The 54171-nt window shown below is 64.7% G+C and carries 65 protein-coding genes and 1 pseudogene (2 of these 66 running past the window's edge); 53 read left to right on the top strand and 13 right to left on the bottom strand.

The features are described 5' to 3' along the window. From rplC to CT676_RS16580, 28 genes are all read left to right on the top strand, one after another. Positions 1-62 carry the end of a 50S ribosomal protein L3 gene (gene rplC, locus CT676_RS16715; RefSeq protein WP_063982578.1) on the top strand. It extends 652 nt beyond the left edge of the window, so only the last 62 of its 714 coding nucleotides appear in the window; its start codon lies off the left edge, out of view; it ends in the stop codon at positions 60-62. A 1-nt stretch (position 63) separates the two neighbouring features. Next, a complete protein-coding gene (rplD, locus tag CT676_RS16710; RefSeq protein WP_011088150.1) occupies positions 64-684 on the top strand; it encodes a 50S ribosomal protein L4 in 621 nt (206 codons plus the stop codon). After that, the gene (locus CT676_RS16705; protein WP_007603019.1) at positions 681-983 is read left to right on the top strand and encodes a 50S ribosomal protein L23; all 303 of its coding nucleotides are present in this window, start codon (positions 681-683) and stop codon (positions 981-983) included. Before rplD ends, CT676_RS16705 begins: the two co-directional genes overlap by 4 nt. A gap of 12 nt (positions 984-995) precedes the next feature. Beyond that, a complete protein-coding gene (gene rplB, locus CT676_RS16700; protein WP_028152985.1) occupies positions 996-1829 on the top strand; it encodes a 50S ribosomal protein L2 in 834 nt (277 codons plus the stop codon). Positions 1830-1841: 12 nt separating this feature from the next. Further along, entirely contained in the window at positions 1842-2120 is a 279-nt protein-coding gene (gene rpsS, locus CT676_RS16695; protein WP_008136357.1) for a 30S ribosomal protein S19, read from the top strand. Between the two features lie 10 nt (positions 2121-2130). Further along, positions 2131-2520 (top strand): 50S ribosomal protein L22, encoded by a 390-nt coding sequence (gene rplV / locus CT676_RS16690; RefSeq protein WP_011088147.1) that lies wholly within the window; start codon positions 2131-2133, stop codon positions 2518-2520. An 18-nt stretch (positions 2521-2538) separates the two neighbouring features. Next, entirely contained in the window at positions 2539-3264 is a 726-nt protein-coding gene (rpsC, locus tag CT676_RS16685) for a 30S ribosomal protein S3 (RefSeq protein WP_063982580.1), read from the top strand. Between the two features lie 32 nt (positions 3265-3296). Further along, positions 3297-3710: a 50S ribosomal protein L16 gene (gene rplP, locus CT676_RS16680; RefSeq protein ID WP_063982581.1), complete on the top strand. Its 414-nt coding sequence runs from the start codon at positions 3297-3299 to the stop codon at positions 3708-3710. A 5-nt stretch (positions 3711-3715) separates the two neighbouring features. Next, on the top strand, positions 3716-3922 hold the full coding sequence (gene rpmC / locus CT676_RS16675; protein WP_063986292.1) for a 50S ribosomal protein L29: 207 nt from the start codon (positions 3716-3718) through the stop codon (positions 3920-3922). A 13-nt stretch (positions 3923-3935) separates the two neighbouring features. Then, positions 3936-4184 carry a 30S ribosomal protein S17 gene (gene rpsQ / locus CT676_RS16670; RefSeq protein ID WP_063982582.1) on the top strand — a complete coding sequence of 83 codons (249 nt, stop codon included), beginning with the start codon at positions 3936-3938 and terminating at the stop codon, positions 4182-4184. An 84-nt stretch (positions 4185-4268) separates the two neighbouring features. Then, positions 4269-4637: a 50S ribosomal protein L14 gene (gene rplN, locus CT676_RS16665; protein ID WP_007603030.1), complete on the top strand. Its 369-nt coding sequence runs from the start codon at positions 4269-4271 to the stop codon at positions 4635-4637. After that, positions 4637-4951, top strand: a complete 315-nt coding sequence (gene rplX / locus CT676_RS16660; RefSeq protein ID WP_063982583.1) for a 50S ribosomal protein L24 — start codon at positions 4637-4639, stop codon at positions 4949-4951. Before rplN ends, rplX begins: the two co-directional genes overlap by 1 nt. Further along, positions 4944-5501 carry a 50S ribosomal protein L5 gene (rplE, locus tag CT676_RS16655; RefSeq protein WP_063982584.1) on the top strand — a complete coding sequence of 186 codons (558 nt, stop codon included), beginning with the start codon at positions 4944-4946 and terminating at the stop codon, positions 5499-5501. The genes rplX and rplE overlap by 8 nt, the downstream gene beginning before the upstream one ends. A gap of 46 nt (positions 5502-5547) precedes the next feature. After that, positions 5548-5853 (top strand): 30S ribosomal protein S14, encoded by a 306-nt coding sequence (gene rpsN / locus CT676_RS16650; RefSeq protein ID WP_135214974.1) that lies wholly within the window; start codon positions 5548-5550, stop codon positions 5851-5853. 14 nt (positions 5854-5867) lie between these two features. Then, positions 5868-6266, top strand: a complete 399-nt coding sequence (gene rpsH / locus CT676_RS16645) for a 30S ribosomal protein S8 (RefSeq protein ID WP_008136338.1) — start codon at positions 5868-5870, stop codon at positions 6264-6266. Positions 6267-6282: 16 nt separating this feature from the next. Then, positions 6283-6816, top strand: coding sequence for a 50S ribosomal protein L6 (gene rplF, locus CT676_RS16640; protein WP_063982587.1), 534 nt, complete (start codon positions 6283-6285; stop codon positions 6814-6816). Between the two features lie 11 nt (positions 6817-6827). Continuing rightward, positions 6828-7190 (top strand): 50S ribosomal protein L18, encoded by a 363-nt coding sequence (gene rplR / locus CT676_RS16635; protein WP_007603036.1) that lies wholly within the window; start codon positions 6828-6830, stop codon positions 7188-7190. Positions 7191-7234: 44 nt separating this feature from the next. Continuing rightward, a complete protein-coding gene (rpsE, locus tag CT676_RS16630; protein ID WP_028152981.1) occupies positions 7235-7825 on the top strand; it encodes a 30S ribosomal protein S5 in 591 nt (196 codons plus the stop codon). A gap of 25 nt (positions 7826-7850) precedes the next feature. Then, positions 7851-8045 carry a 50S ribosomal protein L30 gene (rpmD, locus tag CT676_RS16625; protein ID WP_011088137.1) on the top strand — a complete coding sequence of 65 codons (195 nt, stop codon included), beginning with the start codon at positions 7851-7853 and terminating at the stop codon, positions 8043-8045. Positions 8046-8120: 75 nt separating this feature from the next. After that, positions 8121-8606 carry a 50S ribosomal protein L15 gene (gene rplO / locus CT676_RS16620; protein WP_014494508.1) on the top strand — a complete coding sequence of 162 codons (486 nt, stop codon included), beginning with the start codon at positions 8121-8123 and terminating at the stop codon, positions 8604-8606. A 148-nt stretch (positions 8607-8754) separates the two neighbouring features. Continuing rightward, a complete protein-coding gene (gene secY, locus CT676_RS16615) occupies positions 8755-10086 on the top strand; it encodes a preprotein translocase subunit SecY (protein WP_028152980.1) in 1332 nt (443 codons plus the stop codon). Between the two features lie 276 nt (positions 10087-10362). After that, the gene (locus CT676_RS16610; RefSeq protein ID WP_063982588.1) at positions 10363-11244 is read left to right on the top strand and encodes an adenylate kinase; all 882 of its coding nucleotides are present in this window, start codon (positions 10363-10365) and stop codon (positions 11242-11244) included. Between the two features lie 187 nt (positions 11245-11431). Further along, a complete protein-coding gene (rpsM, locus tag CT676_RS16605; RefSeq protein ID WP_014494511.1) occupies positions 11432-11800 on the top strand; it encodes a 30S ribosomal protein S13 in 369 nt (122 codons plus the stop codon). Between the two features lie 121 nt (positions 11801-11921). Beyond that, positions 11922-12311: a 30S ribosomal protein S11 gene (rpsK, locus tag CT676_RS16600; RefSeq protein ID WP_007603045.1), complete on the top strand. Its 390-nt coding sequence runs from the start codon at positions 11922-11924 to the stop codon at positions 12309-12311. Between the two features lie 112 nt (positions 12312-12423). Further along, complete coding sequence (locus CT676_RS16595) at positions 12424-13455, top strand: DNA-directed RNA polymerase subunit alpha (protein WP_038942308.1); 1032 nt, start codon at positions 12424-12426, stop codon at positions 13453-13455. A 163-nt stretch (positions 13456-13618) separates the two neighbouring features. Continuing rightward, the gene (gene rplQ / locus CT676_RS16590; RefSeq protein ID WP_014494513.1) at positions 13619-14035 is read left to right on the top strand and encodes a 50S ribosomal protein L17; all 417 of its coding nucleotides are present in this window, start codon (positions 13619-13621) and stop codon (positions 14033-14035) included. A 120-nt stretch (positions 14036-14155) separates the two neighbouring features. Further along, entirely contained in the window at positions 14156-14995 is an 840-nt protein-coding gene (locus CT676_RS16585) for a c-type cytochrome (RefSeq protein WP_135214973.1), read from the top strand. Between the two features lie 204 nt (positions 14996-15199). Further along, positions 15200-15988, top strand: a complete 789-nt coding sequence (locus CT676_RS16580) for an SDR family oxidoreductase (RefSeq protein ID WP_135214972.1) — start codon at positions 15200-15202, stop codon at positions 15986-15988. Positions 15989-16163: 175 nt separating this feature from the next. Here the strand turns inward: CT676_RS16580 and CT676_RS16575 are convergent, their stop codons facing one another. Beyond that, on the bottom strand, positions 16164-17177 hold the full coding sequence (locus tag CT676_RS16575; RefSeq protein WP_135214971.1) for a zinc-binding alcohol dehydrogenase family protein: 1014 nt from the start codon (positions 17175-17177) through the stop codon (positions 16164-16166). A 133-nt stretch (positions 17178-17310) separates the two neighbouring features. On the opposite strand from CT676_RS16575, the gene CT676_RS16570 reads away from it, so the two are divergent. Next, positions 17311-17694, top strand: a complete 384-nt coding sequence (locus tag CT676_RS16570) for a helix-turn-helix domain-containing protein (protein WP_135214970.1) — start codon at positions 17311-17313, stop codon at positions 17692-17694. A gap of 41 nt (positions 17695-17735) precedes the next feature. Here the strand turns inward: CT676_RS16570 and CT676_RS16565 are convergent, their stop codons facing one another. Continuing rightward, positions 17736-19367 (bottom strand): OprO/OprP family phosphate-selective porin, encoded by a 1632-nt coding sequence (locus CT676_RS16565; protein ID WP_167768068.1) that lies wholly within the window; start codon positions 19365-19367, stop codon positions 17736-17738. Positions 19368-19680: 313 nt separating this feature from the next. On the opposite strand from CT676_RS16565, the gene CT676_RS16560 reads away from it, so the two are divergent. Genes CT676_RS16560 through CT676_RS16550 form a run of 3 tightly spaced genes read left to right on the top strand, consistent with a single transcriptional unit; the run spans position 19681 to position 23688 of the window. Continuing rightward, complete coding sequence (locus CT676_RS16560) at positions 19681-21087, top strand: DegQ family serine endoprotease (RefSeq protein WP_167768067.1); 1407 nt, start codon at positions 19681-19683, stop codon at positions 21085-21087. Further along, positions 21084-22421: a replication-associated recombination protein A gene (locus CT676_RS16555; protein ID WP_028151184.1), complete on the top strand. Its 1338-nt coding sequence runs from the start codon at positions 21084-21086 to the stop codon at positions 22419-22421. Before CT676_RS16560 ends, CT676_RS16555 begins: the two co-directional genes overlap by 4 nt. Positions 22422-22473: 52 nt before the next feature. Then, positions 22474-23688 (top strand): RluA family pseudouridine synthase, encoded by a 1215-nt coding sequence (locus CT676_RS16550; RefSeq protein WP_135214968.1) that lies wholly within the window; start codon positions 22474-22476, stop codon positions 23686-23688. A 137-nt stretch (positions 23689-23825) separates the two neighbouring features. Here CT676_RS16550 and CT676_RS16545 read toward each other — a convergent pair whose 3' ends face one another. Beyond that, entirely contained in the window at positions 23826-24272 is a 447-nt protein-coding gene (locus tag CT676_RS16545; protein ID WP_135214967.1) for a hypothetical protein, read from the bottom strand. 74 nt (positions 24273-24346) lie between these two features. Here CT676_RS16545 and CT676_RS16540 point away from each other — a divergent pair, with 74 nt between their 5' ends. From CT676_RS16540 to CT676_RS16520, 5 genes and pseudogenes are all read left to right on the top strand, one after another. Further along, the gene (locus CT676_RS16540) at positions 24347-25141 is read left to right on the top strand and encodes an ATP12 family protein (protein ID WP_135214966.1); all 795 of its coding nucleotides are present in this window, start codon (positions 24347-24349) and stop codon (positions 25139-25141) included. Between the two features lie 56 nt (positions 25142-25197). Beyond that, positions 25198-26790 carry a flagellar hook-length control protein FliK gene (locus CT676_RS16535; protein WP_167768066.1) on the top strand — a complete coding sequence of 531 codons (1593 nt, stop codon included), beginning with the start codon at positions 25198-25200 and terminating at the stop codon, positions 26788-26790. Then, complete coding sequence (locus CT676_RS16530) at positions 26787-27050, top strand: EscU/YscU/HrcU family type III secretion system export apparatus switch protein (RefSeq protein WP_028151179.1); 264 nt, start codon at positions 26787-26789, stop codon at positions 27048-27050. The genes CT676_RS16535 and CT676_RS16530 overlap by 4 nt, the downstream gene beginning before the upstream one ends. Before the next feature lie 127 nt (positions 27051-27177). Beyond that, positions 27178-27996, top strand: a complete 819-nt coding sequence (gene blaOXA / locus CT676_RS16525) for a class D beta-lactamase (protein WP_135214988.1) — start codon at positions 27178-27180, stop codon at positions 27994-27996. Between the two features lie 63 nt (positions 27997-28059). Beyond that, a pseudogene (locus CT676_RS16520) lies at positions 28060-28713 on the top strand (carboxymuconolactone decarboxylase family protein); the annotation flags it as partial. 161 nt (positions 28714-28874) lie between these two features. Here CT676_RS16520 and CT676_RS16515 read toward each other — a convergent pair. The 3 genes from CT676_RS16515 to CT676_RS16505 form a co-directional block, all read right to left on the bottom strand. Further along, entirely contained in the window at positions 28875-29873 is a 999-nt protein-coding gene (locus CT676_RS16515; RefSeq protein ID WP_135214965.1) for a dienelactone hydrolase family protein, read from the bottom strand. 72 nt (positions 29874-29945) lie between these two features. Further along, positions 29946-30542, bottom strand: coding sequence for a hypothetical protein (locus CT676_RS16510; protein WP_135214964.1), 597 nt, complete (start codon positions 30540-30542; stop codon positions 29946-29948). Positions 30543-30685: 143 nt separating this feature from the next. Continuing rightward, positions 30686-31090 (bottom strand): DUF4260 domain-containing protein, encoded by a 405-nt coding sequence (locus CT676_RS16505; protein WP_085405473.1) that lies wholly within the window; start codon positions 31088-31090, stop codon positions 30686-30688. A gap of 149 nt (positions 31091-31239) precedes the next feature. Between CT676_RS16505 and CT676_RS16500 the strand changes: the two genes are divergently transcribed. Then, complete coding sequence (locus CT676_RS16500) at positions 31240-32772, top strand: acyl-CoA carboxylase subunit beta (RefSeq protein WP_135214963.1); 1533 nt, start codon at positions 31240-31242, stop codon at positions 32770-32772. Between the two features lie 65 nt (positions 32773-32837). Continuing rightward, the gene (locus CT676_RS16495) at positions 32838-33185 is read left to right on the top strand and encodes a hypothetical protein (RefSeq protein WP_135214987.1); all 348 of its coding nucleotides are present in this window, start codon (positions 32838-32840) and stop codon (positions 33183-33185) included. Between the two features lie 105 nt (positions 33186-33290). On the opposite strand, the gene CT676_RS16490 is transcribed toward CT676_RS16495, so the two are convergent. Both CT676_RS16490 and CT676_RS16485 read right to left on the bottom strand, forming a co-directional pair. Then, entirely contained in the window at positions 33291-33947 is a 657-nt protein-coding gene (locus tag CT676_RS16490; protein ID WP_135214962.1) for a glutathione S-transferase family protein, read from the bottom strand. Between the two features lie 196 nt (positions 33948-34143). Further along, the gene (locus CT676_RS16485) at positions 34144-36102 is read right to left on the bottom strand and encodes an alpha/beta hydrolase domain-containing protein (RefSeq protein WP_135214961.1); all 1959 of its coding nucleotides are present in this window, start codon (positions 36100-36102) and stop codon (positions 34144-34146) included. Between the two features lie 106 nt (positions 36103-36208). Between CT676_RS16485 and CT676_RS16480 the strand changes: the two genes are divergently transcribed. Beyond that, positions 36209-36538, top strand: coding sequence for a hypothetical protein (locus tag CT676_RS16480; RefSeq protein WP_135214960.1), 330 nt, complete (start codon positions 36209-36211; stop codon positions 36536-36538). A 134-nt stretch (positions 36539-36672) separates the two neighbouring features. Next, the gene (locus tag CT676_RS16475; protein ID WP_028154910.1) at positions 36673-36954 is read left to right on the top strand and encodes a hypothetical protein; all 282 of its coding nucleotides are present in this window, start codon (positions 36673-36675) and stop codon (positions 36952-36954) included. 148 nt (positions 36955-37102) lie between these two features. On the opposite strand, the gene CT676_RS16470 is transcribed toward CT676_RS16475, so the two are convergent. The 3 genes from CT676_RS16470 to CT676_RS16460 form a co-directional block, all read right to left on the bottom strand. Further along, on the bottom strand, positions 37103-37351 hold the full coding sequence (locus CT676_RS16470; protein WP_135214959.1) for a hypothetical protein: 249 nt from the start codon (positions 37349-37351) through the stop codon (positions 37103-37105). A gap of 276 nt (positions 37352-37627) precedes the next feature. Continuing rightward, positions 37628-38638 (bottom strand): alpha/beta hydrolase, encoded by a 1011-nt coding sequence (locus tag CT676_RS16465; protein WP_135214958.1) that lies wholly within the window; start codon positions 38636-38638, stop codon positions 37628-37630. A gap of 196 nt (positions 38639-38834) precedes the next feature. Continuing rightward, a complete protein-coding gene (locus CT676_RS16460; RefSeq protein WP_135214957.1) occupies positions 38835-39533 on the bottom strand; it encodes a winged helix-turn-helix domain-containing protein in 699 nt (232 codons plus the stop codon). A gap of 149 nt (positions 39534-39682) precedes the next feature. On the opposite strand from CT676_RS16460, the gene CT676_RS16455 reads away from it, so the two are divergent. Genes CT676_RS16455 through CT676_RS16445 form a run of 3 tightly spaced genes read left to right on the top strand, consistent with a single transcriptional unit; the run spans position 39683 to position 41227 of the window. Continuing rightward, positions 39683-39991 (top strand): NIPSNAP family protein, encoded by a 309-nt coding sequence (locus tag CT676_RS16455; RefSeq protein WP_135214956.1) that lies wholly within the window; start codon positions 39683-39685, stop codon positions 39989-39991. A gap of 24 nt (positions 39992-40015) precedes the next feature. Further along, positions 40016-40366 (top strand): antibiotic biosynthesis monooxygenase, encoded by a 351-nt coding sequence (locus tag CT676_RS16450; RefSeq protein WP_028151163.1) that lies wholly within the window; start codon positions 40016-40018, stop codon positions 40364-40366. Between the two features lie 51 nt (positions 40367-40417). Beyond that, complete coding sequence (locus CT676_RS16445) at positions 40418-41227, top strand: isocitrate lyase/phosphoenolpyruvate mutase family protein (protein ID WP_135214955.1); 810 nt, start codon at positions 40418-40420, stop codon at positions 41225-41227. A gap of 162 nt (positions 41228-41389) precedes the next feature. Here CT676_RS16445 and CT676_RS16440 read toward each other — a convergent pair whose 3' ends face one another. Beyond that, positions 41390-41785: a hypothetical protein gene (locus CT676_RS16440; RefSeq protein WP_135214954.1), complete on the bottom strand. Its 396-nt coding sequence runs from the start codon at positions 41783-41785 to the stop codon at positions 41390-41392. Between the two features lie 166 nt (positions 41786-41951). Here CT676_RS16440 and CT676_RS16435 point away from each other — a divergent pair, with 166 nt between their 5' ends. Next, entirely contained in the window at positions 41952-42596 is a 645-nt protein-coding gene (locus CT676_RS16435) for a trimeric intracellular cation channel family protein (protein WP_135214953.1), read from the top strand. Between the two features lie 128 nt (positions 42597-42724). On the opposite strand, the gene CT676_RS16430 is transcribed toward CT676_RS16435, so the two are convergent. After that, complete coding sequence (locus CT676_RS16430; RefSeq protein WP_135214952.1) at positions 42725-43936, bottom strand: cytochrome c; 1212 nt, start codon at positions 43934-43936, stop codon at positions 42725-42727. Between the two features lie 272 nt (positions 43937-44208). On the opposite strand from CT676_RS16430, the gene CT676_RS16425 reads away from it, so the two are divergent. The 8 genes from CT676_RS16425 to CT676_RS16390 all read left to right on the top strand — a co-directional run. After that, the gene (locus CT676_RS16425; protein WP_135214951.1) at positions 44209-47700 is read left to right on the top strand and encodes an indolepyruvate ferredoxin oxidoreductase family protein; all 3492 of its coding nucleotides are present in this window, start codon (positions 44209-44211) and stop codon (positions 47698-47700) included. Positions 47701-48152: 452 nt separating this feature from the next. After that, complete coding sequence (locus CT676_RS16420; RefSeq protein ID WP_135214950.1) at positions 48153-49310, top strand: thiolase domain-containing protein; 1158 nt, start codon at positions 48153-48155, stop codon at positions 49308-49310. After that, positions 49310-49699 (top strand): OB-fold domain-containing protein, encoded by a 390-nt coding sequence (locus tag CT676_RS16415; RefSeq protein WP_135214949.1) that lies wholly within the window; start codon positions 49310-49312, stop codon positions 49697-49699. Before CT676_RS16420 ends, CT676_RS16415 begins: the two co-directional genes overlap by 1 nt. Positions 49700-49967: 268 nt before the next feature. Next, positions 49968-50828, top strand: a complete 861-nt coding sequence (locus CT676_RS16410) for a MaoC family dehydratase (RefSeq protein ID WP_135214948.1) — start codon at positions 49968-49970, stop codon at positions 50826-50828. A gap of 162 nt (positions 50829-50990) precedes the next feature. Further along, on the top strand, positions 50991-51869 hold the full coding sequence (locus CT676_RS16405) for an SDR family oxidoreductase (protein WP_135214947.1): 879 nt from the start codon (positions 50991-50993) through the stop codon (positions 51867-51869). A 74-nt stretch (positions 51870-51943) separates the two neighbouring features. Beyond that, positions 51944-52897, top strand: a complete 954-nt coding sequence (locus CT676_RS16400) for a dihydrodipicolinate synthase family protein (RefSeq protein WP_135214946.1) — start codon at positions 51944-51946, stop codon at positions 52895-52897. Between the two features lie 4 nt (positions 52898-52901). Continuing rightward, positions 52902-53696, top strand: a complete 795-nt coding sequence (locus CT676_RS16395; protein ID WP_135214945.1) for an NUDIX hydrolase — start codon at positions 52902-52904, stop codon at positions 53694-53696. Positions 53697-53776: 80 nt separating this feature from the next. Further along, positions 53777-54171, top strand: partial view of a DMT family transporter gene (locus CT676_RS16390; protein WP_135214944.1) — the start only. It continues 520 nt past the right edge of the window; the window shows 395 of its 915 coding nt (coding positions 1-395); it begins with the start codon at positions 53777-53779; its stop codon lies off the right edge, out of view.

Below are 54171 nucleotides of genomic sequence, written 5' to 3'. Positions count from 1 at the left end.
AGCCCGGCAAGTTCAAGGTTGCTGGCGAAGCGGACGCTGCTCCGGCTGCGCAGGAGGCGTGAGATGGAATTGAAGGTCACGACCCTCGAAGGTAAGGAAGCCGGCTCGGTCCAGCTTTCCGACGCCATTTTCGGCCTCGAGCCGCGCCAGGACATCATTGCGCGTTGCGTGCAGTGGCAGCTCAACAAGCGTCAGGCCGGCACTCACAAGGCCAAGGGCCGCGCCGAGATCTGGCGCACCGGCAAGAAGATGTACAAGCAGAAGGGCACCGGCGGTGCTCGTCACGGCTCGGCCCGCGTGCCGCAGTTCCGCGGCGGTGGCCGTGCCTTCGGTCCGGTGGTGCGTTCGCACGCCACCGACCTGCCGAAGAAGGTCCGCGCGCTTGCCCTCAAGCATGCGCTGTCGGCCAAGGCCAAGGACGGCGATCTGCTGGTGATCGACAAGGCTGCGCTGGAAGCCGCCAAGACCAAGGCGCTGCTCGGCCATTTCTCGGGCCTCGGCTTGACCAACGCGCTGATCATCGACGGCGCCGAGCTCAACAACGGCTTTGCCGCTGCGGCCCGCAACATCCCGAACATGGACGTGCTGCCGATCCAGGGCATCAACGTCTATGACATCCTGCGCCGTCAGAAGCTCGTTCTGACCAAGGCCGCCATCGATGCGCTGGAGGCGCGCTTCAAATGACGAAGAACATCGAGCCTCGCCACTACGACGTGATCTTGTCGCCGGTCGTGACCGAAAAGGCGACGATCGCCTCGGAGCACAACAAGGTCCTGTTCAAGGTGGCCGCGAAGGCGACCAAGCCGCAGATCAAGGAAGCGATCGAGAAGCTGTTCGACGTCAAGGTCAAGAGCGTCAACACGCTGGTCCGCAAGGGCAAGACCAAGATCTTCCGCGGCAATCTCGGCTCGCAGTCGAACAGCAAGCGCGCGATCGTGACCCTCGAAGAGGGCCACCGGATCGACGTGACCACCGGTCTGTAAGGTCGTACGACGATGGCACTGAAAAAATTCAATCCCACGACGCCGGGCCAGCGCCAGCTGGTCATGGTCGATCGTTCGGCCCTCTACAAGGGCAAGCCGGTCAAGGCGCTCACCGAGGGCAAGCACTCCTCGGGCGGTCGCAACAACACCGGTCGCATCACCGTGCGCTTCCGCGGCGGCGGTCACAAGCAGACGCTGCGCATCGTCGACTTCAAGCGCGACAAGGTCGATGCGCCCGCGACGGTCGAGCGGCTGGAATACGATCCGAACCGCACCGCGTTCATCGCGCTGGTCAAGTACGAAGACGGCACCCAGGCCTATATCCTGGCGCCGCAGCGCCTTGCCGTCGGTGATTCCGTGGTTGCCGGCAACTATGTCGACGTGAAGCCGGGCAACGTCATGCCGCTCGGCAACATGCCGGTCGGCACGATCATCCACAACATCGAGGTCAAGATCGGGAAGGGCGGCCAGCTCGCTCGTTCCGCCGGCACCTACGCCCAGCTCGTCGGCCGCGACCACGACTACGTGATCATCCGCCTGAACTCGGGCGAGCAGCGCCTGGTGCATGGCCGTTGCCGCGGCACGATCGGCGCGGTGTCGAACCCGGATCACATGAACACCTCGATCGGCAAGGCCGGCCGCAACCGTTGGCTGGGCCGCAAGCCGCATAACCGCGGTGTCTCGATGAACCCGATCGACCATCCGCACGGCGGTGGTGAAGGTCGTACCTCGGGCGGTCGCCACCCGGTCACCCCGTGGGGCAAGCCGACCAAGGGCAAGAAGACCCGCAGCAACAAGTCGACCAACAAATTCATTCTCCTAAGCCGCCACAAGCGGAAGAAGTAAGGAACGCCGGACATGGTTCGTTCAGTCTGGAAAGGCCCGTTCGTCGAGGGTTCTCTGCTCAAGAAGGCAGATGCCGCCCGCGCGTCCGGCCGTCACGACGTCATCAAGATCTGGAGCCGTCGCTCGACGATCCTGCCGCAGTTCGTCGGCCTGACCTTCGGTGTCTACAACGGTCAGAAGCACGTCCCGGTGGCCGTCAACGAGGAAATGGTCGGTCACAAGTTCGGCGAGTTCTCGCCGACCCGGACCTTCCATGGCCACTCCGGGGACAAGAAAGCCAAGAAGGCTTGAGGATTAAACGATGAGCAAACCTAAGCGCGAACGGAGCCTCGCCGAGAACGAGGCCAAGGCGGTCGCCCGGATGCTGCGGGTGAGCCCGCAGAAGCTCAACCTGGTCGCCCAGCTCATTCGCGGCCGGAAGGCGGCTGCTGCGCTCGCCGACCTGCAGTTTTCGCGCAAGCGGATCGCGGTTGACGTGAAGAAGTGCCTGGAATCGGCTATCGCCAATGCCGAGAACAACCACGACCTCGATGTCGACGATCTCGTCGTGGCGCAGGCGTTCGTCGGCAACGGCCTCGTGATGAAGCGCTTTGCCGCCCGCGGCCGTGGCCGCTCGGGCCGTGTCTACAAACCATTTTCGCAGCTGACGATCATTGTTCGTCAGGTCGAAGCCGAAGCAGCAGCGGCTTAAGGGTCGCAGGAGAAAACGATGGGTCAAAAGATCAATCCAATCGGTCTGCGTCTCGGCATCAACCGGACCTGGGATTCCCGCTGGTTCGCCGGCAAGCAGGAATACGGCAAGCTGCTGCACGAGGACGTCAAGATCCGCGAGATCCTGCACAAGGAGCTCAAGCAGGCGGCCGTCGCCCGCATCGTGATCGAGCGTCCGCACAAGAAGTGCCGCGTCACCATCCACTCGGCTCGTCCGGGCGTGGTGATCGGCAAGAAGGGCGCCGACATCGATAAGCTGCGCAAGAAGGTCGCGGACATCACCTCGTCCGACGTCGTCATCAACATCGTCGAGATCCGCAAGCCGGAGCTCGATGCGACGCTGGTGGCCGAGTCGATCGCGCAGCAGCTCGAGCGCCGCGTGGCGTTCCGCCGTGCCATGAAGCGCGCCGTGCAGTCGGCGATGCGTCTCGGCGCGGAAGGCATCCGCATCAACTGCTCGGGTCGTCTGGGCGGCGCGGAAATCGCGCGCATGGAGTGGTACCGCGAAGGTCGCGTGCCGCTGCACACGCTGCGCGCCGACATCGACTACGGCGTTGCGACCGCGTTCACGACCTTCGGCACCTGCGGTGTCAAGGTCTGGATCTTCAAAGGCGAGATCCTCGAGCACGATCCGATGGCCCAGGACAAGAGAATGGCCGAAGGCGAGACCGGCGGCGGTGGTGATCGCGGTGGCCGTGGGCGCCGTGACAACGCTGCGGCCTGACGCCAGCACAGAGAATTTGAGGGCTTGAAGCCATGATGCAACCTAAGAAAACGAAGTTCCGGAAGGCGCATAAGGGCCGTATCCACGGCGTTGCGTCTTCGGGTGCGACGTTGGCCTTCGGCCAGTTCGGCCTGAAGGCGACCGAGCCGGAGCGCGTTACCGCGCGCCAGATCGAAGCCGCTCGCCGCGCGCTGACCCGCCACATGAAGCGCGCCGGCCGCGTCTGGATCCGCGTGTTCCCCGACGTTCCGGTGTCGAAGAAGCCGGCCGAAGTCCGCATGGGCTCCGGCAAGGGTGCTCCGGAACTGTGGGTCGCGCGCGTCAAGCCCGGCCGGGTGCTGTTCGAGATCGACGGCGTCAACACCCAGACGGCGCGTGAAGCGCTGACCCTGGCGGCCGCCAAGCTGCCGATCAAGACGCGCTTCGTCGAGCGCATTGCGGAGTAATGGCCATGGCCCAGATGAAGATCGAAGACATCCGTGCATTGAGCCCTGATCAGCAGGATGACGCCATCCTGAATCTGAAGAAGGAGCGCTTCAACCTGCGCTTCCAGCGCGCCACCGGGCAGCTCGAGAACACCTCGCGCCTGCGCGAGGCTCGCCGTGACATCGCCCGCATCAAGACCGTCGCCGCGCAGAAGCGCGCGAAAGAGAAGTAAGGGGCTTACGAATATGCCGAAACGTACTTTGCAAGGCGTGGTCGTCAGCGACAAGACTGCCAAGACCGTTGTGGTGCGCGTCGATCGCCGCTTCACGCACCCGATCTACAAGAAGACGATCCGCCGTTCGAAGAACTACCACGCGCACGACGAGGACAACCAGTTCAAGCCGGGCGACATGGTGTGGATCGAGGAAACCAAGCCGATTTCGAAGTTGAAGCGCTGGATCGTGATCCGGGGCGAACACAAGAAAAGCGCCTGATCTGTTGGCTTTAGCCGACTGACTTCAGGAAAATGTTGAGCGCCGGCTGGGCTGGCGCAAGAGAGAAGAGGACGAGGTGCATCAATGATTCAGATGCAGACCAACCTCGACGTGGCCGACAATTCTGGCGCACGCCGTGTCATGTGTATCAAGGTGCTCGGAGGCTCCAAGCGCCGCTACGCCACGATCGGAGACATCATCGTCGTCTCGATCAAGGAAGCGATTCCGCGTGGCAAGGTGAAGAAGGGCGACGTGATGAAGGCCGTCGTGGTGCGCGTCCGCAAGGACATCCGCCGCGCCGACGGTTCGGTCATCCGCTTCGACCGCAACGCCGCCGTTCTGATCAACAACCAGTCCGAGCCGGTCGGCACCCGTATCTTCGGGCCCGTGCCGCGCGAGCTGCGCGCGAAGAACCACATGAAGATCATCTCTCTCGCGCCGGAGGTGCTGTGATGGCTGCGAAGATCCGCAAGGGCGACAAGGTCGTCGTGCTGACCGGTCGCGACAAGGGTCGCACCGGCGAAGTATTCGAGGTTCGCCCGGACGCCGGCACGGCGCTGGTGCGCGGTATCAACATGGTCAAGCGTCATCAGAAGCAGACGCAGGCCCAGGAGGGCGGCATCATCTCGAAGGAGTCGCCGATCCAACTGTCCAACATCGCGTTCGTCGGCAAGGATGGAAAGCCGACCCGCGTCGGATTCAAGATTCTGGCGGACGGCAAGAAGGTCCGCATCGCCAAGAGCTCGGGAGCTGAGATCGATGGCTGAGGTCGCTTACACGCCGCGCCTGCGCGCGGAATATGACGCGAAGATCCGGACGGAAATGACCGAGAAGTTCGGTTATGAGAACGTCATGCAGGTTCCGCGTCTGGACAAGGTCGTGCTGAACATGGGCGTTGGCGACTCCGTCAACGACCGTAAGAAGGCCGAGAACGCCGCCGCTGAATTGACGCTGATCGCCGGCCAGAAGGCGATCGTGACCTATTCGCGTATCGCGATCGCGACCTTCAAGCTGCGTGAGAACCAGCCGATCGGCTGCAAGGTCACGCTGCGCAAGGCCCGCATGTACGAGTTCATCGATCGCCTGGTGACGGTCGCGCTGCCGCGCGTCCGCGACTTCCGCGGCCTGAACCCGAAGAGCTTCGACGGCCGCGGCAACTACTCGCTCGGCCTCAAGGAACACATCATTTTCCCCGAGATCGACTTCGACAAGGTCACGGAAGCCCGCGGTATGGACATCACCGTCTGCACTACGGCCAAGACCGACGACGAGGCGAGGGCCTTGTTGACCGCTTTCAATTTCCCGTTCCGGCAGTGAGACGCTGACCTAAAGCCTCTCAAACGCGGATACCCAGGAGCCAAGCATGGCAAAGAAGAGTTCAGTCGAGAAGAACAACCGGCGCAAGCGGATGGCGGAGAACGCCGCCCCGAAGCGCGAGCGGTTGAAGGCGATCATCGCCGACAAGACGCTGCCGATGGAGGAGCGGTTCGCCGCCACCCTGAAGCTTGCGGAAATGCCGCGCAACTCGTCGGCGACCCGCATCCGTCTGCGTTGCGAGCTGTCGGGCCGTTCGCGCTCGAACTACCGCAAGACCAAACTGTCTCGCATCGCGATGCGCGACCTTGGCTCCAAGGGCATGGTCCCGGGCCTCGTGAAGTCCAGCTGGTAAGGAGGGTCGTTTAGATGTCTACGCACGATCCAATCAGCGATCTGATCACCCGTATCCGCAACGCGCAGATGCGTTCGAAGTCCAAGGTCTCCACGCCTGGCTCGAAGATGCGCGAGAACGTGCTCGAGGTCCTCAAGACCGAAGGCTACATCCGCGGTTACGCCACGCTTGAGCATTCCTCGGGCCGCAGCGAGATCGAGATCGAGCTGAAGTATTTCGACGGCGAGCCCGTCATCCGCGAGATCGAACGAGTCTCCAAGCCCGGGCGTCGTGTTTACGCCTCGGTGAAGGCTCTGCCGCGGGTCAACAACGGGCTCGGCATTTCGGTGTTGTCGACGCCGAAGGGGATCATGGCCGACCACAGCGCGCGCGAAGCGAATGTGGGCGGCGAAGTTCTCTTCACGGTGTTCTGAGAAGGATTGTTGATCCATGTCACGTGTTGGCAAAAGGCCTGTGGCGGTTCCGTCGGGTGTGACCGCGACCGTCGACGGGCAGACCGTCAAGATGAAGGGGCCCAAGGGCCAGCTTCAGTTCGTCGTCCATAACGACGTCGAGGTGAAGCTCGAGAACGGCCAGGTCAAGGTGAACCCGCGGGTCGAGACCAACCGCGCGCGGGCGCTGTACGGTACTGCTCGCGCCCAGGTCGCGAATCTGGTCGAAGGCGTCACCAAGGGCTTTGAGAAGAAGCTCGAAATCACCGGCGTCGGTTACCGCGCCGCGATGCAGGGCAAGAACCTGCAGCTCGCGCTCGGTTACAGCCACGACGTGGTCTACGCGATCCCGGAAGGGATCACGATCACCGTGCCGAAGCCGACTGAGATCACGGTGACCGGCAGCGACATCCAGCGTGTCGGCCAGGTCGCCGCCGAGATTCGCTCCTATCGTCCGCCGGAGCCCTACAAGGGCAAGGGCGTGAAGTATGTTGGCGAATTCATCTTCCGCAAGGAAGGCAAGAAGAAGTAACGGAGCCGGTCATGTCCAAAGCCAAGGTTACCAATGCCCGGCGCAAGCGGAGTGTGCGGCTTAAGCTGCGCCGCTCTGGTGGCGGTCGTCCGCGTCTGTCGGTGTTTCGCTCGTCCAAGCACATCTACGCCCAGGTCATCGACGACCTGAAGGGCGAGACGCTGGCCTCTGCCTCGTCGCTCGAGAAGTCGATGCGCGACGGCGGCAAGACCGGCGCCGACATCGATGCGGCGAAGGCGGTCGGCAAGCTGCTGGCCGAGCGCGCCGCCGAGAAGGGCGTCAAGGAAGTCGTGTTCGATCGCGGCAGCTACCTCTACCACGGGCGCGTCAAGGCACTGGCCGACGCTGCGCGTGAGAGCGGGCTGAGCTTCTAATAGAATTTGAGGATTGAGGCGCAAGCCTCTGAAGGATTGGAAAAATGGCAGAACGCGAACAACGTGGTGGACGCGATCAACGCGGCGGCGGCGGACGTGAACGCCGGGAGGAGCGCGACAGCGAGTTCGTCGACAAGCTCGTCCACATCAATCGCGTGGCAAAGGTCGTCAAGGGCGGCAAGCGCTTCGGTTTCGCAGCGCTCGTCGTGATCGGCGACCAGAAGGGCCGCGCCGGCTTCGGTCACGGCAAGGCGCGCGAGGTGCCTGAGGCGATCCGCAAGGCGACTGAATCAGCCAAGCGCAACCTGACCCGCGTGTCGCTGCGCGAGGGCCGTACGCTGCATCACGACATCGCCGGCCGTCATGGCGCGGGCCGTGTCTACCTGCGTGCTGCTCCGGCCGGTACCGGCATCATCGCCGGCGGCCCGATGCGCGCCGTGTTCGAGACGCTCGGCGTCCAGGACGTGGTCGCGAAGTCGATCGGCTCGTCGAACCCCTACAACATGGTTCGCGCAACCTTCGACGCGCTGAAGCATCAGGATTCGCCGCGTTCGGTCGCAGCCCGCCGCAATATCAAGGTGTCCACCCTCCAGTCCCGCCGTATCGGCGGTGACGCCGAGGCGGCTGCCGACTAACGGAAGCTTTTCGGAGTAGACTCCCATGGCCAAGGCAGCAAAGACGATCAAGCTCGAGCAGACCGGCAGCGCGATCCGCCGCCATCACTCGCAGCGTTCGACGCTGATCGGACTCAAGCTCAACAAGATCGGCCGCACCAGCGAACTGCCGGACACCCCGGCGGTTCGTGGCATGATCGAGAAGGTTCACCATCTCGTTCGCATCGTCGACGAGAAGTAAGCAAAGGCGCAGGATCCCGAAAAGCGGGCACCCGTTTTCGGTGACGATCATGCGCAAGAAACAAGGAGCAGGGCGATGAAGCTCAGCGATATCGCCGACAACGCCGGCTCGCGCAAGAAGCGTATGCGCGTCGGCCGTGGCATTGGTTCGGGCAAAGGCAAGCAGTCCGGCCGCGGTGGCAAGGGCCAGACCGCGCGTTCGGGCGTGCGCATCAAGGGTTTCGAAGGCGGCCAGATGCCGATGCATCGCCGTCTGCCCAAGCGCGGCTTCAACAACATCTTCCGCGTCGAGTTCGCCGAGATCAATCTCGACCGGCTCCAGGAAGCGGTCGATGCCAAGAAGATCGACGCCGGCAGCGTCGTGAACGTCGAGGCCCTGGTGAAGGGCGGCGTGCTGCGCCGCGCCAAGGCCGGCGTGCGACTGCTCGGCCGCGGCGAGCTCAAGTCGAAGCTCAACATCGAAGTGCACGGCGCCACGAAGACCGCGATCGCCGCGGTCGAGAAGGCCGGCGGCTCGGTGAAGATCCTCGCCCCTGCCAAGGAAGAAGGCGAGGCGGCGTAACAACTGCGTCATTGGCCCGCGGCTCGCGGGCCTTTACGCGTGTGGGACGTGGACTTATCGAAGCCGAGCCCCAGATAATGTCCGGCGTCCGCTAGAGTAGCCCGGCCGCGGGCATGACGGCGCAATAGGCGGCGGGAGAAAGTCCAAGATGGCCTCTGCAGCGGAACAACTGGCAGCCAATCTCAATTTCGGTGCGTTTGCCAAGGCTGACGAACTGAAGAAGCGCATCTGGTTCACCCTGGGTGCGCTGCTCGTTTATCGGCTCGGGACCTACATCCCGCTTCCCGGCATCGATCCCAACATCTGGGAACAGGTGTTCCGCTCCCAGGCGGGCGGCATCCTCGGCATGTTCAACATGTTCGCCGGCGGCGGTATCCACCGCATGGCGATCTTCGCGCTGAACATCATGCCGTATATCTCGGCCTCGATCATCATCCAGCTCCTCACCACCGTCTCGCCGCAGCTCGAGGCGCTGAAGAAGGAAGGTGAGTCCGGCCGCAAGCTGCTGAATCAGTACACCCGCTATCTCACGGTGATTCTGGCCGCGTTCCAGTCTTACGGCATCGCGGTGGGCCTCGAAGGCGCCGGCAACGTCGTCAGCGACCCCGGCATGTTCTTCCGTCTGTCCACGGCGATCACGCTGACCGGCGGCACCATGTTCCTGATGTGGCTGGGTGAGCAGATCACCTCGCGCGGCATCGGCAACGGCATCTCGCTGATCATTCTCGCCGGCATCGTCGCCGAGCTGCCCGCGGCGCTCGCCAACATGCTCGAGCTCGGCCGTCAGGGTGCGATGTCGACCGGCCTGATCCTGGTCGTCATCATCATGGCGGTCGCCGTGATCGCCTTCATCGTGTTCATGGAGCGCGCCCAGCGCCGGCTGCTGATCCAGTATCCGAAGCGCCAGGTCGGCAACAAGATGTTCGAGGGCCAGTCCTCGCATCTGCCGCTCAAGCTCAACACCTCGGGCGTGATCCCGCCGATCTTCGCGTCCTCGCTGCTGCTGCTGCCGACCACGGTTGCCAACTTCAACGCCGGCAGCGGGCCGGAATGGTTCCAGTGGATCACGACCCAGCTCGGCCACGGCCGTCCGCTGTTCCTGATCATGTATCTCGCGCTGATCGTGTTCTTCGCGTTCTTCTACACCGCGATCGTGTTCAACCCGACCGAGACCGCGGACAATCTGAAGAAGCATGGCGGCTTCATTCCGGGCATCCGTCCGGGCGAGCGCACCGCGGAATATATCGACTACGTGCTGTCGCGCATCACCGTGCTCGGCGCGATTTATCTGGCGATCGTCTGCTTGATCCCGGAAATCCTGATCTCCTACGCCTCGGTGCCGTTCTACTTCGGCGGCACCTCGCTGCTGATCGTCGTCAGCGTCACCATGGACACGGTGGCGCAGGTGCAGGGCTATCTGCTGGCGCATCAGTATGAGGGCCTGATCCGGAAGTCGAAGCTGCGCGGCCGCCGCCGCTAAGCGCGGGGTTCGCCGAGGGCGGCGCGACAGCGCCGCCGATTCGCCGCGCGAGCAACGCGCGGCGCCCGCCGAGGCGACCAGTCAGCCATTCCAAGACATCGGCAGAGCTGCTCTCCCTGCGACGCAATCACTGATTTCAAAGGCCTTCTTGGCGTCCTGGCATTTGCTCCCCTATGATATGGGTAGCGGTGCGGCGCCGATTATGATTTGCACTGTCATTGGACTTCAAACACAGGTGCGCGACGTATCGCTCACCAATCCGGGGGGCGTACGCCGATGAGAATTATACTTCTGGGACCGCCGGGGTCGGGCAAGGGGACCCAGGCGCAACTGCTGGTGCAGCGCTATGGCATCGTCCAGCTCTCGACCGGAGAGATGCTGCGCGCGGCCGTTGCGGCCGGAACGCCGGTCGGGCTGAAGGCCAAGGAGATCATGGCCAGCGGCGGCCTCGTGCCCGACGAGATCGTGGTGGGAATCATCTCCGACCGCATCGACCAGCCGGACGCCAAGAACGGTTTCATCCTCGACGGCTTCCCGCGCACCGTGCCGCAGGCCGAGGCGCTGGATGAGCTGCTCAAGCACAAGCATCTCAAGCTCGACGCCGTGGTCGAGCTCCGCGTCAACGAGAGCGCACTCCTGAGCCGCGTCGAGACCCGGGTCGCCCAGATGCGGGAGCGCGGGGAGGAGGTCCGGGTCGACGACACCCCGGAGGTCCTGACCAAGCGACTCGCCAGCTACCGCAGCCAGACGGAACCGCTGATTCACTACTATTCCGAGCGGCGGAAGCTCTCGACCATCGACGGCATGATGGCCATCGACGAGGTCACCCGCGCGATTCATCGCCAGCTCCTGGCCCTCGGGGCGGTCGAACCCAAGACGCACGGCAAGGCCCAAGCGCGCAGCGCGGCCAAGTCGGGGCCTGCCAAGAAGGGTACCAAGAAGGCCAAGGTAGACAAAAAGCCGGCGAAAACGGCCAAAAAGGCTGCCAAATCCGCTAAAAAGGCCGCCAAGAAGGCCGCAAAGGGCACCAAGAAGGCGGCCAAGAAAGCGGCCAAGAAAACGGTCAAAAAGGCCGCTAAAACGACCGCCAAGAAGGCTGTCAAAAAAGGTGCCAAAAAGGCCGCAAAAAAGGTCACGAAAAAGCGAGCTAAGCGCTAGCAGCGGTTGACGAAAGCCCCCTGAATCCCCTAATAAGCCCCGCATCCAAGTCGGATAGTTTCAAACGATGCCGGGCCCCAGGAAGACCAGGGGTGGGCGTCGTGTTCGCGTTTGTGAACACCTGCCCGAGAAACCAAGCACTTAAAGCCTGATTCCTGACGAGGGATCGGCAACAGGAGAGAAGGCCGTGGCCCGTATTGCCGGCGTGAACATTCCGACCAACAAGCGCGTGCTGATCGCGCTCCAGTACATCCATGGCATCGGCCAGAAGATCGCTGGTGAGATCCTGGAGAAGGTGAAGATCCCCGAGGATCGTCGCGTCAACCAGCTCAGCGATGCCGAAGTGCTCCAGATCCGCGAAGTGATCGACCGCGACTATCTCGTCGAGGGCGATCTGCGTCGTGAGGTCGGCATCAACATCAAGCGTCTGATGGACCTCGGCTGCTATCGCGGCCTGCGTCATCGTCGTGGCCTGCCGGTGCGCGGCCAGCGTACCCACACCAATGCGCGTACGCGCAAGGGTCCGGCCAAGGCCATCGCCGGCAAGAAGAAGTAAGTTTTCGAATCCAATCGCGGCGTGTGGCGAAAGGGGAGACCCGTTCGCCACACGCCTTTCGTTCCACAGGTGTAGCCGCTGGCATTACGGCGGCGTTTGAGATCTTCAGGAAAGGTACTCTATGGGCAAGGAAGCCACCCGCGTTCGTCGTCGTGAGCGCAAGAACATCGCCTCCGGCGTCGCGCACGTCAACTCGTCGTTCAACAACACGACCATCACCATCACCGACGCGCAGGGCAACACGATTGCCTGGTCCTCCGCCGGCACGATGGGCTTCAAGGGTTCGCGCAAGTCGACCCCGTACGCCGCGCAGGTTGCCGCCGAGGACGTGTCGAAGAAGGCGCAAGAGCACGGCATGCGCACGCTCGAAGTCGAAGTCGCTGGTCCCGGTTCGGGCCGCGAGTCGGCGCTCCGTGCGCTTCAGGCCGCGGGCTTCACCGTCACCTCGATCCGCGACGTGACCACGATCCCGCACAACGGTTGCCGTCCCCGCAAGCGTCGGCGCGTTTGATACCAAGTTGCGGGCGCATTGGTCGCCCGCAATGACTTTTTGCAAAGCCGCGCGAATGATCCGCGGCCTTTCTCCAACGCCAGTGTCTGCACTAGCAGTTTGACTGGCCTGTATGGGTGAAACAGTGACGATCCAGAAAAATTGGCAAGAACTGATTCGGCCGAACAAGCTCCAGATCCAGCCCGGCAGCGATTCGACCCGTTTCGCGACCATCGTTGCCGAACCGCTCGAGCGCGGCTTCGGCCAGACGCTCGGCAACGCGCTGCGCCGTATCCTGCTCTCCTCGCTCCAGGGCGCGGCGGTGCAGTCGGTGCACATCGACGGCGTGCTGCACGAGTTCTCCTCGATCGCTGGCGTCCGTGAAGACGTCACCGACATCGTGCTCAACATCAAGGACATCTCGATTAAGATGCAGGGCGAAGGCCCCAAGCGCATGGTCGTGAAGAAGCAGGGCCCGGGCGTCGTCACCGCCGGCGACATCCAGACCGTGGGCGACGTGGTCGTGCTCAACCCGGACCTCCAGATCTGCACGCTCGACGAGGGCGCCGAGATCCGCATGGAGTTCACGGTCGCCACCGGCAAGGGCTACGTGCCCGCCGAGCGCAACCGTCCCGAGGACGCGCCGATCGGACTGATCCCGGTCGACAGCCTGTACTCGCCGGTCCGCAAGGTCTCCTACAAGGTCGAGAACACCCGTGAGGGCCAGATCCTCGACTACGACAAGCTGACCATGACGATCGAGACCAACGGCGCGCTGACGCCGGATGACTCGGTGGCTTATGCCGCCCGCATCCTGCAGGATCAGCTCAACGTGTTCGTCAACTTCGAAGAGCCGCGCAAGGAAGTCGCCCAGGAGATCATCCCGGACCTCGCCTTCAACCCGGCCTTCCTCAAGAAGGTGGACGAGCTCGAGCTGTCGGTGCGTTCGGCCAACTGCTTGAAGAACGACAACATCGTCTACATCGGCGACCTCGTGCAGAAGAGCGAAGCGGAAATGCTCCGCACCCCGAACTTCGGCCGCAAGTCGCTGAACGAGATCAAGGAAGTGCTGGCCCAGATGGGTCTGCACCTCGGCATGGAAGTGCCGGGCTGGCCGCCGGAGAACATCGACGAGCTCGCCAAGCGCTTCGAGGATCACTACTGAGCGCAGCATGATCCCGGAAAAGTGCGAAGCGGTTTTCCGATAAGGATCATGCTCAAACAAGAAAGCGAAAGCGCAACGCGCTTTCGCGGGCGAACGCAGGCAGCCCACCTGAGCAACATGTCCGACGAACCGTCGCGGCAGTTTCAAACTAAGGAATAGTTACATGCGTCACGGCAAGGTTCATCGGAAGCTCAACCGCACGGCCGAGCATCGCCGCGCGATGTTCGCCAATATGTGCGCCGCGCTGATCAAGCACGAGCAGATCGTCACCACGCTGCCCAAGGCCAAGGAGCTCCGTCCGATCGTCGAGAAGCTCGTCACCCTCGGCAAGAAGGGCGGCCTGTCCATGCGTCGCCAGGCGATCTCCGAGATGCGCGACAAGGATCAGGTCAAGAAGCTGTTCGACGTGCTGGCGCCCCGCTACAAGGACCGTCAGGGCGGCTACACCCGCATCATCAAGGCCGGCTTCCGCTATGGCGACAACGCCGCGATGGCCGTGATCGAGTTCGTCGACCGCGACGTCGATGCCAAGGGCCAGGACTCCGGTCCGGTGCAGGAGAAGGAAGCCGAGGCGGCGTAAGCCGGCCGGTACCTCAGTTTTCAGAAAGCGGCGCCCCTGGGCGCCGCTTTTTTGTATGGCGCGGCGATATCTCATGCCGCGCATCGTCTGGTGAACGCGATTCCGGCCGGGGGGCTGTCGATGAGGATTGTGCTTGGGATCGCGCTGGCGCTGTTGATGTCGCCGGCCTCCGGCGAGACGCTGGTCGAGCGCGGTGCCTATCTCGTCAACAGCGTGATGGTCTGCCACAACTGCCACACGCCGCGCGGGCCGCAGGGCCTCGATCTCTCGCGCGTGCTCGCGGGCGGCAGCCAGGTCTTCGATGAGCCTGCCTTCAAGGTCACCGGCTCCAACATCACGCCGGACAAGGACACCGGCATCGGCAACCGGAGCGATGCCGAGCTGAAGCGGTTTCTGGTCAGCGGTCACAGGCCGAACGGGACCAAGGTCGCGCCAATCATGCCGACCGCATTCTACACGGTGCTCACGGTCCGGGATCTCGATGCGCTTACCGCTTACCTGCGCTCAGTACCCGCAGTGCGCCACGAAACCCCGGCGCCGGAATACAGGATCGCGCTGAAGCCGGAAGCGCCGACCTATGCCGGCAAGCAGGCGACCGAGGCCGATCTCTCCGACAAGCTCGCGCGCGGCCGCTATCTCCTGACGATCGCCCATTGCCTGGAGTGCCACACGCCGGAGGGCCCGTCCGCCGTGCATGACTTCGCGGGTGCGAGCGGCAAGGGTGGCCGGACGTTCAAGGGGCCGTGGGGCGAATCCATCTCCCCGAATATCACCGCGGATCCCGCGGTCGGCCTGGGCGGCTGGAGCGACGACGAAATCAAACGTGCGATTACGCAAGGCATCGCGCGCGACGGCCACAAGCTCAAGCCGCCGATGGCCTATGCTGCCTATGCCAGCATGACGGCGCAGGACCTCGATGCCATCGTCGCGTTTCTCAGGACGCTACCGCCGCGGCAATAGTGCCGCAGGGTGGGCAAAGGTGCGCTCTTCGCGCGCCGTGCCCACCATTCCGCTTTCAACTCGTGTCGAAATGGTAGGCGCGCTTCCGCCTTTGCTCTTCGCCCTACGGCGGGCAAGCCGCGCACCCTACGATTTCGCAGTTGTGGCGATTGAAGCGGCGTGCGCTGGACACGATATCCGCTTCAGCAACAATGGAGATGCTTCATGAAGATCGACCTTTCCGGAAAGACCGCCCTCGTGACCGGCTCCACCGCCGGCATCGGCCACGCCATCGCAAAAGGTCTCGCCGCGTCCGGCGCGAGCGTGGTCATCAACGGTCGCGGCCAGGACAAGGTCGATGCCGCCGTGCGCAAGCTGGAAGGGGCGGGCCTTAAGGTCCGCGGCATCGCCGCCGACGTCTCGACCGCAGCGGGCTGCAAGGCGCTCGTCTCGGCGCTGCCGGAGGTCGACATCCTCATCAACAACGCCGGCATCTTCGAGCCAAAAGACTTCTTCGAGATCCCCGACGAGGACTGGAGCCGCTTCTTCGAGGTCAACGTCATGAGCGGCGTGCGGCTCTCGCGGGCCTATATGAAGGGCATGCTCAAGCGCAACTGGGGCCGCATCGTCTTCATCTCATCGGAGTCCGGGCTCAACATTCCCGTCGAGATGATCCATTACGGCATGAGCAAGACGGCCCAGCTCTCGGTCGCCCGCGGCCTCGCGCAGCTCACCCGCGGCACCGGGGTCACCGTCAATTCCGTGCTGCCGGGTCCGACCATGTCGGAAGGCGTCGAGACCTTCGTGAAGGATCTCGCCAAGCAGAATGGGCAGTCGGTGGATGAGGCCGCGGCCAATTTCGTCAAGCAGCACCGCCCGAGCTCGCTGATCCAGCGCTTCGCCAGCGTCGACGAAATCGCCAACATGGTGGTCTATGTCGCGTCGAAGGAAGCGTCCGCGACCAACGGTGCGGCGCTGCGCGCGGAAGGCGGGATCGTCAACACGATTGCCTGAGGTTGCGCGAAAGCGTGGCACCGGAAGCGTGGCACCGTAGGGTGGGCAAAGCGACTTGTCCGCCGTAGCTCGAAGAGCGAAGGCGGAAGCGTGCCCACCACTTTTGTCGCGCCCGTTGCGAGATGGTGGGCACGGCGCAAGTGCGCCTTTGCCCACCCTACGAAGCCGTAAGCACCTACCACCCCTCCAGCACGATCTTGCCGCGCGACTTGCCGCTTTCGAGCAACGCATGCGCGCGCTTGAGGTTGGCCGCGTTGATCGTGCCAAAGGTCTGGTCGAGCGTGGTGCGCAGCACGCCCTTGTCGATGAGGTCAGAGACGTCGTTGAGCAGATGATGCTGCGCGATCATGTCGGGCGTCTGGAAAGAGGAGCGCGTGAACATCGATTCCCAGTGCACCGAGATCGCCTTGCCCTTGAAGGTGCTCACGGCGAACTCCGGCGGATCGTCGATCAGGCCGAACCGACCCTGCGGCGCCATGAACTCGGCGATCGCCTTGTAGTGCTGGTCGGTGAAGGTAAGGCTCGCCACCAGCGCGACCGGCGGCAGCCTCAAGCTCTCGATCTGCTCCTTCATCGGCTTGCCGTGGTCGATCACCGCATGCGCGCCGAGATCGAGGCACCATTTTTGCGACTCCGGCCGCGTCGCCGTCGCGAGCACCGTGAGGCCCGTGAGGCGGCGCGCAAGCTGGATCAGGATCGAGCCGACGCCGCCGGCGCCGCCCGTGATCAGCAGCGTGCGCGGATCGACGCTCTTGCCGGGCACGGCGCCGAGCCGGTCGAACAGCAATTCCCAGGCGGTGATGGAGGTGAGGGGGAGGGCTGCGGCCTGCGCGAACGAGAGCGACTTCGGCTTGTTGCCGACGATGCGCTCGTCGACCAGGTGGAATTCGGAATTGGTGCCCTGGCGCAGGATCGAGCCGGCGTAAAACACCTCGTCGCCCGGCTTGAACAGCGTGACGTCGGAACCCACGGCATCGACGACGCCGGCCGCGTCATAGCCCAGGATCTTCGTCTCGCCCTCGGGCGGGACGGCACGCTTGCGTACCTTGTAATCGACCGGGTTCGCCGAGATTGCCTTCACGGCGACGCGGATATCGCGCCCCTTGGGCTCGGGCTTTGCGGTCTCGAAATCGATCAGCGCGTCCTGATCCTCGATCGGAAGCGATTTTTTGTAGCCGACGGCCTTCATGGCTTGTCTCCATCAAATGGCGCGTAGCTTGTGATGTGCGCCTGGCCCGCTAACTGTCCCGCTAGCCCCAATTTGGCAAGTACTGTAAATTCGGGGATATAGTCCCTGTTTGGATACTATTGGGAAAACACGCATGAAGCGGCGAGATTTTACCCGGCGTCCCGGCTGCTCGGTCGAGGCGACGCTGGACCTGATCGACGGCAAGTGGAAGGGCGTGATCCTCTACCACCTCCAGGACGGCACCCAGCGCTTCGGCGAACTGCGCCGCCGGATGCCCGGCATCACCCAGCGCATGCTGACAAAGCAGCTTCGCGCGCTGGAGGAGGACAAGCTCGTCATCCGCAAGGTCTATGCCGAAGTGCCGCCACGCGTGGAATATTGCCTCTCCGAGCTCGGCGAGAGCCTGCGGCCGGTGATCGACATCCTGAAGGCCTGGGGCGAAAGCCATCAGCAACGGCTGTCATGCGCGCCGCCGCCCGAAGCGGAGCCGGTCAAGAAGCCGAAGCGCGCAGTGTAACTCTCCGGGAGCGGACTGTGCCGCTCCCGGAAGAGATAGCATCAGAACGCAAACTGCGTGCGCAACGCGACCGCATCGAACTTCGAGCCGACATCGGCTGTCGAGACCGGCGAGGCCTGCTTCGATACCGTGCCATGCAGGTAGTCGAGCATGAAGCGCACATTGCCGTTGACGTACCAGTTGAGCGCCAGCGTGTAGACGGTTTGCCGCCCGCCGGCGATGCCGGCGGCGGTCGCCAACTGATCGTTCAGATCTATGGTCGAGTAGCGACCGGCGATCTCCCAGGCACCCCAGCCGCCGCCGTTGATCGAGAACGGATTGTTCGGCTTGACGCCGCCATAGGCCGCGTTGCTCGGATTGTACTTGCGCGATTCACCGGTCAGGACATAGGCCGCCTGTGCGTAGCCGCCCTGGAATTTCAGGCTCGACGTACCGATGGGCGCCACCGCGGTGTTCGCACCGCGATCGATGTTGAACCAGTAGTATTCGCCCTGGACCCAGAGCGGTCCATAGGTGGCCGCGGCTTCCACGCCATAGACCTGCGCGCCCGACACATTTGCAATCGCTCCGGTCGAGATCAGCGTCGTGGGATCGATGCGCAGCTCGGGACGATCGCTGAGCGTGAGCGTTTGCGTGTTCGCGAGCAGATTGCGCGGCGGCTGGATCAGCCATTCCGCGTCGGCGCCGAGATGCACCGAGTAGTCGTTGCCACTCACGACCTGACCCGCAACGCGGGCGGTCGCGCCGTATTGCTCGCTGGTCCCGGGAGGTGACACGCTCGAGGCCGAGTGAATGGCACCCGAGGTCGGGCCGGTCACGTAAGCGCCGGCCCAGAACACGTCATTGTACCAGCGGGCACCGGCGGCGGAACGGAAGTCGCCGGCGGCGATATTTTGCGCGATGATGCCGACCGAGGCGCGTTCCATGAAGGCAATGTCGTTGGAACTCGTGGATTCATCCAGGGTCCAGGCAAGGTCCATGATGCCGGCTTCGATTGCCATCTTGCCGCCGAACGGCTTCAGCCCCGTGTAGCTCACCCAAGCATTCTCGATGCCGGAGGTGCCTCCGCCCGGCAGGAAGCCGACAGGGGTCGCGCCGGCGGCGCCCGTGCCGCCAAAGCCGTCGGAGGAGCCGCCGAAATCGTAGATCAGCGCGAAATTCCAGTCTTCGAGGAATTTGCCGACAACACCGATGCGCGCGCGACGCACGTTTTCGCCGCTGTCCAGCTTTTGCGGCACAGTTGCCGCCGTGTTGGGACGATAGTCATAGCCGCCCATATCGTAGTGCACGCGACCGGTGATCGCGACGCAGTTTGCCCCATCGGCGGTGCAGATGGTCGGCCGGTTGTTCGGCATCGTCACGACGGCGCCGGACGCGGGCGCCGGTCCCTTGAGCGGGATCGCCGCGTTAGCATTGGCCACGACCGCCTTCGCCTCCGAGCGCGCTTCGGCCTTGGCCTCTGCCTTTGCTTCGACTTTGGCCTTCGCCGTGGCCGCCGTGTTGGCGGCGGTCTGGCTCTGGAGCTTGTCGAGCTTCTGCTCCAGCATCTTCAATTGCTGCTTCAGCAGAGCGATCTCCTGATCGCTGCTGCTTGCCGTTTGGGCCTGGGCCTGCGAGGCCGCCAGCGCACCGGCGAGACCAATCGCGGTGGCCGCAAGTCTTGTCCTGCTCACATCATGACTCCATCGTTTGACGAACTTCCCCAAGTCGCAACGGGAGAGCCTAGGTATGATCGATGACTGCCCCGCGACGCTGCGCCCGGTTGCGCGGTTCCCACTGATGCCAATTCGCCGCAACCGAATCCGCTCGACACCACAATGGTGGATGACGCGCATCATGCCAATCCACCGCCCAGGTAAATTGTCATTTCGCATGCGGGACTTGCAAGGCGGACACACCGGAAAGGCGGCTGAATAATGCCCCCTGGCGCCCTTCTATTGGCGGGCGAACGCGCCTATATTCCGGCGTCTTTTCCGAGAGGTAGGAATGTTTCGATCGACCCGGACCGCCGTCATCACGGCATTGTGCATAGCGTTTTCAGCCCACCTCAATCCGGCCGCCGCGCAGGACCGCCGTGTCCCGTCCTCGCCCGCCGAACTGCGGCTGTCCTATGCGCCGATCGTGCAGCGGGTGCAGCCGGCCGTCGTCAACGTCTACGCGGCCAAGGTGGTGCAGAACCGCAACCCGCTGTTGGACGACCCGATCTTCCGCCGCTTCTTCGGCGTGCCGGGCCAGCAGCCCGAGCAGATGCAGCGCTCGCTCGGCTCCGGTGTCATCGTCGATGCCTCCGGCCTCGTCGTCACCAACGTCCACGTCATCGAGGGCGCGGACCAGGTGAAAGTATCGCTGTCGGACAAGCGGGAATTCGAGGCCGAGATCCTGCTGAAGGATCCGCGCACCGATCTCGCCGTGCTGCGCCTGAAGGACACCAAGGAGAAGTTTCCGACCCTCGACTTCACCAATTCCGACGAACTGCTGGTTGGCGACATCGTGCTCGCGATCGGCAATCCCTTCGGCGTCGGCCAGACCGTGACCCACGGCATCATCTCGGCGCTCGCGCGCACCCAGGTCGGCATCACCGACTACCAGTTCTTCATCCAGACCGATGCGGCCATTAATCCCGGCAATTCCGGCGGCGCGCTGGTCGATATGAGCGGAAAGCTCGCCGGCATCAATACCGCGATCTATTCGCGGTCCGGCGGCTCGCAAGGCATCGGCTTTGCGATTCCCGCCAACATGGTGCGCGTCGTCGTCGCCTCCGCCAAGAGCGGCGGCAAGGCGGTGAAGCGGCCGTGGTTAGGGGCAAAATTGCAGGCGGTGACGCCCGAGATCGCCGAGAGCCTCGGCCTGCGTTCGCCGACCGGTGCGCTGGTCGCAAGCGTGGTCTCGACCGGCCCCGCGGCCAAGGCCGGCTTGAAATCCTCCGATCTCATCACCGGGATCGACGGCCAGACCGTGGATGATCCCAACGCCTTCGATTACCGTTTCGCCACGCGTCCGCTCGGCGGCACCGCGCAGATCGACGTGCAGCGCGGCGGCAAGCCGCTCAAGGTCACGATCGCGCTCGAGACCGCACCCGACTCCGGCCGCAACGAACTCGTCGTCACCGCGCGCTCGCCGTTCCAGGGCGCGAAGGTCTCGTCCATCACGCCGGCGGTTGCCGACGAACTGCATCTGGACGCCGACACCGAAGGCGTCGTGATCACCGATCTCGGCGGCGACAGCGCGGCTGCGAGTGTCGGCTTCCAGAAGGGCGACATCATCCTCGCCGTCAACAACCAGAAGATCAGCAAGACCGGCGACCTCGAAAAGGCGGCGGGCGAACGGCCGCGGATCTGGCGCATCACGCTGGTGCGCGGTGGCCAGCAGATCAACGTCACGCTGGGCGGATGAGCCCGAAGCGCCCACAGGAGACGCCAACTCTCTTTGCCGCGGCGGGGCTCGACCACGAGGCTCCGCATCCGCTGCCGGACCGGCTGCGCCCGCGTGCGCTGTCGGAGGTCGTTGGCCAGGACCATATCCTCGGTCCCGACGGTGCGCTGACGCGCATGCTGGAGACGCGCACGCTCGGCTCGCTGGTGTTCTGGGGCCCGCCCGGCACCGGCAAGACCACGGTGGCGCGGCTGCTGGCGGATGCGACCGATCTGCATTTCGAGCAGATCTCCGCGGTGTTCTCCGGCGTCGCCGATCTGAAGAAGGCGTTCGATGCCGCGCGCGCCCGCCGCGAGATGGGCAAGGGCACGCTGCTGTTCGTCGACGAGGTGCATCGCTTCAATCGCGCGCAGCAGGATTCGTTTCTGCCCGTTATGGAAGACGGCACCGTCGTGATGGTCGGCGCGACCACCGAAAACCCGTCCTTCGAGCTCAACGCGGCGTTGCTCTCGCGTGCGCGCGTGTTGGTGTTTCGCTCGCTCGATGCCGCCGCGATCGAAAAACTGTTCGCGCATGCTGAGGAGGTCGAGGGCCGCAAGCTGCCGCTCGATGACGAGGCGCGCGCCGTGCTGGTGCGCATGGCCGACGGCGACGGCCGGGCATCGCTGACGCTTGTCGAGGAGGTCTGGCGCTCAGCGCGGGCGGACGAGATTTTCAACGCGGCGCAGTTGCAGGAGATCCTGCAGCGCCGCGCTCCGATCTACGACAAGTCGGCCGACGGCCACTACAACCTGATCTCGGCGCTGCATAAGTCGGTGCGGGGCTCCGATCCCGACGCCGCGCTGTATTACCTCGCGCGCATGCTCGATGCCGGCGAGGACCCGCTGTTCCTGGCCCGCCGCGTCGTGCGCATGGCGGTCGAGGACATCGGCCTTGCCGATCCGCAGGCGCTCGTCATTGCCAACGCGGCCAAGGACGCCTTCGACTTCCTCGGCCATCCCGAGGGCGAGCTCGCGATCGCGCAAGCCGTCGTCTATCTCGCCACCGCGCCGAAATCGAATGCCGTCTACACGGCTTTCAAGGCCGCGATGCAGGTCGCAAAACAGGCCGGCTCGCTGCTACCGCCAAAGCACATCCTCAATTCCCCGACCAAGCTGATGAAGTCCGAAGGCTACGGCGCGGCCTACGAATACGACCACGACGCCCCCGACGCCTTCTCCGGCCAGGACTACTTTCCGGAAGCCCTGGGCCGCCAGACCTTCTACGACCCGCCCGAGCGCGGTTTTGAGCGCGAGATCCGCAAGCGGCTGGATTACTGGGCCAAGCTGCGGAAGGAGCGGGGAGGCTCGCGCTAGAAACGGCCATTTCGCCGTGACGGGAGCCGGCTTTTAGGGTACGCAGGCAACCATGAGCCGCCGCATCAAGAGAATGAACCCAAAGCCCCGCTCGCGTGACGAGCGCGACGATTCGCGTCCGTTCAAGGCGCGCACTGTGAAGAAGGCGGGACCACGGCTGGGTGGCAAGCCGGGTGCGAAGCCGCCGCGCTTTGCGGCGGAGCGTGCCGAGCGGCGGCCGCCCAAGGCTGCGCCCGAAGCGCCTGCGCCGGCAAAGCCCGTCGAGGCGCTGCTGCCGACGAAGGTGCAGACCGTCAAGGTGACGGCTGATGAAAACAACATGCGCGTCGATCGTTTCCTGGAAGCGCGCTTTCCCGGCCTGTCGTTCTCCCACATCCAGCGCGTCGTCCGCAAAGGCGAGCTGCGCGTCGACGGCAAGCGTGTCGACAGCAAGGATCGGCTGGAGGAGGGCCAGAGCGTCCGTATCCCGCCGCTGAAGCTCGACACGCCGAAGGCCGTCGGCGAGCTGTCGGAAGGTGCCCAAAAGACGCTTCAGGCGCTCAAAGAGATGACGATCTACGAGGACGACGACGTCCTCGTCCTGAACAAGCCTCTCGGCCTCGCCGTGCAGGGTGGCTCGGGCATGACACGGCACATCGACCAGATGCTGGAGGTGATGCGCGATTCCAAGGGCCAGAAGCCGCGCCTCGTGCACCGCATCGACCGGGAGACCTCGGGCTGCCTGCTGATCGCCAAGACGCGATTTGCCGCCTCGCATCTGACCGGCGCCTTCCGCTCGCGGTCGGCGCGCAAAACCTATTGGGCTTTGGTGCCGGGCCTGCCGAAGCCGAAGCAGGGCCGCATCTCGACCTTCCTCGCGAAGGAGGAGAGCGAGGACGACACCATCATGCGCATCGCCCAGCATGGCGACGAGGGCGCGAGCCACGCGGTGACGTATTATGCGGTGGTCGAGACCGCCGGCAACAAGCTGACCTGGGTGTCGCTCAAGCCCGTGACGGGCCGCACCCATCAGCTGCGCGCCCACATGGAGCATATCGGCCACCCGATCGTCGGCGATCCCAAATATTTCAATATCGAGAACTGGCAGCTGCCGGGCGGACTGCAAAACCGGCTGCATCTGCTCGCGCGCCGCATCGTTATTCCACATCCGCGCGGCGGCGTGATCGACGCCACCGCGCCATTGCCGCCGCACATGCAGCAGTCGTGGAATCTGCTCGGGCTCGATGCGAGCCGGTTCGATCCGATCGAGAACGCGCCGGAAGAGTAGGGATTGGGGCCTCGCTACCAGCCCCGTCATTGCGAGGAGCGAAGTGACGAAGCAATCCAGAATGCTTCTGCGGATACAGTCTGGATTGCTTCGCTGCGCTCGCAATGACGGTGTTGAGGCAGTGGCGACTGGCCCCCTCACTTCCGAAACTGCTCCAGAAACATCCGCAAGGAGTCGTGCGGGCTCTCGACATCCGTGATCAGCCAGCCTTCGGGTCCGTTGACCAGGACGAAGTTTAGCGTGACCTTTCGCCCGCGATTGTCGAAATTCGCCGCGACATAGGTCTTGTCGTATTGCCTGCGAACGACCGCGATCGCGACCGGGCCGAGCTTCCAGTTCGGGCTCTGCACCAGGAAGTCGTAGGGCTCGACCCTCGGCGCGCTCCAGGCCCTGCGCAGGCTGGGGTCGAAGAACTGCCGGGCGGAGGCGGCATCGCGCGGCAGGCCCTTTGACAGTTCCTGCGCGCCATCGCCGTAATGCGCGTAGACATTGCGGACCAGCGATTCCGGGCTGCGGAAACCGGCGTCCGCCGCGGCCGGCCAGAGCCCGGCGAGAAGGGCCGCAATGCCCGCAAGTTCCCTCATGCCTTGCCGCTCGCTTTATCAGCCGCCGGTCTTGGCTTACAAGCCTAGCATCCAGAGACCGAGGCCGAAACGAGATGCGCGAATTGTTCGATGAGGTTGCGGGGCGGTCCCCGCTCGATCCGCAGGAGGCGGTGCGCCAGGCCGCGCGTACGCCGCGGCGCAAGCGCTTCTACAAGGAGGCGGGCCTGGCCGAGGCCGAGGGCGGCTTCGCCATCACGCTGGACGGCAGGCCGATCCGGACGCCATCGGCCCGCCAGGTGGTGATCCCGTCGCGCGCGCTGGCCGATGCCGTGGCCGCGGAATGGGCGGCTCAGGGCGAGACGATCGATCCCGTGACGATGCCGCTGACGCGGATCGCCAACAGCGTCGTCGAGGGTGTCATCGATCGCGTCGAGCTCGTCAGCGAGGACCTTGCGAAATACTTCGAGACCGACCTGCTGTTCTATCGCGCCGGCCACCCCGAAGGGCTGGTCGCCCGCGAGGCCGCGCATTGGGACCCCGTGCTGTTCTGGGCCGCGGAGACGCTGGGCGCGCATTTCATCCTGTCCGAGGGCATCATGCACGTGAAGCAGCCGGACGAGGCCGTTCAGGCCGCCCGCGCCGCGCTCCCCGGTGATCCCTGGTCGGTCGCGGCGCTCCACGTGGTCACGACCCTGACCGGTTCTGCGCTGCTGGCGCTGGCGCTCGCCCATGGCGTGCGCGATGCCGGCCAGGTCTGGGCCGCCGCCCATGTCGACGAGGACTGGAACGCCGAGAAATGGGGCGTGGACGAGGAGGCGGCTGCCCGCCGCGCCGCCCGTCTGAAGGATTTTGGGGCCGCTGTGGCAGTGCTGGCGGCCGTAGAGCCGCAAGCGGACAAAGGTCCTTAACGAGAGGTTTACGAGGGCGGCCTTAGGGTGGGGCTAGCGTTCCCTGGGCCCCTGAAATGCCAACGCCGATAAGCTCGATCGTTCCGGTCAGTGCCGCCAGCCCCGTGGCTGATGCGGCGACGCCCGATCTTGTGCTCCAGGCCGGCAGCGTCGTGGACGCAAGGGTCGTCAGCGTGATGGCCGACAATCTGGTGCGGATCGCGATCGCCAATCTGTCGATGGATGTGATGTCCGAGGTGTCGCTGACACCGGGGCAAAATCTCCAGCTCGCAGTGTCGCAGAACGACGGCACCATCAGGCTCGCCATCATGAACGGGGCAGGCGAGCCGACGGCCGACCAGATCACGCTGACGCCGCGGGCGGCTTCGCTCGTGGACAGCCCGTCGCTCGCGCCATCTGCGACCACCGCGCGCAACACGCTGACGCCGTTGGAGCAGGTCGCCGTCACCGTGGCTTCGGCCGAGGCGGTCACGAAACAGGGCAGCCAGGCGCCGTTGTTCGCCAATCTCGCCTCCGTCGTCACCGGCAGCGATCTGCCGGCGGGACTGAAGCAGGCGGTGCTGGACGTGCTGGCGCAGCAGACGCCGCTCAACACCGCCCTCGACGGCGGCGATATCGAATCCGCCTTCCAGAAGTCCGGTCTGTTTCTCGAGGCGTCATTGGCCGCAGGCGCAACGCCGTCCTCCGGCACAATGCCGGACCTGAAGGCCGCGCTGCTGGTGCTGCGCCAGACATTGGCCACGCTCGAGACCGCCGCGCCACAGGCGCAAGGCGCCGCGATCACTACGGCGGGGAAACCGCAGGTCGCCGCCGTGCCGGCTCAGGCTGCATCGCCGTCAACCGAGCTCGATATGGCCCAACAGCCGCAGATGCCGCGCAGCGCCAATCTCCCAGCCGCTGTGCTCGCCGACATCGCCGGCGGCGCTCCGCAGGCCGCGATGCCGCGAACCATGTCCGCCGGCCTTGCCGCGGCCCTCCTTCAAGAGGTCACGCAAAACCTGCCGCGCATGATCGGCAACGTGCCGGGCTCCAACAAGGCCGTGCCGGATGGCCATCTCTTCGAGGCCGCGGCGCGCGCGACACCGCCGCCGTTCCGCGGCGCGCTGCCGGCGCCGCAGGCGATCGCCTCGCCATCGCTCGCGCCGGATACACCGCTCTCCGCAACGGTGCACCGCCTGCTCGACGACACCGATGCCGCGATCGCGCGGCAGACCTTGTTGCAGGTCGCCTCGCTGCCCGATCGCACCGATGCCTCTGGCCATCGCATCGATCCGACCGTGCCGCAGTGGAATTTCGAGATTCCCTTTGCAACGCCGCAGGGCACCGCGATGGCGCAGTTCGAGATCTCGCGCGACGGCGGCAACGAATCCGCCGATCCCGCCAAGCGCGCCTGGCGCGCGCGCTTCACGCTCAATGTCGAGCCGGCCGGCCCCGTGCATGCCCTGATCACGCTCAACGGCGACAAGACTTTTGTGCGGATGTGGGCGGAGCGGCCCGCGACCGCGCAGCAGCTCCGCGCCGGCATCGGCGAGCTCAATCAGGCCCTGACGCGCGCCGAGCTCAAGCCCGGCGACATCCTGGTGCGCGACGGCACGCCGCCGCAGCCGGCGCCGGCCCGCGCCGGCCACTTCCTGGATCGCGCCACATGAGCGATCCATCCAAGCTCGCAATTGCGCTGCACTACGAGAAGGGCAGCAACGCGCCCGTCGTCGTCGCCAAGGGCAAGGGCACGATCGGCGAAAAGATCGTCGAGATCGCCAAAGCCAACGACATCCCGATCGAAGAGAACGAGATCTTGGCCGGCGCGCTGTCCAAGGTCGAGCTCGGAGAGGAGATCCCGCCCGATCTCTACAAGGCCGTCGCCGAAGTGCTGGTGTTCGTGCTGCGGCTGTCGGGCCGGGGGCGGTAGAGCATGATCCGGAAAAGTGTGCAGCGGTTTTCCGACAAGATCATGCTCAAGAAATAACCTGTCATCGTTTCACCACGATAGCGGCTGCATGGTCGCGGCCATCTTCATTGCTCAACGGATACTGCTCGTGCTCACCCGCCGTTCCACCCTCGGCCTTCTCGCCGCAGCCGCCACCATGCCGCAGCGCGCGTTCAGCCACGTCGCGCCGCCGCGCAACGAGATTCGCGACAGCCTCGCAAAGCGCTTCACCGATCTTGGCACGGCAGGCACCTTCGTCGGCTACAAGGTCGAGGACTATCTGATCGTCGCGAGCGACAAGGACCGTTCGGGCGAAGCGACGCTGCCGGCCTCGACCTTCAAGATTCCGAACTCGCTGATTGCGCTCGAGACCGGCGTGGTCACAGATCCCGACAAGGACGTATTCCCCTGGGACGGCGTGAAGCGGCCGATCGAAGCGTGGAACAAGGACCACACGATGCGCAGCGCCATCGCGGTCAGCGCCGTGCCGGTCTATCAGGAGATCGCGCGCCGGATCGGGCAAGAGCGGATGCAAAAGTATGTCGACATGTTCGACTACGGCAATCGCGATATCGGCGGCGGCATCGACCAGTTCTGGCTCACCGGGAATTTGCGCATCGACCCGGTCGAGCAGATCGATTTCGTCGACCGGCTGCGCCGCCGCGCGCTGCCGATCAGCAAGCGCAGCCAGGATCTCGTCGCCGATATCCTGCCGGTGACCAAGGTCGGCGACAGCGTCATCCGCGCCAAATCCGGCTTGCTCGGCGCCGAGCGCGGCGAGCCGTCGCTCGGCTGGATGGTCGGCTGGGCCGAGAAGGGTGAGGCGCACACCGTGTTCGCGCTCAACATGGATTGCAAGGAGCCGCGTCTCGTCGGCGAGCGTATGCCGTTGACGCAAGCCTGCCTTGCCGAGATCGGCGCGATCTAGCTGGCGCGTACGAACCTGCTAGCATCCTTCCGACCAAACAAAAGAAAAGGTCGGGAGGATAAAATGAATTCAACGCCACTCTGGCTGTCGTCGCTCACGTTGGCCGCCGCCGGCGGATGGCTTGCCGCGACGATGTTTGCCGCACCCGCCACCAGCAAGGAGCCGCGCTTTCCGCAGCTCACCATGGACCAGCTCGACGCCAAGCAGAAGCCGCTCGGCGAGCAGATCATGAAGGTGTCGAGCGTCGGCATCGGCGGGCCCTACAATCCGATGATCCGCAGCCCGGTGCTCGGCCAGCGACTGTTCGACCTGTTCTACTATCTGCGCTGGGAAACCTCGGTCCCGACCAAGCTGAACGAGTTCGCGATCCTGATCATCGGGCGGCAGTGGCGCTCGCAGGTGGAATGGTTCGCGCACGCGCCGCTGGCGGCCAAGGCGGGCCTGTCGCCTGATATCATCACGGAGTTGAAGGCCAACAAGCGGCCGTCGAAAATGGCCGAGGACGAGGCCGTGGTCTACGACTTCGTCACCGAGATCACCACGACCAAGAAAGTTTCCGACGAGACCTACACGCGGGCGAAGAAGGTGTTTAGCGATCAGCAGATCGTCGATCTCACCGCGGTGTCTGGCAATTACGTGATGGTTGCGATGCTGCTGGCGATGGCCGAAGAGACGGTGCCGCCGGACAAGCAGGAGCCGTTCAAGCCGGGCGAGCCCTTAGGCGAGCAGCCTTCGTTGCGGCCATCCTTCGAGACGCCCGCCTCTGGCGGGCTCCTCAGGATGAGGTCTTGCTTCGTGGCGAGATATCAGACCCTCATGGTGAGGAGCGCCGCTTGCGGCGCGTCTCGAACCATGAAGGCCGAGCAGCCTCCCAGCGCCTAGCCCAGCTTGAACAGCGCTTGCAAAAATTCCTCCACCGCCTTGCGCGACTCCGCGGCGGTCGCGGGGTTGCCACCGACATGCGGGTTGAGCTCGACGCAGGCATCCTTGTAGGTGAAGGGCGCGTTGGTATCGCCGTTCATCAGCATGCCGCCGTCGCCCTCCTTGATATGGCAGTTGCGCACGGTCTGCGCGTTGGCCGACACCGCAACGGTGTTGACGCCGAGCAGGCCGCTGTCGAAGCCGTGCGCGCTGTCGGGGTACTCCGTCAGCACCACGTCACGCCCGGCCGTCTTGAGCCGTCCGACGAACGCCTTGCAGCTCGTCACGGGATTGTAGTCGTCAGGCGTGCCGTGGAAGATCCGGACCGGGCGTGCGGCGACGTCGCTGTCGCTCTGATACGTCGTCGAGCAATCCGGATAGAAGGGAATGTAAGCCGCGAACTGCACGCCGGACTTGTTCCAGAGCTTGTTGAAGCGCTCGAGGCTCGCATAGAGCGTCGCCTGTCCGCCGCGCGAGAAGCCCATCAGCACGATGCGGTCGGGATCGACGCGGGGATGCTTCGCAAGAATCTCCAGTGAGCGGTAGATGTCGACGATCAGATTGAGGCGGCCGAGCAGCGCCTGGTTCGGCCCGACCACCGTCAGCCCGCGGCCGGTAAAACCGTCGATCACGAAGGTCGAGATGCCCATGGCGTTGAAAGCATGCACCCAGGCCTCGGTCGTGGCGCCGACGCCGCTCGAGCCGTGCATCAGCACCACGACGGGAAGTTTGCCGGTGCCCTGGGCGACGCGGAATTCGCCAGCGACCGTCACCGGCTTGCCGGCCGCCGCATCGCCCCTGAGGAATTGCTGGTCGGAGAGGGTGAGCGAGGGGATCGGGAAGATCTCGGTCCGGGGGGCGGCTTCCCTTGGTAGCGACTGCGCGTTGGCGTCGGCGAGCAGGCTCGAAACGCACAGTGCCATGAGTGTCGCAGGGACGCGAATTGCCGTCGGCATCAGATTCCCCCCTATGATTTTGGCCTAATAGAACAACCGGTCTGGGCGCTGTCAATTTGATGCGCGACGACCTCAGGCCTTATCGGCCGTCTTCTTCGCCGTCAGCGCCTGGTCGATCGCAAAGCCGCCGATCTCGCTCATCGCCTGCGAGATCACGTCGCCCTTGCGGGCAAAGCCGTTGGAGAGGACATCGAACTGGGTGCGTGCCAGGCGCAGCACCTCGAGCGGCACCGAGACCACGGTCTCGTTGAAGCTGTCGACGGAGGCGCGCAACGTCTCGAGCTCGGTGGTGAGCTTGCCGATATGGCTTTCCGCATCCTGCATCAGGCCGAGCAGCTTGCCGCGCTCGGCGTCGAACGCGGCGCGCTCGGCCGCCGCGGCCGCGGTCACCTCGGCGAGCTGGGTCCCCAGCGCCGCGATCTGGCTGACCATGGCGTTTGAGGCGAGCTCGGTCGTCTCGCGCAGCTCCACAAGGCGCTTGTTCTCTTCCTGTTGCTCGTTAAACAGCCGTTCGGCCGACATCGCCCGGTGCTTGAGCGATTCGATCAGCGCGGCCGCGCGCAGCAGCATCTCGCCGTTGCGCCCCGACACCATGCTGGCCATCCGCCGCAGGAAGTCGGTGGTTTCGGACGGGCTGTTCGGCGGCAGGGGGACGACCGTGGCGGACATGGGTGATGCTTGCAGCCAGACGTGGTGACCGCCGCCGTACCGACTGGGCTCACGCAACATTCGGCGCCTGATCGTGAAGGGAGCAAGCCTGAATCGGCCGGCCCGGTCAACCGGTGGGGGCCGACAAAACGACGGCAATCCCCTCAGGCGTCTTTCTGGCGGCCGATCCGCCCGAGATGGGTGAAGCCGAACCCGGCCGAATATTTCAGGCCATAGCCGAGCGCCCGGTCGATGCCGATATGGGCGAGCCAGATCATGGCGATGGACAGCGTGAGCGGCGAGGCGAAGCCGAAGCCCAGCGTCAGCAGCGCCACCGGCGCCATGTAGCTGTGGGCGGCATTGTAGACCAGCGCCCCGAATCTGGCGTCGGCCAGGTACGCCAGGAAGCTCAGATCGGGGACGAAGAAGAGCAGGGCGAACACCAGCCACGAGCCGCCCCAGGAGGCGTAGAGCATCACCATCCCCGTGAACAGGGTCAAGCCTTCCAGCCGCAGGAGGATCTTGACGCCGCCGGTCGCCGCGCCCGTCTCGGCCGTTACCTCATCCATTGTCGTCTCCCAGGCAAAACTCTGTAATTCCTTGCGCTTTCCCGCTGCGGCAAGGCAGCCCTGCGGCGCCGAAAGCGGCTTCCCGGCCCGCAAAATGCCGTGTTAGAACCCCCGGCAATCGCATTTAGGCTAAGAACTGGCGGGAGCAAATGAAGAATATCCTGGACGCCCTTGAAGATCGTCGCGCCGGCGCAAAGCTCGGCGGCGGGGAGAAGCGCATCGAAGCGCAGCACGCCCGCGGCAAGCTGACCGCGCGCGAGCGCATCGAGCTCCTGCTCGACAAGGGATCGTTCGAGGAGTTCGACATGTTCGTCGAGCACCGCTCCACCGAGTTCGGCATGGAGAAGAACAAGATCCCCGGCGACGGCGTCGTCACCGGCTGGGGCACCGTCAACGGTCGCAAGACCTTTGTCTTCGCGAAAGACTTCACGGTGTTCGGCGGCTCGCTCTCCGAAACGCACGCGCTGAAGATCACGAAACTCCAGGACATGGCGATGAAGGCGAGGGCGCCCATCATCGGCCTCTACGACGCGGGCGGCGCCCGCATCCAGGAGGGCGTCGCCGCGCTCGCCGGCTATTCCTATGTGTTCCGCCGCAACGTGCTCGCCTCCGGCGTGATCCCGCAGATCTCCGTCATCATGGGCCCCTGCGCCGGCGGCGACGTCTATTCACCTGCCATGACCGACTTCATCTTCATGGTGAAGAACACCAGCTACATGTTCGTCACCGGCCCCGACGTGGTGAAGACCGTCACCAACGAGGTCGTCACCGCGGAAGAGCTCGGCGGTGCCTCGGTGCACGCCACGCGCTCCTCGATCGCCGACGGCGCCTTCGAGAACGACGTCGAGACGCTGCTCCAGATGCGGCGCCTGATCGACTTCCTGCCGTCCAACAACACCGACGGCGTGCCGGAATGGCCGAGTTTTGACGACATCGGCCGTGTCGACATGTCGCTGGATACGCTGATCCCCGACAATCCGAACAAGCCCTACGACATGAAGGAATTGATCCTGAAGGTCGTGGACGAGGGCGACTTCTTCGAGGTCGCGGATGCCTTCGCCAAGAACATCGTCACCGGCTTTGGCCGCATTGCGGGCCGCACCGTCGGCTTCGTCGCCAACCAGCCGATGGTGCTGGCCGGCGTTCTCGACAGCGACGCTTCGCGCAAGGCCGCGCGCTTCGTCCGTTTTTGCGATGCCTTCAACATCCCGATCGTCACCTTCGTCGACGTGCCGGGCTTCCTGCCGGGCACCGCGCAGGAATATGGCGGCCTGATCAAGCACGGCGCGAAACTGCTGTTCGCCTATTCGCAGTGCACCGTGCCGCTGGTCACCATTATCACCCGCAAGGCCTATGGCGGCGCCTTCGACGTCATGGCCTCCAAGGAGATCGGCGCCGACATGAACTACGCCTGGCCGACCGCCCAGATCGCGGTGATGGGCGCCAAGGGCGCGGTCGAGATCATCTTCCGCAGTGACATCGGCGACCCCGACAAGATCGCCGCGCGCACCAAGGAATACGAAGACCGCTTCCTGTCCCCCTTCATCGCCGCCGAGCGTGGCTACATCGACGACGTCATCATGCCGCACTCGACCCGCAAGCGGATCGCCCGGGCGCTGGCGATGCTGAAGGACAAGAAGGTGGAGACGCCGGCGAAGAAGCACGACAATTTGCCGTTGTGACGACAAGTAGCCCGGATGGAGCGTAGCGAAATCCGGGTTTTTAACCCAAGTGCCGCATGTCGCTGATGACCGAAGACGATCCGACCGACGAGATTTCAGACATTGAGGCGCGGATCGAGCGGCTGGCCGAGATCGCCGAGCGATGCCGGAAGTACATTCTGGCATCCAAGATCGCGATTGGCGGCGGCGGCGCGCTGTTGTTGATCACGATCCTTGGGTTGTTCGGGACAGGTCTGATTGCGGCGCTCGGATCGATCGCCCTGGTGCTGGGCGGGATCGTGTCGCTCGGTTCGAACATCAGCACGTTGCAGCAAACCGAGAGCGCCATCGGTGCTGCCGAGGCGCTTCGCGCGCAACTGATCGGCAGGATCGATCTTCGCGTGGTTGAGGACACGCCGCTGAAATTGGTGTGAGGCGAAGTTCGTAGGGTGGGTTAGCCCCGCGACTGCGCGAAGCGCAGTTCGCGCGGCGTAACCCACCATCTTTGTTGAAACATGCGCTGGCGGATTGCGCCTGCGCTAATCCGCCCTGCGTTTGACATCCGCCGCAACGAAATGCGCCATCTGATCGGCGTGGGCTTTTGCGAACGCCGGACGGCCCGTGGCGCGTGCGACGTAGTCGCGGCAGGCAGGACTGTCCGCCAGGCCGTCGAACTTGTCGACGACGCGCAGCACGTCCGACATCAGGATGTCGGCGACGGAGAAAGACCCCGCCAGCCATTCGCGGCCGGCCAGCACGGTCTCCATGTGCTTGAGGCGTAGCTTGAGGAAGTCGTCGACGAATTTCACGGCAGGCGAGCCATCGTCACTGCCGGTGAACTTGAACATCGTCCAGGGCAGGGCCGGCATCTCCACCGAATTGAGCGCCGCGAACACCCACTCCTTTGCCTCGCTGCGACCGCGCGGATCGGTGGGCATCAGCCTGTCGCTGAGCTCACCCAGATGCAGCAGGATCGCGCCGCTCTCGAAGATCGAGAGGTCACCATCGGTCAGCCACGGCACCTGGCCGAAGGGCTGGTGCGCGAAATGCGTGGCGTCCCGCGGGCCGAACGGCACGCTCGCGACGCGATAGGGCAACGCGGCCTCTTCGAGCGCCCAGCGCACGCGAAGGTCGCGTACGAAACCCCGCGGCATCTCGGGAACCCAATCGAAGGTGGTGAGGGTGAGGTTGGCCATGCGGTGTCTCCGTGCTGTCTGGGCATAGGACGGATGGAGGACGGGCGTTCCGACAGGCGCGGACGGTTTTTCTCCGCGGGCAGCGACCGTAGGGTGGGCAAAGGCGCACTTGCGCCGTGCCCACCATCTTTTGGCCGACGACAGAAGTGGTGGGCACGCTCCGCCTTGCCCACCCTACGGGGCCACTGGGCTTCGCTCACTGCCCAAGCTTCGCCAACTTGCCTTGCTTCGCGGCCTCGACCGCGCGCTCTGCATCCTCCGGCAGCAGGGTCCGCTCCGCCACCTGCCGCGCCGCCTCGCGCCGTACCGCGGCCACATACGCGCCATCGTCCGCATAGCGCTCCCCGATCGACAGCCGGGGATCGTGCACTTCCTTCCGCGCGGCCTCGGTCGGTGCGAATGGCACCACCGCGCCTTGCAGCGGATAGAGCGCCGTCGGGCCAAATCCCTGCGCGCGCGGATTCCATGCGGTGTAGGTCGCGCGCGGCACTGCGAGCGCAAGCTGGCGGATACCCGCGATGGCCATGCCGTCATTGTCCGCCTTCGGCACGAACACGGGATAGCGGCCGATCTCCTTGGGCGGCAGCACGCTCTGGTCGGAGAAGGCGGCCAGCGTGTGGATGCCGGCGTAGGGTAGGCCGGGGATATCCATCGGCACCGCGCCCTGTGCCGATACAAGTGTGCCGTGAGCGCGCATGGGGACGCGGCTTGCGGGCGGCTTGATGCCGTCGCTGATCCAGGCGTTGAGGTCGGTGAGCAGCGCGCGCATTGGCCCGCCCGCATGCATCGGGTTTTGCGGCAGCGACATCGCCGGCACGCCCTTCCGCATCACGTCGGAAGCTTCGGCGAAATGCGGCGTGCCTGTGATCATATAGGCGCGGACGTTGTCGGGCAGATCAAGGTGGTTGCCGGCGAGGTCGGTGACCAGCAGCGAGGCGTGCGAGGCCCACCATTCGTGCTCGCTGTCGGTCTGCATCACCTTCGGGCACGTCGCCGAGAGCGCGCAGCGGCGAAGCAGGCCGTCGGTCTTGCCGGAATAGGGATCGCTGAGGCTCGCATAGGTGAAGGGGAAGAGATCAGCCTGCCACGCCGGATCCTGCGGATGGCGCGGGTTGCGGCCGGGCTGGCCGAAGCGGACGTTCGTCGCCATCCGCCGCGTGCCCGCGACATGCGGCATCAATCCGTCGAACACCGTGCGGCCCTGGAGGTCCTCGTTGAAGCCGAGATAGAGGAAGTCGCGGAGAAAGCGGCCGGATTGCGACACGCCGAAGCCGATCGCGCGGCTGACGGAGGGATGCAGGCCGTTCAGCAGCGGGTTCGCTTGCGTCTCATCGTGGCGGAGAAAGCTGACGACGTCGCGCACGGCGGCATAGCCCATGCCGAGCGGCACAGGATCGCGCGCGGTGTAGGTGATCTCGTAGAGCGCGCCGGCATCAAAACCGTCGGGCCGGGTGATCTCTACTGTCACGGGATCGACGAGCTTTGCGAGGAGGCCGGAAGGCGCCTGCCGCGCATCGGCCCAGGCGGCGCGCACGGAGACCTTGAGGTCGGCGGCGTCGGTCGCCGGCCAGGTCAGCGTCGCACGCGCGGGATTGGTCGTGTTGTCGAAGACCACCTCTTCGCGCGCAGGCCCGGTGACGGTCTTCAGCACCGGCGCCGTCATCGCCATCTGGCCGGGCTTGGAGGGGATGTCGCCCTGCCAGCCGACCCAGACCATCGTAAAGCCCTGGCGATGCTGGAAGCCGATGCCGGCGTCTTCGGCCTTGTCGGCATTGTTGGCGCCGGGCTGGGCGGAATCGTCGAACAATTGCGGCGCCAGCTTGCGGCCGCGATTGGGCACCTCGAGCAGCAGCGTGCCGTTGCCGTGAGTGGGATCGGTGGGCCGCAGGATCACGACGTCGGCGGTGGCTGCCACCTTGCCGTCGGAGCTACGCGGCGCGAGCGCGAGGTCGGTGATGACGGCGTTGCGATCGTCGGACGGGTTGAGCGCGAAGGTCGCGCGCGCGGTGATGCGCTCATAGGTGCCGACATCGCCAAAGCTGCGCCCGGCAAAGGCGGGCTCGCGCGCGAGGATGTCGAAGCGGACGATTTCGGCGAGCGAGGCCGTGGGCCACAGGCAGGTGATCGCAACGACGCCCGTGATGATCCTGCGCATGGCCGTTCCTTCCCCCATCGGCGCGATCATGAAGTTCCGTCGCGCGGGCTTTTTGTTGCCGCCACTATAACCGTCTATGCTGCGGCCAAACAACGGGAGGAAACACATGCCTGCTGCCTACTTCGTCGTTCGCGCCACCGTCACCGACGCCAGCAAGCGCGCCGCCTTCGACACATGGTACGAGACCGCGCATGTGCCGGACGCGGTGAAGGCGTTCGGCATAGCTAAGGCCTGGCGGTTCTGGAGCCTGGACGATCCCTCGCTGCATCAGGCCATGTATCAGTTCGATGACGAGGCCAAGCTGGCTGCGATGCTGAGGGGCGATGCGTTGAAGCAGCTCGTCGCCGATTTCAATCGCGACTGGCCCGACGTGAAGCGCACGCGCGAGACGCTGGTGCTGGCGCAGGAGTTTGCGAAGCAGGACGCCGGAGCGTAGCCCGCACCGAGTCCCGTAGCTCGCTTGTCCCTGACACCCATGTCATGAATCTGAAGATGCGATTCAGCTTTCGTTCATGTCGTGACCACGACACTCCCTCTGCATCACTTGCTCGATAGCCTAGAGGACATGTCATGGAGCGTCGGAACTTTTTGAAACTTGCATTCGGCGTCGCGGCTGGAGCCGCGACGTTGACCGCGACCGCACAAGCTGCGCCGTTGGCGCCGCAGCCGCTCGGTGATCCCGCGCGCGCGCCGCAAGGCAATCCCGACGCTCGTCCCGCCGTCACCACCAGTGAGGAGACCGCGCAGCTCAAGCCCGAGCAGGTGCATTGGCATGGCCACCACCGCCATTGGGGCTGGCGCCGCCGCCACTGGGGTTGGCATCGCCGGCGCTGGCACCGCCACCACTGGTAAGCTCGACACAAGCCAAGCCTTGAACGGGGATCGTGATTGCGGTCCCCGTTTTGATTCGGAGCTGGCGGATGCGACGTCAGGCGTTCAAAACGAAAATGGCCGCGCAGGCTTTCGCCGCACGGCCATCTCGCAATACGAAAAGGTCAGATCAGATCGGGCGGCAGCGGCCACCCCACCAACGGAAGCCGTACGGGCAGACGCGGGCGCGGGGCACGACGACGACCGGCGGGGCAACCACCACCGGGCCGGGCCGCACAACGACCGCACCGCGCATCGGGCGGCAGCCGCCATAGGCGCCGCGGTACCAGCCGGGGCCGCAGCCACCGGCGGCGCTGGCCGCTTCGCTGAAACCGGCGACCGCGCTGGCGAGCATGACGGCGGCAAACAGGTATTTCATGTGATCTTCCTCTTGTCCTTGGGCAGGTTTTTGGGGCGCTTGCGGCGCACAATGAATCAAAAGATACGATTCGACACGTTAAATTTGGGGACGTGCCGACACGTCGCGATCCAAACCTGCCAATCATGACCTGAATGCGGCATGAACATTCTCCGCATGCGGCTTCCGGCGACAGCGATGGCGCGCCGTCCCGATGGAATCGGAACGGAGCTCCAGGTTCTTTGTTCTGATGCGTTTCTTTGACGCGAACCGGTATCGACGTCGCTCGAAAACGCTCTAGCGGCCGAGAAAGCCCAGCACCAATTCCTTGTACTTCTCCGGCGCCTCCAGGAAGACGAGGTGTCCGGTGTCCGGGATCACTTCGGCCCGCGCGTTCGGCATCTTGGCCGCAAGCGCTTTCGCGAGCTCCGCGTTCTGGCCCATTTTCGCGCGCAATGCCTCCGGCGCGTTCGGACGGCCCGGCGCGTTGTGATCGTCGGCGCCCATGATGAACAGCGTCGGCTCTGTGATCAACGCGACCTCGTGCGCGACCGGCTCGCGATAGATCATCTGGCCGGAGCTGACGTAGGCGCGCAGCCAGCGCGGATAGTCCGGGCTGCCCTTGATGTTGTAGCGGGCATCGACGAACGGCGTGATCGCGTCGGGCGGCAGCTTGATCGCGTAATTGGTCTGGAGCTGCTTGCGATAGCCGTCGGGTGTGAGCTTGTCCTCGCTCTCGATGATCTTCTCGGTCGGCGTCGGGGGCACGTAGAGGCGGTAGTCTTCCAGCCCGATCGGCGCGGTCAGCACGAGATGGGCGACGCGGTCCGGATAGGCGCGGGCGATGCGCACGCCCAGCATGCCGCCGAGCGAATGCGCGACGACCTCGGCTTTGTCGATCTTGAGATGATCAAGCAGGGCGATGGTGTTGCGCGCCAGATTGTCGAAGTGCAGCTCGCCTTGCGGCTTGGAGGATTTGCCGAAGCCGATCTGGTCCGGCACGATCACGCGAAAACCGGCGTCACTGAGCATCTTGATGACGGGCGCCCAGTAGCTCGACGGAAAATTGCGCCCGTGCAGCAGCACGACGGTGCGGCCGTTCGGCCGCTCGGGCGCGACGTCCATATAGGCCATGCTGAGCTGCTCGCCGTCATTGATGACAGGCAGCAGATGCACGGGATACGGATAGGCAAAGCCTTCGAGCGCGATGCCATAGGGCTCGCGCGGGGTAGTGTCGGCGGCGTAAGCGAAAGAGAGCGGGGCGGTGAGGAGGGCGGCGGCAAGCGCGACCGGGAGGAGGCGGTTCATGAAGATCTCGTAATTGGAGCCGTCATTCCGGGGGCACGTCGAACACGCGAACCCGGAATCTTGAAGTTCCAGGTTCGATGCTTCGCATCGCCTCGGAACGATACTGCGCTTAAAGCGATGGATGGCCCGGTCAAGCCCGGCCATGACGGAAGCCGTGGTTCACACGCAAACGTGCGATCTCACGCACCTGGCGTGATCAATCCTTCCCGGTCGCGAACAGCGTCGCAAACTGCTTCTCGCCGGTACGGGTGAAGTTCACCACGCGGCTGCCGGGCGTGGCGTCGCGCGCGGCCCATTTCAGCTCGGCGAAACGCTGCATCATGGCGGCGCCCAGCGTGCCCGCGAGATGATGGCGCCGCTCGCTCCAGTCCAGGCAGGCCTTGCACACCGGACGGCGCGGATGGGTCAGCATGTCGGGCGAGATCTGCAAATGCTTTGCGAGAAAGCGCTCGCCTTCAGGCGTCAGCTCGATGTCCTGCTTCTTCTGCCTGACCAGGTTTCGCGTGCGTAGACTGTCGAGCATCTGCACGCCGAGATCGCCGGCGAGGTGGTCGTAGCAGATCCGCGCGCGCCGCAGCGCCGGATCCTTCGGCCCGGTGCGCACGCGCATGTGGCCGGTGCGCGCGGCAAGTCCCGCAAGGCCTTCGAGCACGCCGGCGACGTCATCGTCGGTGAGGCGGTAGTAGCGGTGGCGGCCCTGCTTCTCTGGCTCGATCAGCCCGCCGGCCTCGAGCTTGGCCAGATGCGAGCTTGCGGTCTGTGGCGTGATGCCGGCCTCCTGCGCGAGCTCGCTCGCCGTCAGCGCGCGGCCGTTCATCAGCGCGGTGAGCATGTTGGCGCGGGCGGGGTCGCCGACCAGCGAGGCAATCATGGCGATGTCAGGACCTGATTTCATGCTTCGATGGTAGCCGAAGCATTGCGGTGGGGCAAGGACGTAGTCTGTTTCTGCGAACACGTCATTGCGAGCGAAGCGAAGCAATCCAGTTGCTTCAGCGGCGACGGTGTTGCTCGCGCTTGCCGCAATGAAAAATCAGGGAGCCAACCATGTCCGTCACCGTCTTCATCCGCTACCAGCTCGATCCCTTCAAGCGCGCGCAGTTCGAGGAATATTCGAAGCGCTGGCTCACCATCATCCCGAAATGCGGCGGCGACCTGATCGGCTATTTCGTGCCGCATGAGGGCACCAACAACATCGCGTTTGCGCTGATCACCTTCGAGAGTCTGGCCGCCTATGAGGCCTATCGCGCCCGGCTGCGGCAGGACGCAGACGGCATGGCCAATTTCCATTTCGCCGAGGAGAACAAATTCATCCTCGCGGAAGAGCGCACCTTCCTGCGCAAGGTGGTATTGTAGACCGCCAACGCAAAGGAGACGCCCATGATTGCCGTGATTTTCGAAGTCTGGCCCAAGCCGGAACATCGCCAGGACTACTTCGACCTCGCGGCCGACCTGAAGCCGATCCTGCAAACCATCGATGGCTTCATCTCGGTCGAGCGCTTTGAAAGCCTGACCGAGAAGGGCAAGATCCTGTCGGTGTCGTTCTGGCGCGACGAGGCAGCAGTCCAGGCCTGGCGCAACACGATGGAACACCGGCGCACGCAGGCGAAGGGCAGGGCGAAGATCTTTGCCGATTATCACCTGCGCATCGCCAGCGTCATCCGCGACTACGGCATGAATGATCGCGAGCAGGCGCCGAAGGACAGCCGCGCCGTGCACGACGCGCACTAGCGTTTGCATTTGCGCAGGCTTATCTCTGCGCGGCCAACAAGGGAGAGAAACATGCATGTGACAACCGCTGACAAGCGCGCGACGTTCAAGACGATGCACGAGAGCGGCTGCTTCATCCTGCCCAATCCGGTCGACGTCGGCAGCGCCAAGGCGTTGCAGCATCTCGGGTTCAAGGCACTGGCCTCATCGAGCGCGGGCTTTGCCTGGACCATCGGCAAGGCCGACAACCACGTTACGGTCGATGACGTCTGTCAGCATCTGGCAGCATTGTGCTCGGCCGTCGACATCCCCGTGAATGCGGATTTCGAGGGCGGCTTTGCCGTCGAGCCGGACAAGGTGGCGGACAATGTCGAGCGCGGTGTGCGCACCGGCGTCGCCGGCCTCTCGATCGAGGACTCCACCGGCGACAAGGACAAGCCGCTCTACGAGCGCGCGCTGGCGGTCGAGCGCATCAAGGCCTCGCGCAAGGCGATCGGCGACAGCGGAGCGCTGCTGGTCGGTCGCTGCGAGGCGTATTTGTGGGGCGTGACCGACCTCAAGCTCGTCCTCGACCGGCTTACCGCTTACGCCGACGCGGGAGCCGACTGCCTCTACGCGCCGGGCCTGAAGACGCGCGAGGACATCGCCGCCGTGGTGAAGGCTGTCGCACCAAAGCCGTTCAACCTGCTGATCGGCGCGTCCGGCCTGTCCTTGCAGGAGGCCGCCGACCTCGGCGTGCGCCGCATCAGCGTCGGCGGCTCGCTCGCCCGCGCCGCCTGGGGCGGCTTCATGCGCGCCGCGAAGGAGATGGCGGAGAAGGGGACCTTTACGGAGCTCGGCACCGGCTATTCCGGCGGCGAACTCAACAAGATGTTCAGCTAAACGAAAAGCGGCGGGATGTAAGGTCCCGCCGCTCTCTCATCCTCTCGGTGTCATGCCCCCCGCAAGCGGGGCATCCAGTACGCCGCGGCCTCTTGATTCAATCTCCGCCGCCGGTCGAATACTGGGTCGCCCGGTCAAGCCGGGCGACGACAGCTGTTGTCGTTACTTCGCGCCCTCGGACGGGGCGGCCGGAACTGGCGCCGCCGGCTTGCTCGGGGCAGCACCCGTGGTCACGCCCGGTCCCGTGTTGTTGCGCGGCGTCACATCGCGCATGCCGGGAGGCGCGGCCGGATTCGCAGGCGGAGCCTGCTGGGCGGTCTGCGTTGCCGGCGTGTTGCTGGCCTGGTTGCCGGTGCTCGTGTTGTTCAGTCCGTAGAACACGGCACCCAGTACCAAGGCGATCGCCACTGCGAACAAGGCTACCTTGCCGCTGGAGGCGGGGCCTTCGCCAAGCTCGGGATCGACCTGAAGCTCGGCATCCCGTCGCGCCGCACGGACATACTCATCATCGGCGAGATTCGGGCGATACGGATCGTTGGGAAAACGGTCGTCAGCCATCGATTTTGTCTCCTCGATTATTGCGGCTGGACAACCCCTAGATGCGAGATTCTGTTCCGCCCTCCTTAGTGCTTTCGTCGCATGTTGCCCTTGCGCGAGGAATCGGGAACCTGTTCATTTTGGAACCGTGCGCGTCGGTTCCATCGATGGGGAAGGGAACAAGGCGATGTGGAGCTTGCCGCCGAGCGATAGCGTGCTGCATCTGTTGTCGCTGGTCGCGGTCGCAGCGCAAGGCATGACCGCCGCGCTCGCGGCCGGCCGCCGGAGCATGGACTGGCTCGGCGTCTGCTTCCTCGGCTGCATCACCGCGCTCGGCGGCGGCACCTTGCGCGATCTCTTCCTCGGGCACTATCCGCTGGCCTGGGTCGCTCATCCCATCTATCTCGCGCTGGCCGGCGGCGCGGCCTTCCTCACCATCCTGATCGCGCGGCTCGTGCACCGGCTGAAGGTGGCCTTCATCGTGCTCGATGCCATCGGTCTCGTCGTCTTCACGATGGCCGGCTGCGACATCGCCTGGCAGACGAATGCCGCGCCGCCGATCGTCATCGTCTCCGGCATGGTGACCGGCTGCGCGGGCGGGGTGCTGCGCGATGTGCTCTGCAACGACGTGCCGCTGCTGTTCCGCTCCGAGCTCTACGCGACCGTTTCGGTGGCGACCGGCCTGTTCTACGCCACCGCCTTCGGCCTCAATCTCAATGCGGAGCTCTGGACGATCTTGACGTTTGTCCTCGGCGTCAGCTTCCGCCTGCTCGCGGTGCGCTACAAATGGGAGATGCCGAAATTCGTGTTCACGGAAGGTGAGGAGCGGTAGGCGCTCTTTCGTTCACTGTTCCATCTACGTCGTCATTGCGAGCGCAGCGAAGCAATCCAGCATCTTTCCGCGGAGGGACTCTGGATTGCTTCGCTGCGCTCGCAATGACGGAGAGGAGGCAGCAAGAACTACGGCTTTCCCTTCCGCGCCTTCGCCACCTGCGCCGTGGTCACCAGCGGCGCGGCGTTGCCCCAGGAATTGCGGATGTAGTTCGTCACTGCGGCGATCTCTTCGTCGGACAATTGCTTGGCATAGCCCGGCATCTCGCCGGCGTTGGGCGCGCGTGGCGTCGTCACGGTGTGGGCGCCGTCGAGGATGATGCGCAAGCTGGAGGACGGATTGACCGATTGCAGAAGCGCGTTGCCGGGCAGCGGCGGATAGATGCGCGGCGCGCCGGAGCCGTCGGCTTCATGGCAGGCGATGCAGAGTTTTGCGTAGACGGCCTGGCCGGCCTTCATCTCGGCCTCGTCGGGCGGCGTCACGATCGTCTCGCGCCGCGACGGCGGCAGACTCTTCAGATATTCCGCGATGGCGCGCACATCGGCATCGCTCATCTTCGAGGTCGAGCCGACGACCACCTCGGCCATCAGCCCGCCGGCATGGCTTTTGACGTTTCGCGCGCTTTGCAGATATTCGGTGATGTCTTCGACGCTCCATGACTTCAGCCCGGTGCGCGCGGCGCCATCGAGCCTTGGTGCGTACCAGCCGCCGACCTCGTTGCCCGACAGCGCCTGCGCAGTTTTGTCCGCGCCGAAATAGTTCTTCGGCGTGTGGCAGGCGCCGCAATGGCCGAGCCCGGTGACGAGATAGCCGCCTCTGTTCCACGCCGCGCTCTGGCTCTGGTCCGGCTCGAACAGGCCGGGCTTGAAATACATGGCGTTCCAGACCCGCATCAGGCCGCGATAACCGAACGGCCAGCGCAGCTCTGGCGGCTTGTTGCGGCTCGCCACGGGCGCCAGCGTTCCGAGATAGGCCCGGATCGCCAGCGTGTCGTCCTTCGTCACCTTCGTGAAATAGGGATAGGGGAAGGCCGGGTAATAGTTCGAGCCGTCGGGCGCGATGCCGGTGCGCACCGCGCGGGTGAAATCGGCGTCGGTCCAGGCGCCGATCCCGGTGTCACGATCCGGCGTCAGGTTCGGCGCGTAGATCGCGCCGAAGGGCGTATCGATGCGCTTTCCGCCCGCGAATGGCTTTGCCGGATCGGTGGTGTGGCAGCCCGCGCAGTCGCCGGCCTCGACCAGGGCCTTGCCGTAGGCGATCAGCTCCGGCGATGGCTCGGCGGCGCGGGCCGCGCTCGCAACTGCACCGCACAATGCGACAACAGCCAGAATCATTCGCATCGAAAGCTTCCCCTGCGACCAATCGCCCGGATAGGAGCCTCACGTCGTTTCGCGTCAGTGGGGGTATGGTGACACAAATTGAAAATGCTTGATGCCTTTGCAGCCACGAAATTGCGATTATTACCCGGCGCTTCCTTTGGTCCAGATTTGTGATGCGGAGCGTTAAATATCCGACATAGAGTGGCGGAGTTGGTCGGCGCGCCCTAGCTAAAAACAACGGGCAGGCAACGGCTTAAGTGGCCAAACGCTCAAACGGGCGGAAGAGGACAAGAATGGGTATCAACCAGGGTCCGATCAGTCTCGACCAGAAATACACCCAGGAAACCGGACACGTCTTCACCACGGGCATCCAGGCCCTGGTCCGGTTGCCGATGGCCCAGATCCGGCGCGACGCCGCCAACGGCCTCAACACCGCGGGCTTCATCTCCGGCTATCGCGGCTCGCCGCTCGGCGGCTATGACCAGCAGCTCTTTGCGGCGCGAAAGCATCTCGAGCAGTACAACATCAAGTTCCAGCCCGGCGTGAACGAGGATTTGGCGGCGACCGCCGTGTGGGGCTCGCAGCAGCTCAACCTCTCGCCCGGCGCTAAATATGATGGCGTCGTCGGCATCTGGTACGGCAAGGGCCCCGGCGTCGATCGCTGCGGCGACGTGTTCCGCCACGGCAATGCCGCCGGCTCGGCCAAGAACGGCGGTGTGCTGTGTCTGGCCGGCGACGACCACGGTGCAAAATCCTCCACCGTTCCGCATCAGTCCGACCACGCCTTCATGTCGGCTTTGATGCCGTATCTCTATCCCTCCAGCATCCACGAAATGATCGAGATGGGCCTGCTCGGCATCGCGATGTCGCGCTATTCGGGCTGCTGGGTCGGCATGAAGGTGATCACGGAGACGGTGGAGACCACCGCCGAGATCGACCTCACCGACGAGATGAAGCCGTTCATCATCCCGCCCGATTTCGAGCTGCCGCCCGGTGGCCTCAATCTGCGCTGGCCCGACGACCGCTTCGAGCAGGACCGCCGCCTCCAGGACTACAAGGGCTTTGCCGCGATCGCCTTTGCGCGCGCCAACAAGGTCAACCGCGTCACCATGGATTCACCGAACGCCCGCTTCGGCATCATGGCGTCAGGCAAGAGCTATGAGGACGTCCGCCAGGCGCTGCGCGAGCTCGGGATCACCGAGGAGGTCGCCGCCAAGATCGGGCTTCGCCTCTACAAGATCGGCATGCCCTGGCCGCTGGAGCCGGAAGGCGTACGCCAGTTTGCGGTCGGCCTCGAAGAGATCTTCATCATCGAGGAACGGCGCGAGATCGTCGAGAACCAGGTCAAGCAGGAGCTGTTCAACTGGCGCGACGACGTCCGCCCGCGCATCGTCGGCAAGATGGACGAGCACGACAAACGCTTCCTGACCTTCGCCGCCGAACTCAGCGTCGCCTCGCTTGCGACCTCGCTCACCGAGCGGCTTCTCCGCCTCAATCTCAACCCCGAGATCGCGGAGATGCTCCGCGCCAAGGCCGACTGGTTCAACGGCCGCCAGGCCACGCAAATGCAGGCGACGGCGCCTGTCTCTCGCGTACCGTATTTCTGCTCCGGCTGTCCCCACAACACGTCCACCAAGGTCCCCGAAGGCAGCCGCGCGCTCGCCGGCATCGGCTGCCACTTCATGGCGCTGTGGATGGATCGCTCGACCGAGACGTTCACTCATATGGGCGGCGAGGGCGTGCCGTGGGTCGGCATCGCGCCCTTCACCAACGAGAACCACATCTTCGCCAATCTCGGCGACGGCACCTACTTCCACTCCGGCCTTCTCGCCATCCGGCAGGCGGTCGCCTCCAAGACCAACATCACCTACAAGATCCTTTATAACGACGCGGTGGCCATGACGGGCGGCCAGCGCCATGACGGCGATCTCTCGCCGCAGCAGATCACGTTCCAGCTCCACGCCGAGGGCATCCGCGAGATCTATCTGGTCTCGGAGGCGCCCGACACCTATCCGGCCGACACCATCGCGCCCGGCGTGAAGCTGTATCACCGCGACGAACTCGACAACGTCATGAAGATGTGCCGCGAGTACAAGGGCACCTCGGCGATCGTCTTCGTGCAGACCTGCGCGGCCGAAAAGCGGCGCCGCCGCAAGCGCGGCCTGATGGAGGATCCGGCGCGCCGCGTCATGATCAACCCGGCGGTCTGCGAAGGCTGCGGCGATTGCTCGGTGCAGTCGAACTGCATCTCGGTCGAGCCCCTGGAGACCGAGTTCGGCCGCAAGCGCGCCATCAACCAGTCGTCCTGCAACAAGGACTATTCCTGCGTGAAGGGCTTCTGCCCGTCCTTCGTCACCGTCGACGGCGGCAAGCCGCGCCATCGTGCGCCGGCCGATCTCGGTGACATCGGCGAGCTGCCGGAGCCCGCGTCTCGGCCGACGGTGGACAAGCCCTATAACATCGCCGTCGGCGGTGTCGGCGGCACCGGTGTCCTCACGATCGGTGCGCTGCTCGGCATGGCCGCTCATATCGAGGGCAAGGCCTCGATGATCCTCGACATGTCGGGCCTGGCGCAGAAGGGCGGGGCGGTGCTCAGCCACGTCCGCCTGTCCGATCATCCGGCCGAGGTGACCTGCTCGCGTATCGTCACTGGTACGGCGGATCTCGTGCTCGCCGCCGACGAGGTGGTCGCGGTCGCCAAGGACACGATCTCGCTCTGCGACACCAGCCGCACCCGCGGCATCATCAACAGCCACGTCATTCCGACCGCCGACTTCGTCCTCAACCGCGATTTCAACTTCCAGACCCGCAAGCTGAATGGCTTGCTGGAGACGGCGCTGCACAAGGACTCGGTGTTCTTCGATTTCACCAAGCCGGCCGAGCAGCTGCTTGGCGACAGCATCGCCACCAACATGATGATGATGGGATATGCCTATCAGAAAGGCCTGTTCCCGCTGTCGGCAGAATCGATCGAGCAGGCGATCGAGGTCAACGGCGTCGCGATCAAGATGAACAAGGAGGCCTTCCGCCTCGGCCGCCTCGCGGTCGCCGATCCCCAGCGCCTCGCCGACATGCTGAAGGGGACGGACGAGGTGGTTGCGCCGAAGACGCTCGACGCAATGACGCTGGATGAGGTCGTCGCGCACCGCGCCAAGCACCTGACCGCGTACCAGAGCGGCCGCCTGGCAAAACGCTATCACAAGCTGGTCGATCAGGTTCGCGATGCCGCCAAGCAGGGCGGTTATGACGATGCGCTGCCGCGCGCGGTCGCGGTGAACTACGCCAAGCTCCTGGCCTACAAGGACGAATACGAGGTTGCGCGCCTCTACACCGACGGCGCCTTCGAGCAGCAGCTCCGCGACCAGTTCGAGGGCGACTTCAAGTTCAACTTCAACCTTGCCCCGCCGATCCTCAGCAGTGGTGTCGACGCGCTCGGCCGCCCGAAGAAGCGCGCCTTCGGCCCGTGGATGCTGAAGGTCTTCCGCGTGCTGGCGAAATTCAAGTTCCTGCGCGGCACGCCGCTCGACATCTTCGGCCACAGCGCCGACCGCAAGCTCGAGCGCGATCTGATCGTGGGCTACGAGAAGGACGTCGCCACCGTGCTCGGCCTGCTGTCGCCGGTTACGGTCGATACCGCGGTCGAACTGCTATCGCTGCCCGACCGCATCCGCGGCTACGGCCCGGTCAAGGAGAAGGCCGTCGCGGACGCGAAAGCCCGCTACGCCCAGCTCGCGGCCGACCTCGCGAGCCCGCCGCCGGCGCCGAGGCAGATCGCGGCGGAGTAGGGCGGTCTCGTAGGGTGGGCAAAGGCGCGAAGCGCCGTGCCCACCATCTCACCAAGTTGCACCGCAAGAGGTGGGCACGCTTCGCTTTGCCCACCCTACGATTTCGTCTTTGAAATCAACCACCGTCCTACTGTGCATGGGGTTGTTTTCGCAAAAAAGAAAATCGCTTGTGCCGTCGGGCAAAACACCTTTAGGACTCTGGCCGTCATTGCGAGCGCAGCGAAGCAATCCAGAAATGCCTCCGCGGATAGACTCTGGATTGCTTCGCTGCGCTCGCAATGACGACGCGGTGGCAGAGTGGCCTTCCCGCCGCACTTCGAGATTGCGGTAGCCGGGAGTTGCGCCAACGCGCTGCCCTCTCGCCCGACGGAATATTTCCGCGCTTGCCAAGCTGGCCCCCGCGGTTCAGAAAAACGGAGCAAGAAGAAACGCGAGCGCGGAGACCTGACGTTTTGACCATCAAGGGCAAGGCCTACATTGCCGGGATCTACGAACACCCGACCCGGCATGCGCCGGACAAATCCACCGCCCAGCTCCATGCCGAGGTCGCCAAGGGCGCGATCGAGGATGCCGGGCTCAGCAAGGACGACGTCGACGGCTATTTCTGCGCGGGCGACGCCCCCGGCGGCGCCTGGCCGATGGTCGATTATCTCGGCCTGAACACCAAAAAACTCCGCCACGTCGATTCAACCGAGACCGGCGGCTGTTCCTACATCATCCATCTTGGCCACGCCGCTGAAGCCATCGCGGCCGGCAAGTGCTCGATCGCGCTGATCACGCTCGCCGGCAAGCCGCGCACTGGCGTGATGCCGCCGCGCGCGGCCGGCGCGGAGGCCGATTTCGAGTCCGCTTACGGTGCGACCACGCACAATGCCTATGGCATGTGTGCCATGCGCCACATGCACGACTATGGCACCACGAGCGAGCAGCTCGCCTGGATCAAGGTCGCGGCCTCGCATCACGCGCAATACAATCCGCATGCGATGCTCAAGGACGTCGTCACCGTCGAGGACGTGCTGAACTCGCCGATGATCTCCGATCCGCTGCACCGCATGGATTGCTGCGTCGTCACCGACGGCGGCGGCGCGCTGATCGTGACGACGCCCGAAATCGCCAAGAGCCTGAAGAAGCCGCTGGTCAAGCTGATCGGTCACGGCGAAGCCATGAAGGGCCCGCGCGGCGGCAAGGATCTCGACCTGACTTACTCCGCCGGAATTTGGTCCGGCCCGCGTGCGTTCGAGGAAGCCGGCATCACGCCGAAGGACATCAAATACGCCTCGATCTATGACAGCTTCACCATCACGGTGCTGATGCAGCTCGAGGACCTCGGCTTCTGCAAGAAGGGCGAGGGCGGCAAGTTCGTCGCCGACGGCAATCTGATCTCGGGCGTCGGCAAGCTGCCGTTCAACACCGACGGCGGTGGGCTCTGCAGCAACCATCCCGTCAATCGCGGCGGCATGACCAAGATCATCGAGGCCGTCAGGCAGCTGCGCGGCGAGGCGCATCCGAAGGTGCAGGTCAAGAATTGCGATCTCGCCATCGCCCACGGCACCGGCGGCCTTCTGGGCGTTCGCCACGCCGCTTCGACGGCCATTCTGGAGCGCGTGTGATGAGCGAAGCGAAAAAGTATCCGGCACCGGTCACGAACCCCGAGACCGCTGCGTTCTGGGACGCGGCCAAGCAGGGCAAGTTCATGATCAAGCGCTGCACCGCCTGCGGCGAAGCGCATTACTTCCCGCGCTCGATCTGTCCATTCTGCTATTCGGACAAGACGGTGTGGGAGGAGAGTTCGGGTGAGGCCACGATCTACACCTGGAGCCTGATGCGCAAATCGCCGACCGGCCCCTATGCCATCGCCTATGTCACGCTGAAGGAAGGGCCGTCGCTTCAGACCAACATCGTCGACTGCGATCTCGAGAAGCTCAAGATCGGCCAAAAGGTGAAGGTGGTGTTCAAGCCGACCGATGGCGCGCCGTTGCCGTTCTTCACGCCGGTCTAGGGCGAAGCTGCGTAGGGTGGGTAGAGCGAAGCGAAACCCACCGACGCCGGCTACCCATCCTATGAGTTCTTCCTTCTCCCCTTGTGGGAGAAGGTGGCGCGAAGCGCCGGATGAGGGGTATCGCTCCGCGGAGAAAATTTTCCGTGCGGAGGCAACCCCTCACCCCAGTGAGTTTGTTGCGAGCACCTCGTGGCCCTCTCCCACAAGGGGAGAGGGCACATCAACGGGCACCGCTTCTCGCGGAGAGAGCCGGGAGGAAACCAGAAGAATGTCCGCCAGATATGAAGAACTCAAAGGCCTGAAAAACATCGGCCAGAAATACGCCTATGGCGATCGCGAAGTCATGCTCTACGCCTACGGCATAGGCCTCGGCGCCGATCCTATGGACGAGAAGGAGCTCACTTTCGTCAACGAGGGCACGTTCACGCCGCGGCCGCTGAAGGTGGTGCCGACGTTTGCGTCCGTCGCAGCCTGGGGTTCGGGGCCGGGCGAGATGAACCTCAACCGCGTCATGGTGGTCGACGGCGAGCGCGACATCACCTTCCACCAGCCGCTGCCGGTGGCAGCCCACATCACCGCCGACTCCTCCGTGGTCGAGGTCTACGACAAGGGCAAGGACAAGGGCGTCGTCATCAGCCACCAGACCGTGCTGAAAAACGAGAAGGGCGAGAAGCTTGCAACACTGGTTGCCTCGCGCTTCGCCCGCGGTGACGGCGGCTTTGGCGGGCCGAACCTGACCCAGCCCGATCCGCACAAGATCCCCTCGCGTTCGCCCGACAAGACCATCGACATCGTCACGCGCCCCGACCAGGCCCTGGTCTATCGCCTCTGCGGCGATCGCAACCCGCTGCACAGCGATCCCGAGTTCGCCAAGAAGGCCGGCTTCCCGCGCCCGATCCTGCACGGCATGTGCACCTACGGCATCACCTGCCGCGGCGTGCTCCAGACCTATGCCGACTACGACGCGTCGGCCTTCCGTCAGCATGTCGCGCGGTTCTCCTCGCCGGTTTATCCCGGCGAGACCGTGACCATGGACCTCTGGAAGGACGGCAACACGATCTCGTTCGAAGCCAAGGTGAAGTCGCGCGGCGTCACCGTGATCAAGAACGGCAAGACGGTGCTGGGTTAGGGCGGTCACGTGCCCCGGACGCAGCGCAGCGCTCCTTAGCGGTGCGCTGCAGAGCCGGGGCCCAGAGAATGTCGAACGAAGAATGGGTCCCGGCTCTGCGACGCAGCGTTTCAGGCTGCATCGCGTCCGGGACACGAAAAACAAAAACAGGGAGAGGCCACCATGGGACTACTCGACGGCAAGGTTGCGCTGATCACCGGCGCGGGCGGGGGGCTTGGTGAGGCCTACGCAAAGCTGTTCGCGCGGGAAGGGGCGTCCGTCGTCGTCAACGATCTCGGCGGCCCCCGTGACGGCTCCGGCGCCGACAAGTCGATGGCGCAGCTCGTGGTGGACGCGATCAAGGCCGAGGGCGGCAAGGCGGTCGCCAACGGCGCCGACATCTCCACCATGGAGGGCGGCCAGTCGGTGTTCGACGACGCCATCAAGCATTTCGGCCGCGCCGATATCCTCGTCAACAATGCCGGCATCTTGCGCGATCAGACCTTCGCCAAGGCGTCCGAATCCGACTGGGACAAGGTGATCAAGGTGCATCTGAAGGGCACCTTTTGCTGCACCATGCCGGTGTTTCGCTGGATGCGGGTAAACGGCGGCGGCGTCATTGTCAACACCTCCTCGACATCAGGGCTGATCGGCAATTTCGGTCAGACCAACTACGGCGCGGCCAAGGGCGGCATCTGGGGCCTGTCCAACGTGCTGGCGATCGAGGGCCGGAAGTACAACATCCGGATCTGGACGCTTGCCCCGGGCGCGCTGACCCGCATGACCGCAGACCTGCCCCGCTATAAGGAGAACCCCGGTGCGGCGCTCGGGCCGGACGGCATCGCGCCGGCCGTGCTATACATGGTCAGCGACTTGTCTGGCGACCAGACCGGCAAGGTGCTGGGCGTGTCCGGGCCCCGCGGCGTGCGCGAAATGCGGATGATGGAAATGGACGGCTGGAAGCCGCCGCACACGGGCTGGAAGGCCCAGGACATCGCCGATCACGCCAAGGAGATCTTCTTCTCTGAGGAGCAGATTAAGATGGGCGCGCGACGGTTTTAGCCAAAACTGTCATTCCGGGACGCGACGACGTCGCGATCCCGGAAAGACGATAGCCGATAGGATTGAGAGACCCAATGAAACTGACCGCCGACGCCAAGGGCACCTTCGCAATCGCGCCGACACCGTTCCACGATGACGGCCGGATCGACGAGCGCTCGATCGACCGCCTGACCGATTTCTACGAGGAGGTCGGCTGCGACGGCGTCACGGTGCTGGGCATCCTCGGTGAGGCGCCGAAGCTCGATGCCGCGGAGGCGGAGCAGGTGGCGGTGCGCTTCGTCAAGCGCGCCAAGAAGATGCAGGTGATCGTCGGCGTCTCCGCGCCGGGCTTTGCCACCATGCGCTCGCTGGCGAAGGCCTCGATGAATGCCGGCGCAGCGGGCGTGATGATCGCGCCGCCGCCGTCGCTCCGGACCGACGACCAGATCGTCGGCTACTACAAGCAGGCGGCGGAGGCGATCGGGCCCGATGTGCCCTGGGTGCTGCAGGACTATCCGCTGACGCTCTCGGTGATCTTTACCCCAGCGGTGATCCGCAAGATCGTCACCGACAATCCGAATTGCGTGATGCTCAAGCACGAGGACTGGCCGGGTCTGGAAAAGATCTCGACGCTGCGCAACTTCCAGAAGGACGGCTCGCTCCGTCCGCTCTCGATCCTCTGCGGCAACGGCGGGCTCTTTTTGGACTTCGAGATGGAGCGCGGCGCCGACGGCGCCATGACCGGCTACGCTTTCCCGGAGCTCCTGATCGACGTCGTGCGCCTCTCGAAGGAGGGCAAGCGCGACGCTGCGCATGATCTGTTCGACGCGCATCTGCCGCTGATCCGCTACGAGCAGCAGCCGGGCGCAGGTCTGGCAGTGCGCAAGCACGTGCTGCAGAAGCGCGGCATCATCGCTTCCAGCGCCCAGCGCAAGCCGGGCGCGACCATCACGCCGGCGGCCAAGGCGGAGGTCGATTACCTCCTGTCGCGCGTCGCCCGCGTCGACAAGCGCGCCAATCTTGGCCCGCAATCCAGCGCCGCAGGTTAGTTGAATGCCAGGGACATCAGCATCACGCCCGGCTTCGACCATCCTTCTGCTCCGTGACGGCGCAAAGGAAATTGAAGTCTTCATGATGGTCCGCCATCATCAGATCGAGTTCAACTCGGGCGCGCTGGTGTTTCCCGGCGGCAGCGTCGATGCCGGCGACAACGAGATCGTCGCCCGTGCTGACCTCTATTCGGGCGGCGAAGCCTTAAGTGAATCGGATCGCGGTTTTCGGATCGCCGCGATCCGCGAGACTTTTGAGGAGAGCGGCATCCTGCTGGCAGGGGCGAAGGGCGCGGGTACGCCGATCGATGCCAGGCGCGCCGGCGAGATCGCCGACAAGCATCGCGTCGCCCTCAACGAGCACAAGATCAGCTTCCTGAGTATCCTCGCCGACAACGGCCTCCAGCTCGCGCTCGATACGCTCGTGCCCTATGCACACTGGATCACGCCGGAGGGCATGCCGAAGCGGTTCGACACCTGGTTCTTCCTCGCGGCCGCACCGCCCGATCAGCTCGGCGCCCATGACGGCCGGGAGTCCACCGACTCGATCTGGGTGTCGCCGCGAGAGGCGGTGGAGGGCGGCGAGAGCGGCCGCTTCAAGCTGCCGTTCCCGACCACGCGCAACCTGATCCGGCTCGCCAAGCAGGGCAGCGTGGGCGCCGCGCTGGAGCACGCCCGCGGCATGTCGATCGTCACGGTGATGCCTGTCATGACCAAGACCGAACGCGGCCGCCAGCTCCGCATTCCCCGTGAAGCCGGCTATGACGGCGAGGTGTTCGAGGTCGGGGCGGTTGGCTAGGATACTTCGATATCAAACGAAGTATTGACGGCCGCGGACGCGCTAGGTTCCGTCCATCGCGAATGGACGGGACGAGCAAAATGGATCAGGGACGGGACCCCAACATCGCCGTCGAGCTGGCGCTGCTGGTCGCGCTCGCAACGCTCTGGGGCGGCTCCTACACCTTCATCAAGCTCGGCGTCGCCACCATTCCGCCGATCACGCTGATCGCGGCGCGCACCACGATCGCCGGGCTGCTGCTGCTCGTCGTCATGTGGGCACGCGGCATCAGGATGCCCACGGATGCCGCGACCTGGCAGCGCTTCGCGTTCCAGGCCGTGCTCAACAGCGTCATCCCCTGGACGCTGATCGCCTGGGGCGAGCGTCATGTCGACGCGTCGCTCGCGACCATCCTCAACTCGGCCGGGCCGATCTTCACCTTCCTGCTCACGGCCGTCGTCACCCGCCACGAGGTGACGACGCCGCGAAAACTGTT

It is taken from the genome of Bradyrhizobium sp. MOS001 (assembly GCF_004634465.1).
In the GTDB taxonomy this organism is placed as follows: domain Bacteria; phylum Pseudomonadota; class Alphaproteobacteria; order Rhizobiales; family Xanthobacteraceae; genus Bradyrhizobium; species Bradyrhizobium barranii.
Note: the sequence above shows the minus strand (reverse complement) of the source record. Positions and strands in the feature narration are given on the sequence as shown.

Coding starts and splice junctions, on each gene's coding strand:
- rplD (WP_011088150.1), top strand. CDS start 64: ATGGAATTGAAGGTCACGACCCTCGAAGGTAAGGAAGCCGGCTCGGTC.
- CT676_RS16705 (WP_007603019.1), top strand. CDS start 681: ATGACGAAGAACATCGAGCCTCGCCACTACGACGTGATCTTGTCGCCG.
- rplB (WP_028152985.1), top strand. CDS start 996: ATGGCACTGAAAAAATTCAATCCCACGACGCCGGGCCAGCGCCAGCTG.
- rpsS (WP_008136357.1), top strand. CDS start 1,842: ATGGTTCGTTCAGTCTGGAAAGGCCCGTTCGTCGAGGGTTCTCTGCTC.
- rplV (WP_011088147.1), top strand. CDS start 2,131: ATGAGCAAACCTAAGCGCGAACGGAGCCTCGCCGAGAACGAGGCCAAG.
- rpsC (WP_063982580.1), top strand. CDS start 2,539: ATGGGTCAAAAGATCAATCCAATCGGTCTGCGTCTCGGCATCAACCGG.
- rplP (WP_063982581.1), top strand. CDS start 3,297: ATGATGCAACCTAAGAAAACGAAGTTCCGGAAGGCGCATAAGGGCCGT.
- rpmC (WP_063986292.1), top strand. CDS start 3,716: ATGGCCCAGATGAAGATCGAAGACATCCGTGCATTGAGCCCTGATCAG.
- rpsQ (WP_063982582.1), top strand. CDS start 3,936: ATGCCGAAACGTACTTTGCAAGGCGTGGTCGTCAGCGACAAGACTGCC.
- rplN (WP_007603030.1), top strand. CDS start 4,269: ATGATTCAGATGCAGACCAACCTCGACGTGGCCGACAATTCTGGCGCA.
- rplX (WP_063982583.1), top strand. CDS start 4,637: ATGGCTGCGAAGATCCGCAAGGGCGACAAGGTCGTCGTGCTGACCGGT.
- rplE (WP_063982584.1), top strand. CDS start 4,944: ATGGCTGAGGTCGCTTACACGCCGCGCCTGCGCGCGGAATATGACGCG.
- rpsN (WP_135214974.1), top strand. CDS start 5,548: ATGGCAAAGAAGAGTTCAGTCGAGAAGAACAACCGGCGCAAGCGGATG.
- rpsH (WP_008136338.1), top strand. CDS start 5,868: ATGTCTACGCACGATCCAATCAGCGATCTGATCACCCGTATCCGCAAC.
- rplF (WP_063982587.1), top strand. CDS start 6,283: ATGTCACGTGTTGGCAAAAGGCCTGTGGCGGTTCCGTCGGGTGTGACC.
- rplR (WP_007603036.1), top strand. CDS start 6,828: ATGTCCAAAGCCAAGGTTACCAATGCCCGGCGCAAGCGGAGTGTGCGG.
- rpsE (WP_028152981.1), top strand. CDS start 7,235: ATGGCAGAACGCGAACAACGTGGTGGACGCGATCAACGCGGCGGCGGC.
- rpmD (WP_011088137.1), top strand. CDS start 7,851: ATGGCCAAGGCAGCAAAGACGATCAAGCTCGAGCAGACCGGCAGCGCG.
- rplO (WP_014494508.1), top strand. CDS start 8,121: ATGAAGCTCAGCGATATCGCCGACAACGCCGGCTCGCGCAAGAAGCGT.
- secY (WP_028152980.1), top strand. CDS start 8,755: ATGGCCTCTGCAGCGGAACAACTGGCAGCCAATCTCAATTTCGGTGCG.
- CT676_RS16610 (WP_063982588.1), top strand. CDS start 10,363: ATGAGAATTATACTTCTGGGACCGCCGGGGTCGGGCAAGGGGACCCAG.
- rpsK (WP_007603045.1), top strand. CDS start 11,922: ATGGGCAAGGAAGCCACCCGCGTTCGTCGTCGTGAGCGCAAGAACATC.
- CT676_RS16595 (WP_038942308.1), top strand. CDS start 12,424: ATGGGTGAAACAGTGACGATCCAGAAAAATTGGCAAGAACTGATTCGG.
- rplQ (WP_014494513.1), top strand. CDS start 13,619: ATGCGTCACGGCAAGGTTCATCGGAAGCTCAACCGCACGGCCGAGCAT.
- CT676_RS16585 (WP_135214973.1), top strand. CDS start 14,156: ATGAGGATTGTGCTTGGGATCGCGCTGGCGCTGTTGATGTCGCCGGCC.
- CT676_RS16580 (WP_135214972.1), top strand. CDS start 15,200: ATGAAGATCGACCTTTCCGGAAAGACCGCCCTCGTGACCGGCTCCACC.
- CT676_RS16575 (WP_135214971.1), bottom strand. CDS start 17,177: ATGAAGGCCGTCGGCTACAAAAAATCGCTTCCGATCGAGGATCAGGAC.
- CT676_RS16570 (WP_135214970.1), top strand. CDS start 17,311: ATGAAGCGGCGAGATTTTACCCGGCGTCCCGGCTGCTCGGTCGAGGCG.
- CT676_RS16560 (WP_167768067.1), top strand. CDS start 19,681: ATGTTTCGATCGACCCGGACCGCCGTCATCACGGCATTGTGCATAGCG.
- CT676_RS16555 (WP_028151184.1), top strand. CDS start 21,084: ATGAGCCCGAAGCGCCCACAGGAGACGCCAACTCTCTTTGCCGCGGCG.
- CT676_RS16550 (WP_135214968.1), top strand. CDS start 22,474: ATGAGCCGCCGCATCAAGAGAATGAACCCAAAGCCCCGCTCGCGTGAC.
- CT676_RS16545 (WP_135214967.1), bottom strand. CDS start 24,272: ATGAGGGAACTTGCGGGCATTGCGGCCCTTCTCGCCGGGCTCTGGCCG.
- CT676_RS16540 (WP_135214966.1), top strand. CDS start 24,347: ATGCGCGAATTGTTCGATGAGGTTGCGGGGCGGTCCCCGCTCGATCCG.
- CT676_RS16535 (WP_167768066.1), top strand. CDS start 25,198: ATGCCAACGCCGATAAGCTCGATCGTTCCGGTCAGTGCCGCCAGCCCC.
- CT676_RS16530 (WP_028151179.1), top strand. CDS start 26,787: ATGAGCGATCCATCCAAGCTCGCAATTGCGCTGCACTACGAGAAGGGC.
- CT676_RS16515 (WP_135214965.1), bottom strand. CDS start 29,873: ATGCCGACGGCAATTCGCGTCCCTGCGACACTCATGGCACTGTGCGTT.
- CT676_RS16510 (WP_135214964.1), bottom strand. CDS start 30,542: ATGTCCGCCACGGTCGTCCCCCTGCCGCCGAACAGCCCGTCCGAAACC.
- CT676_RS16505 (WP_085405473.1), bottom strand. CDS start 31,090: ATGGATGAGGTAACGGCCGAGACGGGCGCGGCGACCGGCGGCGTCAAG.
- CT676_RS16500 (WP_135214963.1), top strand. CDS start 31,240: ATGAAGAATATCCTGGACGCCCTTGAAGATCGTCGCGCCGGCGCAAAG.
- CT676_RS16495 (WP_135214987.1), top strand. CDS start 32,838: ATGACCGAAGACGATCCGACCGACGAGATTTCAGACATTGAGGCGCGG.
- CT676_RS16490 (WP_135214962.1), bottom strand. CDS start 33,947: ATGGCCAACCTCACCCTCACCACCTTCGATTGGGTTCCCGAGATGCCG.
- CT676_RS16485 (WP_135214961.1), bottom strand. CDS start 36,102: ATGCGCAGGATCATCACGGGCGTCGTTGCGATCACCTGCCTGTGGCCC.
- CT676_RS16480 (WP_135214960.1), top strand. CDS start 36,209: ATGCCTGCTGCCTACTTCGTCGTTCGCGCCACCGTCACCGACGCCAGC.
- CT676_RS16475 (WP_028154910.1), top strand. CDS start 36,673: ATGGAGCGTCGGAACTTTTTGAAACTTGCATTCGGCGTCGCGGCTGGA.
- CT676_RS16470 (WP_135214959.1), bottom strand. CDS start 37,351: ATGAAATACCTGTTTGCCGCCGTCATGCTCGCCAGCGCGGTCGCCGGT.
- CT676_RS16465 (WP_135214958.1), bottom strand. CDS start 38,638: ATGAACCGCCTCCTCCCGGTCGCGCTTGCCGCCGCCCTCCTCACCGCC.
- CT676_RS16460 (WP_135214957.1), bottom strand. CDS start 39,533: ATGAAATCAGGTCCTGACATCGCCATGATTGCCTCGCTGGTCGGCGAC.
- CT676_RS16455 (WP_135214956.1), top strand. CDS start 39,683: ATGTCCGTCACCGTCTTCATCCGCTACCAGCTCGATCCCTTCAAGCGC.
- CT676_RS16450 (WP_028151163.1), top strand. CDS start 40,016: ATGATTGCCGTGATTTTCGAAGTCTGGCCCAAGCCGGAACATCGCCAG.
- CT676_RS16445 (WP_135214955.1), top strand. CDS start 40,418: ATGCATGTGACAACCGCTGACAAGCGCGCGACGTTCAAGACGATGCAC.
- CT676_RS16440 (WP_135214954.1), bottom strand. CDS start 41,785: ATGGCTGACGACCGTTTTCCCAACGATCCGTATCGCCCGAATCTCGCC.
- CT676_RS16435 (WP_135214953.1), top strand. CDS start 41,952: ATGTGGAGCTTGCCGCCGAGCGATAGCGTGCTGCATCTGTTGTCGCTG.
- CT676_RS16430 (WP_135214952.1), bottom strand. CDS start 43,936: ATGCGAATGATTCTGGCTGTTGTCGCATTGTGCGGTGCAGTTGCGAGC.
- CT676_RS16425 (WP_135214951.1), top strand. CDS start 44,209: ATGGGTATCAACCAGGGTCCGATCAGTCTCGACCAGAAATACACCCAG.
- CT676_RS16415 (WP_135214949.1), top strand. CDS start 49,310: ATGAGCGAAGCGAAAAAGTATCCGGCACCGGTCACGAACCCCGAGACC.
- CT676_RS16410 (WP_135214948.1), top strand. CDS start 49,968: ATGTCCGCCAGATATGAAGAACTCAAAGGCCTGAAAAACATCGGCCAG.
- CT676_RS16405 (WP_135214947.1), top strand. CDS start 50,991: ATGGGACTACTCGACGGCAAGGTTGCGCTGATCACCGGCGCGGGCGGG.
- CT676_RS16400 (WP_135214946.1), top strand. CDS start 51,944: ATGAAACTGACCGCCGACGCCAAGGGCACCTTCGCAATCGCGCCGACA.
- CT676_RS16395 (WP_135214945.1), top strand. CDS start 52,902: ATGCCAGGGACATCAGCATCACGCCCGGCTTCGACCATCCTTCTGCTC.